The organism is Dechloromonas sp. ARDL1 (assembly GCF_051122455.1).
In the GTDB taxonomy this organism is placed as follows: Bacteria; Pseudomonadota; Gammaproteobacteria; order Burkholderiales; family Rhodocyclaceae; genus Azonexus.
This window is the reverse complement of record NZ_CP168939.1, coordinates 1,864,470-1,922,140: the sequence shown is the minus strand read 5'-3', so window position 1 is coordinate 1,922,140 and position 57,671 is coordinate 1,864,470. Positions and strand designations below refer to the sequence as shown.

The 57,671-nt window shown below is 62.5% G+C and carries 48 protein-coding genes (2 of these 48 cut by a window edge); 22 read left to right on the top strand and 26 right to left on the bottom strand.

The genetic code is table 11. The annotated features are described in order from the left end of the window. Window positions 1-309 carry the 5' end (the start) of a DMT family transporter gene (locus AB6Q56_RS09500; RefSeq protein ID WP_434517149.1) on the bottom strand. It extends 576 nt beyond the left edge of the window, so the window shows 309 of its 885 coding nt (coding positions 1-309); it begins with the start codon at window positions 307-309; its stop codon lies off the left edge, out of view. A 112-nt stretch (window positions 310-421) separates the two neighbouring features. Here AB6Q56_RS09500 and AB6Q56_RS09495 point away from each other — a divergent pair, with 112 nt between their 5' ends. Further along, a complete protein-coding gene (locus AB6Q56_RS09495) occupies window positions 422-2,644 on the top strand; it encodes a RelA/SpoT family protein (protein ID WP_434516804.1) in 2,223 nt (740 codons plus the stop codon). 16 nt (window positions 2,645-2,660) lie between these two features. Next, window positions 2,661-2,837 (top strand): LiaI-LiaF-like domain-containing protein, encoded by a 177-nt coding sequence (locus AB6Q56_RS09490; protein WP_434516803.1) that lies wholly within the window; start codon window positions 2,661-2,663, stop codon window positions 2,835-2,837. Here AB6Q56_RS09490 and AB6Q56_RS09485 read toward each other — a convergent pair. The 3 genes from AB6Q56_RS09485 to ppk1 all read right to left on the bottom strand — a co-directional run bounded on the left by AB6Q56_RS09485 (window position 2,809) and on the right by ppk1 (window position 7,213). Continuing rightward, a complete protein-coding gene (locus AB6Q56_RS09485) occupies window positions 2,809-4,455 on the bottom strand; it encodes a diguanylate cyclase (RefSeq protein WP_434516802.1) in 1,647 nt (548 codons plus the stop codon). The two genes, AB6Q56_RS09490 and AB6Q56_RS09485, sit on opposite strands and share 29 nt — an antisense overlap. 79 nt (window positions 4,456-4,534) lie before the next feature. Continuing rightward, a complete protein-coding gene (locus AB6Q56_RS09480) occupies window positions 4,535-5,062 on the bottom strand; it encodes a DUF2242 domain-containing protein (protein WP_434516801.1) in 528 nt (175 codons plus the stop codon). Between the two features lie 69 nt (window positions 5,063-5,131). After that, on the bottom strand, window positions 5,132-7,213 hold the full coding sequence (gene ppk1, locus AB6Q56_RS09475; RefSeq protein ID WP_434516800.1) for a polyphosphate kinase 1: 2,082 nt from the start codon (window positions 7,211-7,213) through the stop codon (window positions 5,132-5,134). Window positions 7,214-7,414: 201 nt separating this feature from the next. Between ppk1 and AB6Q56_RS09470 the strand changes: the two genes are divergently transcribed. Continuing rightward, window positions 7,415-9,079 (top strand): methyl-accepting chemotaxis protein, encoded by a 1,665-nt coding sequence (locus AB6Q56_RS09470; protein ID WP_434516799.1) that lies wholly within the window; start codon window positions 7,415-7,417, stop codon window positions 9,077-9,079. A 152-nt stretch (window positions 9,080-9,231) separates the two neighbouring features. Here the strand turns inward: AB6Q56_RS09470 and AB6Q56_RS09465 are convergent, their stop codons facing one another. Then, the gene (locus tag AB6Q56_RS09465) at window positions 9,232-9,663 is read right to left on the bottom strand and encodes a PACE efflux transporter (protein ID WP_434516798.1); all 432 of its coding nucleotides are present in this window, start codon (window positions 9,661-9,663) and stop codon (window positions 9,232-9,234) included. An 84-nt stretch (window positions 9,664-9,747) separates the two neighbouring features. On the opposite strand from AB6Q56_RS09465, the gene AB6Q56_RS09460 reads away from it, so the two are divergent. Together AB6Q56_RS09460 and AB6Q56_RS09455 are read left to right on the top strand one after the other, a co-directional pair. Continuing rightward, a complete protein-coding gene (locus AB6Q56_RS09460) occupies window positions 9,748-10,638 on the top strand; it encodes a LysR family transcriptional regulator (RefSeq protein ID WP_434516797.1) in 891 nt (296 codons plus the stop codon). A gap of 284 nt (window positions 10,639-10,922) precedes the next feature. Beyond that, on the top strand, window positions 10,923-11,129 hold the full coding sequence (locus AB6Q56_RS09455; RefSeq protein WP_434516796.1) for a hypothetical protein: 207 nt from the start codon (window positions 10,923-10,925) through the stop codon (window positions 11,127-11,129). A 588-nt stretch (window positions 11,130-11,717) separates the two neighbouring features. Here the strand turns inward: AB6Q56_RS09455 and AB6Q56_RS09450 are convergent. From AB6Q56_RS09450 to AB6Q56_RS09435, 4 genes are all read right to left on the bottom strand, one after another. Then, entirely contained in the window at window positions 11,718-13,058 is a 1,341-nt protein-coding gene (locus tag AB6Q56_RS09450) for an isochorismate synthase (RefSeq protein WP_434516795.1), read from the bottom strand. Beyond that, a complete protein-coding gene (locus tag AB6Q56_RS09445; RefSeq protein WP_434516794.1) occupies window positions 13,055-14,308 on the bottom strand; it encodes a class I adenylate-forming enzyme family protein in 1,254 nt (417 codons plus the stop codon). The genes AB6Q56_RS09450 and AB6Q56_RS09445 overlap by 4 nt, the downstream gene beginning before the upstream one ends. A 96-nt stretch (window positions 14,309-14,404) precedes the next feature. Next, entirely contained in the window at window positions 14,405-15,181 is a 777-nt protein-coding gene (locus AB6Q56_RS09440; protein ID WP_434516793.1) for a ferredoxin--NADP reductase, read from the bottom strand. A gap of 147 nt (window positions 15,182-15,328) precedes the next feature. Then, window positions 15,329-16,306, bottom strand: coding sequence for an IS5 family transposase (locus tag AB6Q56_RS09435; protein ID WP_205231579.1), 978 nt, complete (start codon window positions 16,304-16,306; stop codon window positions 15,329-15,331). A 156-nt stretch (window positions 16,307-16,462) separates the two neighbouring features. Here AB6Q56_RS09435 and AB6Q56_RS09430 point away from each other — a divergent pair, with 156 nt between their 5' ends. Then, window positions 16,463-17,386, top strand: a complete 924-nt coding sequence (locus tag AB6Q56_RS09430; protein WP_434516792.1) for a LysR family transcriptional regulator — start codon at window positions 16,463-16,465, stop codon at window positions 17,384-17,386. Between the two features lie 80 nt (window positions 17,387-17,466). On the opposite strand, the gene AB6Q56_RS09425 is transcribed toward AB6Q56_RS09430, so the two are convergent. From AB6Q56_RS09425 to AB6Q56_RS09370, 12 genes are all read right to left on the bottom strand, one after another. Next, window positions 17,467-19,080 carry a methyl-accepting chemotaxis protein gene (locus AB6Q56_RS09425; RefSeq protein ID WP_434516791.1) on the bottom strand — a complete coding sequence of 538 codons (1,614 nt, stop codon included), beginning with the start codon at window positions 19,078-19,080 and terminating at the stop codon, window positions 17,467-17,469. A gap of 281 nt (window positions 19,081-19,361) precedes the next feature. Further along, complete coding sequence (locus AB6Q56_RS09420) at window positions 19,362-20,330, bottom strand: hypothetical protein (RefSeq protein ID WP_434516790.1); 969 nt, start codon at window positions 20,328-20,330, stop codon at window positions 19,362-19,364. A gap of 66 nt (window positions 20,331-20,396) precedes the next feature. Further along, window positions 20,397-21,746, bottom strand: coding sequence for an ATP-binding protein (locus AB6Q56_RS09415; protein ID WP_434516789.1), 1,350 nt, complete (start codon window positions 21,744-21,746; stop codon window positions 20,397-20,399). Then, window positions 21,743-22,399, bottom strand: a complete 657-nt coding sequence (locus tag AB6Q56_RS09410; RefSeq protein ID WP_434516788.1) for a response regulator — start codon at window positions 22,397-22,399, stop codon at window positions 21,743-21,745. Before AB6Q56_RS09410 ends, AB6Q56_RS09415 begins: the two co-directional genes overlap by 4 nt. A gap of 12 nt (window positions 22,400-22,411) precedes the next feature. Beyond that, window positions 22,412-23,017, bottom strand: coding sequence for a cytochrome b/b6 domain-containing protein (locus AB6Q56_RS09405; protein WP_434516787.1), 606 nt, complete (start codon window positions 23,015-23,017; stop codon window positions 22,412-22,414). Window positions 23,018-23,020: 3 nt separating this feature from the next. Beyond that, window positions 23,021-23,482: a diheme cytochrome c gene (locus tag AB6Q56_RS09400; protein WP_434516786.1), complete on the bottom strand. Its 462-nt coding sequence runs from the start codon at window positions 23,480-23,482 to the stop codon at window positions 23,021-23,023. A gap of 1 nt (window position 23,483) precedes the next feature. After that, window positions 23,484-23,888: a DUF1924 domain-containing protein gene (locus tag AB6Q56_RS09395; protein ID WP_434516785.1), complete on the bottom strand. Its 405-nt coding sequence runs from the start codon at window positions 23,886-23,888 to the stop codon at window positions 23,484-23,486. Window positions 23,889-24,043: 155 nt separating this feature from the next. Continuing rightward, a complete protein-coding gene (locus tag AB6Q56_RS09390; protein ID WP_434516784.1) occupies window positions 24,044-25,282 on the bottom strand; it encodes a TolC family protein in 1,239 nt (412 codons plus the stop codon). Beyond that, window positions 25,279-25,581 carry a DUF3240 family protein gene (locus AB6Q56_RS09385; RefSeq protein WP_434516783.1) on the bottom strand — a complete coding sequence of 101 codons (303 nt, stop codon included), beginning with the start codon at window positions 25,579-25,581 and terminating at the stop codon, window positions 25,279-25,281. The genes AB6Q56_RS09390 and AB6Q56_RS09385 overlap by 4 nt, the downstream gene beginning before the upstream one ends. Then, the gene (locus AB6Q56_RS09380; protein ID WP_434516782.1) at window positions 25,574-28,660 is read right to left on the bottom strand and encodes an efflux RND transporter permease subunit; all 3,087 of its coding nucleotides are present in this window, start codon (window positions 28,658-28,660) and stop codon (window positions 25,574-25,576) included. The genes AB6Q56_RS09385 and AB6Q56_RS09380 overlap by 8 nt, the downstream gene beginning before the upstream one ends. After that, window positions 28,660-29,736: an efflux RND transporter periplasmic adaptor subunit gene (locus AB6Q56_RS09375; protein WP_434516781.1), complete on the bottom strand. Its 1,077-nt coding sequence runs from the start codon at window positions 29,734-29,736 to the stop codon at window positions 28,660-28,662. The genes AB6Q56_RS09380 and AB6Q56_RS09375 overlap by 1 nt, the downstream gene beginning before the upstream one ends. A gap of 74 nt (window positions 29,737-29,810) precedes the next feature. After that, a complete protein-coding gene (locus AB6Q56_RS09370; protein WP_434516780.1) occupies window positions 29,811-31,013 on the bottom strand; it encodes an MFS transporter in 1,203 nt (400 codons plus the stop codon). A 142-nt stretch (window positions 31,014-31,155) separates the two neighbouring features. Between AB6Q56_RS09370 and AB6Q56_RS09365 the strand changes: the two genes are divergently transcribed. Together AB6Q56_RS09365 and AB6Q56_RS09360 are read left to right on the top strand one after the other, a co-directional pair. Beyond that, window positions 31,156-31,917: a hypothetical protein gene (locus AB6Q56_RS09365; protein ID WP_434516779.1), complete on the top strand. Its 762-nt coding sequence runs from the start codon at window positions 31,156-31,158 to the stop codon at window positions 31,915-31,917. A gap of 68 nt (window positions 31,918-31,985) precedes the next feature. Then, the gene (locus AB6Q56_RS09360; protein ID WP_434516778.1) at window positions 31,986-32,795 is read left to right on the top strand and encodes a ferredoxin--NADP reductase; all 810 of its coding nucleotides are present in this window, start codon (window positions 31,986-31,988) and stop codon (window positions 32,793-32,795) included. A gap of 333 nt (window positions 32,796-33,128) precedes the next feature. Here AB6Q56_RS09360 and dinB read toward each other — a convergent pair whose 3' ends face one another. The 3 genes from dinB to AB6Q56_RS09345 form a co-directional block, all read right to left on the bottom strand. Then, window positions 33,129-34,295 carry a DNA polymerase IV gene (dinB, locus tag AB6Q56_RS09355; protein WP_434516777.1) on the bottom strand — a complete coding sequence of 389 codons (1,167 nt, stop codon included), beginning with the start codon at window positions 34,293-34,295 and terminating at the stop codon, window positions 33,129-33,131. Between the two features lie 97 nt (window positions 34,296-34,392). Further along, window positions 34,393-35,313 carry a ParB/RepB/Spo0J family partition protein gene (locus AB6Q56_RS09350; protein WP_434516776.1) on the bottom strand — a complete coding sequence of 307 codons (921 nt, stop codon included), beginning with the start codon at window positions 35,311-35,313 and terminating at the stop codon, window positions 34,393-34,395. An 85-nt stretch (window positions 35,314-35,398) separates the two neighbouring features. Next, entirely contained in the window at window positions 35,399-36,226 is an 828-nt protein-coding gene (locus tag AB6Q56_RS09345; RefSeq protein WP_434516775.1) for a class I SAM-dependent methyltransferase, read from the bottom strand. A 110-nt stretch (window positions 36,227-36,336) separates the two neighbouring features. Here AB6Q56_RS09345 and AB6Q56_RS09340 point away from each other — a divergent pair, with 110 nt between their 5' ends. Beyond that, window positions 36,337-37,236, top strand: coding sequence for an alpha/beta fold hydrolase (locus AB6Q56_RS09340; protein WP_434516774.1), 900 nt, complete (start codon window positions 36,337-36,339; stop codon window positions 37,234-37,236). 7 nt (window positions 37,237-37,243) lie between these two features. Here the strand turns inward: AB6Q56_RS09340 and AB6Q56_RS09335 are convergent, their stop codons facing one another. Together AB6Q56_RS09335 and AB6Q56_RS09330 are read right to left on the bottom strand one after the other, a co-directional pair. Then, window positions 37,244-38,578: a nucleoside recognition domain-containing protein gene (locus tag AB6Q56_RS09335; protein ID WP_434516773.1), complete on the bottom strand. Its 1,335-nt coding sequence runs from the start codon at window positions 38,576-38,578 to the stop codon at window positions 37,244-37,246. A gap of 21 nt (window positions 38,579-38,599) precedes the next feature. Beyond that, window positions 38,600-39,295: a L,D-transpeptidase family protein gene (locus AB6Q56_RS09330; protein WP_434516772.1), complete on the bottom strand. Its 696-nt coding sequence runs from the start codon at window positions 39,293-39,295 to the stop codon at window positions 38,600-38,602. Window positions 39,296-39,431: 136 nt separating this feature from the next. On the opposite strand from AB6Q56_RS09330, the gene AB6Q56_RS09325 reads away from it, so the two are divergent. The 13 genes from AB6Q56_RS09325 to AB6Q56_RS09265 all read left to right on the top strand — a co-directional run. Then, entirely contained in the window at window positions 39,432-42,491 is a 3,060-nt protein-coding gene (locus AB6Q56_RS09325; protein WP_434516771.1) for an MHYT domain-containing protein, read from the top strand. 127 nt (window positions 42,492-42,618) lie between these two features. Next, window positions 42,619-42,846: a hypothetical protein gene (locus AB6Q56_RS09320; RefSeq protein WP_434516770.1), complete on the top strand. Its 228-nt coding sequence runs from the start codon at window positions 42,619-42,621 to the stop codon at window positions 42,844-42,846. Window positions 42,847-42,875: 29 nt separating this feature from the next. Beyond that, complete coding sequence (locus AB6Q56_RS09315) at window positions 42,876-43,274, top strand: hypothetical protein (protein WP_434516769.1); 399 nt, start codon at window positions 42,876-42,878, stop codon at window positions 43,272-43,274. A 100-nt stretch (window positions 43,275-43,374) separates the two neighbouring features. Next, window positions 43,375-43,758, top strand: coding sequence for a dihydroneopterin aldolase (locus tag AB6Q56_RS09310; RefSeq protein ID WP_434516768.1), 384 nt, complete (start codon window positions 43,375-43,377; stop codon window positions 43,756-43,758). After that, the gene (locus tag AB6Q56_RS09305) at window positions 43,755-44,294 is read left to right on the top strand and encodes a dihydrofolate reductase (RefSeq protein ID WP_434516767.1); all 540 of its coding nucleotides are present in this window, start codon (window positions 43,755-43,757) and stop codon (window positions 44,292-44,294) included. The genes AB6Q56_RS09310 and AB6Q56_RS09305 overlap by 4 nt, the downstream gene beginning before the upstream one ends. Before the next feature lie 45 nt (window positions 44,295-44,339). Beyond that, entirely contained in the window at window positions 44,340-47,363 is a 3,024-nt protein-coding gene (locus tag AB6Q56_RS09300; protein WP_434517148.1) for a bifunctional diguanylate cyclase/phosphodiesterase, read from the top strand. A gap of 77 nt (window positions 47,364-47,440) precedes the next feature. Continuing rightward, window positions 47,441-48,127 carry a TetR/AcrR family transcriptional regulator gene (locus AB6Q56_RS09295; protein ID WP_434516766.1) on the top strand — a complete coding sequence of 229 codons (687 nt, stop codon included), beginning with the start codon at window positions 47,441-47,443 and terminating at the stop codon, window positions 48,125-48,127. 54 nt (window positions 48,128-48,181) lie between these two features. Further along, entirely contained in the window at window positions 48,182-50,515 is a 2,334-nt protein-coding gene (locus AB6Q56_RS09290) for an acyl-CoA dehydrogenase (RefSeq protein WP_434517147.1), read from the top strand. A gap of 1 nt (window position 50,516) precedes the next feature. Continuing rightward, window positions 50,517-51,803 carry an acetyl-CoA C-acetyltransferase gene (locus AB6Q56_RS09285; RefSeq protein WP_434516765.1) on the top strand — a complete coding sequence of 429 codons (1,287 nt, stop codon included), beginning with the start codon at window positions 50,517-50,519 and terminating at the stop codon, window positions 51,801-51,803. Window position 51,804: 1 nt separating this feature from the next. Continuing rightward, the gene (locus tag AB6Q56_RS09280) at window positions 51,805-52,749 is read left to right on the top strand and encodes a DegV family protein (protein WP_434516764.1); all 945 of its coding nucleotides are present in this window, start codon (window positions 51,805-51,807) and stop codon (window positions 52,747-52,749) included. Between the two features lie 11 nt (window positions 52,750-52,760). After that, window positions 52,761-54,677: a 3-hydroxyacyl-CoA dehydrogenase NAD-binding domain-containing protein gene (locus AB6Q56_RS09275; protein WP_434516763.1), complete on the top strand. Its 1,917-nt coding sequence runs from the start codon at window positions 52,761-52,763 to the stop codon at window positions 54,675-54,677. 128 nt (window positions 54,678-54,805) lie between these two features. Further along, window positions 54,806-56,107 carry an OmpP1/FadL family transporter gene (locus tag AB6Q56_RS09270; protein ID WP_434516762.1) on the top strand — a complete coding sequence of 434 codons (1,302 nt, stop codon included), beginning with the start codon at window positions 54,806-54,808 and terminating at the stop codon, window positions 56,105-56,107. Between the two features lie 154 nt (window positions 56,108-56,261). Continuing rightward, window positions 56,262-57,671: the 5' portion of a 3-hydroxyacyl-CoA dehydrogenase/enoyl-CoA hydratase family protein gene (locus AB6Q56_RS09265; protein ID WP_434516761.1), read on the top strand. Its footprint extends 990 nt past the window's final position; 1,410 of the gene's 2,400 nt are visible here — the first part of the coding sequence; its start codon is at window positions 56,262-56,264; its stop codon lies off the right edge, out of view.

Sequence of the window (57,671 nt, the reverse complement as noted above, 5' to 3'; positions counted from 1 at the left end):
GTTGAGCAGCGCAGCGTTGGTGGCCGTGGTGTTCTGCAGGGCCAGATAGGCGAAGGTGTTGTAGCCGCCGACGCCGAGGATGCCCAGCACGAGCAGGGTTTTCCAGCCGCGCTTGAGCAGCGGCCACTGCGTCTTGAGGTGGGGGTAGGCCAGGGGGGCGATCAGCACGAAGGCGATCATCCAGCGCCAGAAGGCGAAGGCCAGCGGCGGGATGTCGGCACGTGCGCCACGGCCGACCACCATGTTGCCCGACCAGAAGAGGACAGTGAGGGTGAGCAGCAGGTAAGGGTTGGCGAACAGTTTTTGCATGGTCGGCGGATTATGCCTGAAGGCGGCGCAGCCGTTTCGCGCGGTCGGCGGCGGGGGCAATTTGCGTTTGCCGGCATGGCCGGCCCGAGGATCGGTCTTATAATGTCGAACCATGGTTTCCGTCGTCCATTCCGTCGCCGCGCTGAGCGATTTCGAACAGTTCCTCGCCACCTTGTCCGAGGGGCTTCCCGCGGTTGATGCCGAGCGCCTCAAACAGGCTGTCGAGTATGCCTGGGAGACCTATGGCGACCGCACGCTGGGCAGCGGCGAACGTATCTGGTCGCACGCCCTGGGCATGGCGGTCATCATCGCCGGCCTCAAACTTGACGCCGAGTCGCGCATCGCCGCCGTCCTCTTCGCCATCCCGTCGCATGACGAGCATGGCATCGCGCGGATCGAGGAGCGCTTCGGCAAGCCGGCCGCGCATCTGGTACAGGGCATCTCGCGCCTGAACAAGCTGCGTCCGATCACCAAGGGGTTCGTGGCGACCAACATCGAGGCCGGCGAGGTCAATCCGGTCGAGATGAAGGCGCAGGTCGAAGTGCTGCGCAAGATGCTGCTCGCCATGGTCGAGGATATCCGCGTCGTACTGCTGCGCCTGGCCAGCCGGACGCAGACCCTGCGCTTCTACGCGGCGAATCCCGACGACCTGCGCGTGCAGGTGGCGCGCGAGACGCTGGAGTTGTATTCGCCACTGGCCAATCGCCTGGGTGTCTGGGAGTTGAAGTGGGAGCTGGAGGACTTGTCCTTCCGCTTCATCCACCCGGAGACCTACAAGAAAATCGCCAAGATGCTCGACGAGAAGCGCAGCGAGCGCGAGCAGTTCATCGTCGATGCCGTGGCGCGGGTGCGTTCAGAACTGGAAGCTGCCGGGGTCAAGGATGCCGAGATCTATGGCCGCCCGAAGCACATCTACAGCATCTGGAACAAGATGCGCAAAAAGGGCGTCGAGTTTTCCGAGGTCTACGACGTGCGCGCCCTGCGCATCATCGTCGAGGACCTCAAGGACTGCTACACGGCGCTGGGTATCGTGCATAACCTGTGGCTGCCGATTCCCAAGGAATTCGACGACTACATCTCGAACCCCAAGGGCAACTACTACCGCTCGCTGCATACGGCCGTGCGCTGCCCGGACGGGCGCAGCCTGGAAATCCAGATTCGCACCTGGGACATGCACAAGCACGCCGAACTCGGCGTCGCCGCGCACTGGCGTTACAAGGAAGGCAGCAAGCGCACGCACGAGGACGACTACGACGAGAAGATCGCCTGGTTGCGCCAGCTGCTGACCTGGAAGGACGAAGTCGCCGACAGCTCGGACTGGGTCAAGCATTACAAGCAGGCGGCGCTCGACGAGACAATCTACGTCATCACGCCGCAGGGTAAGGTGGTCGACCTGCCGGCCGGCTCGACGCCGGTCGATTTCGCCTACCGCGTGCATACCGATCTCGGCCACCGCTGTCGGGGCGCGAAGGTCGGCGGCCAGCTCGTGCCGCTCAACACCGCGCTGGAGACCGGCCAGGAGGTCGAGATTCTCACCGCCAAGGTCGGCGGTCCATCGCGCGACTGGTTGAACCCGACCCTGGGCTACATCCATACCAAGAGCGCCCGGGTCAAGGTGCGCTCGTGGTTCTCCAACCTGGCACTGGAAGAAACGCTTACCGAAGGGCGCGGCATCATCGCCAAGGAATTGCAGCGTGCCGGGCAAACCGGCGCCAACATCGAGGAACTGGCGCACAAGCTGGGTTTCGCCAAGTCCGACGACCTGTATATCGCGGCGGCGCGCGGCGATCTCAATCAGCGCCAGTTCCAGTCGGTGGCCAAGGGCGGCGATCTGCTGGCCGAGACCCAACTACCCGACGAGGTGGTGGCCAAGCCCGCCAAGCCGGTGGAGGGCAACCAGGGCATCCTGATCGTCGGCGTCGACAAGCTGCTGACGCAACTCGCGCGCTGCTGCAAGCCGGCACCGCCCGACGAAATCCAGGGTTTCATCACGCGCGGCAAGGGGATTTCGATCCACCGCATGGATTGCCCCAATTTCGCCAATCTGGCGGCCTTGCACCCGGAACGGGTGATCGAGACCGACTGGGGCGTGCAGACGACGGGGGTCTTCGCCTGCGACATCATCGTCGATGCGCATGACCGCCAGGGCTTGTTGCGCGATATATCGGAAATCTTCACGCGCGAGAGGCTCAATGTGGTCGGTGTCAACACCCAGTCGAAGCAGGGCAAGGCGCACATGAGCTTTACCGTCGAGATCACCAACCTGCAGCAGCTGCAGCGCACGCTGACGCTGATCCATGAAGTCGAAGGCGTCGTCGGCGTTCGCCGCGCGTGATCAACGGAGAGCCCGCATGAAAGGCCATTTCGCCGCCATCGCCCTGATCGTCATCGGTGTCATTGCGCTCGGCGTCAATCTCGACCTGTTCGAGCTCGATCTGGTCGCGCTGATCAGGAAGTGGTGGCCGCTGGCGTTGATCGCCCTGGGCGTCGGCCTCTTTCTTACGCCGGACGATCGGGGCCGGCGCTGACCACCCTGTTGCGGCCGTTGTTCTTGGCCTCGTAAAGCGCCAGGTCGGCGCGGTGCAGCAACTTTTCGACATCCTCGGCCTCGTCGCCCAAGTCGGCAACTCCGATTGACAGGGTGCAGTTCAGCGTATTGCCGTTGCCGATTTCGATGGCGCTGGCGGCAACTTGCTGGCGCAGTCGTTCGGCAACCAGAATGGCGTTGCCGAGTTCGGTTTCCGGCAAGATGATGGAAAATTCCTCGCCACCCAGGCGCCCGGCGATATCGGTATCGCGCAGGGCCTGGCGTATCTGGCCGGCGATGGTGGCAAGAACGATATCGCCGGTCTTATGCCCATGGTTGTCGTTTACCCGCTTGAAATGATCGATGTCGACCATCATGACCGATAACTTGCCACCGTAACGCTTGCTGCGGCTCAATTCGTGCCGGGCCAGCGTAACGAAATGCCGGCGGTTGTACAGATTGGTCAAGTCGTCGAAGCGGGACAGGCGTTCGAGTTCCCTCTGGTAGTGCTTGATTTGCGTGATGTCGGTCGATATTCCGCAGATGCCGGTAATCTCGCCGGCCGTGTTGCGGGTTGGAAATTTGATCGACAGGAAGCAGGCTTCGCCACGCTTGTCGACCAGAGTTTCCTCGGCTTCGACGGTGCGCCCGGTAGTCATGACTTCCTGGTCGACGCGGCGGTAAGCGTCGGCTGCGCTGGTCGGGAAGATTTCGGCATCGGTCTTGCCGAGCGTTTGGGCGCGCGACATGCCAGTGACCTCTTCGTGCATGCGATTGACCAGCAGGTAGCGGCCTTCCCGATTCTTGACATAGGTGGCGGCCGGGCTATTTTCGATCACGTCGGCCAGAAAGTTGCGGCTTTCGGCCAACTTGGAGCGCAGTGCTTTTTCGACGGTGAGATCGCGAACTACACCGATAAAAAAGCGGTCGTCGGGGGTTTCGGCTTCGTTGACACCCAAATGCATGGGGAAGGTTTCGCCATTTTTGCGAAGGCCGATCACCTCGCGTCCCTTGCCGATGATCCTCCCTTTACCCGCGGCGACATAGTTGCCGATGTATTCGTCGTGTCTGTCACGGTCGGGATTAGGCATCAGCATCTTGACGTTCTGGCCTAGGACTTCACTCGGGACGTAGCCGAAGATGTTCTCGGCGGCCTTGTTGAAGGCCGTGATCCGACCGACGCGATCGATACGGATGATGCCTTCCATGACATTGTCGACCATCGCTGCGGTTGAGCGCTGGGCCGAGACGATCCGCATCATGGCCTGAATGCGGATATCGAGTTGCAGGGGCTCGACCGGCTTGGTCAGATAGTCGTCGGCGCCGGCCATGAAACTATCAAGCAGTGTGGCTTCGCCGCCATGGCTGGTGATGACGATGATCGGAACGCGGACCGGAAGGAAAATCTTTCGTATTTTTTTGATGGCTTCGAGGCCACCCATGCCGGGCATCTCGATATCCATCAGGACGAGTTCCGGGGGCGATTCCTGAAAGGCTGCGATGGCCGCTTCACCGCTCTGGACAAGGGTTACCTGGTGTCCGTTGCTGCGCAGCAGCTCACCGATATATTCGCCGACCGATACGCTGTCGTCGGCCAACAAGATGCGCAATGGGTTCATATGTGCGGGATGCCGATCCTGCGGGATATAGGTATTCTTGTCCGGTCACTATAACCGGAAGCACCCGTCGCTGACGAGCTTATTCAGCCAGGTTTTCGATGAGAACGAAGAGGCGACGATAGAAGTCGGCGTCGGCGACGGTTTCCTCGCCGACCTTGATCAGTGCGTTCTTGTCGGTGGGCCAGGGAACAGATATCGAGCCGAGTCCGCTGACCGACAGGCCTGTGCTGCTGCCGCCCGCCTTCAACTCGTAGCGGGTCTGCAGTGCGTTGGCGTAGATCGTCGTGTCGCGCCCGCTACCCATGCAGGTGAGCGTGATGCGCAGCTGGACCTGGTGGTCGGTTTGCGGTTGGAAGGACTTGGAGCCCCGGATGCTGTTGGGGACCGATGAATCGACTTCGTAGGCCTGGCTGAGCAAGGCGCGCTTGCCATACTCGCAGAGTACGAGTGGCGGCAGGTCGCTGTGAAACTGGTAGGGCGTCTCCGCGTCGAAGGTTTCGCTACGGTAGACAGGCGCCGGCGTGCTGGAGCAGGCCGCCAGCAAAAGCAGCGCGGCAATGAGCGGAAAACGGGAAAGGATGGCGCGGAACGGTATAGGGCGAGACATCGGGTGGCGAAACTGACGATCGGGCAGGTGGCTATCTTAACGCGCCGCCCGCCGCTTGGCTGACCGAAGTCAGGTATTTCCCAGATTGACCATCAGTTCACCCTGGGCATTGTGTGGTTTGCTGCGGCTCGAACGGCGCCGCTGGTAGACACCCTGGCTGTTCATTTCCCAACCTTGCTGGTTGTCGGCCAGGTAGAACTTCAGCCCCTCGGTAATCACCCGGCGTTTCAGCTTGGCATCCAGGATGGGGAAGGCCAGTTCGATGCGCTTGAAGAAATTGCGTTCCATCCAGTCGGCACTGGACAGGTAGACCGTGTCCTTGCCGCCGGCCAGGAAGTAGAAGATGCGATGGTGTTCGAGGAAGCGACCGATGATGGAGCGGACGCGAATGTTGTCGGAGAGACCCTTGACGCCGGGGCGCAGCATGCACACGCCACGGACGATGAGATCGATCTCGACGCCGGCTTGCGAGGCTTCGTACATCGCGTTGATGACTTCCGGCTCGACCAGCGAATTCATCTTGGCGACGATGCGCGCCTTGCCGCCGGCTCGGGCGATTTCGGCTTCGGCCTGGATGCCGGCCACGACATTCTGCTGCAGCGTGAACGGCGCCTGCCACAGGTGTTTCAGCGTACGCGCCTGCCCGAGGCCGGTGAGCTGCTTGAATACCTCGCTGACGTCGCGGGTGACCTCGTCGTTGGCCGTCATCAGGCCGAAATCGGTGTACAGGCGGGCGGTGCGCGGGTGGTAGTTGCCGGTGCCGAGGTGGGCGTAGCGCTTGAGGCCGCCTTCCTCGCGACGGACGATGAGCAGCGCCTTGGCGTGCGTCTTGTAGCCGACGACGCCATAGACGACATGGGCGCCGACCTGTTCCAGCTTGGTCGCCCAGCCGATGTTGGCTTCCTCGTCGAAACGGGCCATCAGTTCGACGACGACGGTGACCTCCTTGCCGTTCTGCGCAGCGCGGATCAGCGATTCCATCAATACCGAGTCGGTGCCGGTGCGATAGACGGTCATCTTGATGGCCACCACCGCCGGGTCGGTCGCCGCCTGGCTCAACAGTTCGATGACCGGCGCGAAAGACTGGTACGGGTGGTGCAGCAGGATGTCGTTCTTGCGGATGCTTTCGAAGATGTTGGCACCCTTGCTCAGCCCCTTGGGCGTTCCGGGGACGAAGGGACGGAACTTCATGTCGGGGCGGTCCACCCAGTCCGGCACCTGCATCAGGCGGACCAGATTGACCGGGCCATTGACGCGATAAAGGTCGACCGGTTTGAGCTCGAACTGGGCGAGCAGGAACTCGGTCATGGCCTCCGAACAGTTGTTGGCGACCTCCAGGCGCACGGCATTGCCGAAATGACGTTGCGGCAGCTCGCCCTGCAGCTTGGTGCGCAGGTTGGTGACTTCTTCCTCGTCGACGAACAGGTCGGAGTTGCGGGTGGCGCGGAACTGGTAGCAACCGAGCACGGTCATGCCGGTGAACAGCTCGCCGACGAATTCATGCAGGATCGACGACAGGAAGACAAAGCCGTATTCGCAGCCGGCCAATTCCTCCGGTAGCCGGATGACGCGTGGCAGGACGCGTGGCGCCTGGACGATGGCGGCGTTGGAGCTGCGCCCGAAGGCATCCTTGCCCTCGAGTTCCACGGCGAAGTTGAGGCTCTTGTTGAGCACGCGCGGGAAGGGGTGCGAGGGGTCGAGCCCGATCGGGGTCAACACCGGGACCATTTCCCGATGAAAGTAGTCGCGTATCCACTCGCGTTGCGCCTCGTTCCAGCCCGAGCGGCGCAGGAAGCGGATTCCTTCTTCGGCCAAAGCAGGCAGGATCACTTCGTTCAGTTGCTGGTATTGCTCGTTGACCATGGCATGGGCTTCGGCCGACACCAGGCGGAAGGCTTCCTGGGCCGTCTTGCCGTCAGTCGTGACGACCGGCGTGTTGGCGCGTATCTGCTCCTTGAGGCCGGATACGCGAATCTCGAAGAATTCGTCGAGGTTGCTGGAGACGATGCACAGGAAGCGCAGGCGTTCGAGCAGCGGCGTACGTTCATCCTGAGCCTGCGCAAGAACGCGGCGATTGAATGCCAGGAGTCCAAGTTCCCGGTTCAAATAGTTTTCGGCCGGAAAACGGGGTTTCAGGTGGGGGTGATTCATCGCGCAAGCTCCATGTGACTCTTGAAGTATAGGCCTTAAGTCCATCATTTTGTTGCATTAATGTTGCAAACACATGACAACATCCCTGCGTTTGCCAACCTCTCCGTCGGGAATGAGCGGCAGATTGCTCTCCTCCGGTCATTCGCATGAAACATTCGCTGCGTACCGTGTTGTCGTTTTTGGTGTTTTGCGAGGGGTTTCATGCTGCACAAGGGTGTTTTGTCGATTCGTACGCGCATGCTGTTGATGGTGATCATCGGCAGTGCTTTTGGTCTGTTGCTGATGGCGGCGGCGCTGGCTTCCCTGTCGGCCTTTCGGGGCGATGTCCGCCAGGTATCGAGTGAGGTGGCCGCGACCACGCGTGCCTTGGCTCTGCTCAGCGAAGTCCGGAGTGCGCTGCAGGTGCAGCAGCACGGCCTGAGCAGCATGGTGCTGCGAAATTTCATGGCGGCCGAGTTCGAGAAAGGGCTGGCCGAATACCAGGCGGGGCGGCAGCGTTTCTGGCAGCAGCTCGAGGCGCTGGAGGCGCAGAACCGGCAGTCCGCGCTGCCGGAAAGTGGGCGGATTGCCGAGATTCGCCGGCTGGGCAGCGAACTCAACCAGCTTTACGATCAAGTCCTTGCCGAGAATGAACCGGGAATGCCCAAGTATGCGCTGATGGTCGATGCCGCCATTCGCGATGCGGATGCGCCGCTGATGGCGGCGCTGAGCGCGTGTTATGCGGCCATCAGCGGACAGGTGTCGTCGAGCGCCGGGCGCGCCAGCGAGGTGGCCGACGCGCGCTATCGTGAAAACCTTGCTTTCATCCTGTTCGTCGGCGTGCTGGGCGCTCTGATCTCGCTGGGTTTTGCCGTCTGGTCGTCACGCCATATCCTGCGTCGCCTGGGCGGCGAACTGGAACCGGTCGTGCGGGCGACGACGCGCGTGGCGGCCGGCGACCTGACGCAAAGCATTCTCTCCGGAAAAGCCGCCGCCGACTCGCTGGTCGCCTCGGTGGAGCGGATGCAGGACAAGCTCCGCGGCCTGATCGCCGAGGTGAAGTCCGGTGCCGAGGTGACCTCGGACAATGCGCTCGCCCTGCAACGTTCGGCGCGTGAGGTGGCGAGCACAACGAGCCTGCAGAGCGATGCGGCGGCAACCATCGCGGCGGCGATACAGGAACTGACGACGGCGATTGCGGCAATGGCCGGAAGTGCCGGGAATGCTGCCGATGCAGCCAAACAGACGCGCCAGACGGCGGTCGAGAGCAGTCAGGTGATTCATCAGGCGATCAACGAAATCGGCTGCATTTTCGAGCAAGCCACGGCATCGACCATGGCCATGGGCGAATTGCAGGAACATACGCGGGATATCTCGCGTTTTGCCCAGGAGATCAAGGATATATCCGAACAGACCAACCTCCTGTCGCTCAACGCCGCCATCGAGGCGGCGCGGGCAGGGGAGGCGGGCCGGGGCTTCGCCGTGGTCGCCGACGAGGTGCGCAAGTTGGCCAACCGCACCTCGGATACGACGTTCAAGATCGAGGAACTGGTGGGCCGCCTGGCCGATGCCGCGGGACAGACCAACGAAGCCGTCGTGGCGACCGCGGCCCGCGCGCAACGGGGGGCCGAGTTGGCTTCGGCGACCGAGGCGGCGATCCGTAAAATCGAAGCGATTTGCGAGCAGTCGGCGCGGGCAGCCAACGAGATTGTCGATGTCCTTGACGAACAGCGTCAGGCGGCCGAACAGATTGCCCAGAACACCGAACGCATGGCGCAAATGATCGAACGCGGTGCCCGGGCGGCCGGGGAGTCGTCGGCGTCGGCCGAAGAGGTGGCGTCGCTGGCCGCAAGGTTGCGCGACAGCACCCTGCAGTTCAGTGTCTGATAGCGCGCTTCAGGCCGCTGTAAGGTCGGACCGCTCGTGGGCCGGCTCGTCGAACGCTTGCTGCCGGGCGAGCGTTCGACGAGAAACTGCGTGTGTCCGCTTCATAATCTTCCGCAATCGGCAACCAGTCGCGTTCAGGCTTCCCGTGGGTGTCATTTCGTGCGCGCACAGTAGCTCGGCACAGGAAAAACCTTGTCGTACGCCAGGTTGTAGAAGAAGGCATACACGACATAGAGCACGATGAATCCAATGTCGATAAGCAATGCCTGCCATAGGCTGATGGATAACCACCAGGCGGCCAGCGGCAGGACGAGAAGCATCAAGCCGCCCTCAAACCCCAGCGCGTGAAAGACGCGTTCGCCCCAGGTTTTTTCCAGACGCCCAAGGCGACTCGACATGATCTTGTCGAACGCCAGGTTGTAGACATAGTTCCAGCCTGCGGCTATCAGTGATGCAGCCGCGGCCAGCACACCCGCCTGGTGGGCTCGTATGTCGAAAAGCAGCACTGCCAATGGGATACAGATGGCCAGGCCAATTAGCTCGAATCCCAGAGTGTGCCGAATCCGGTCATAAGTCGTTCTCATGTCTTCCTCCATTGATTGCTCGGAGGCGACTTTAATTGGTGTGGTAGATATACTGAAGTTATATACCATCCAAAAAACAGATAGATGAACTTCTCCATTGAACAGCTGCAAGCATTCGATGCGGCGGCACATACAGGGTCATTTTCCGCAGCCGCCCGGCGCCTCGGCAAGGCCCAATCCGTCATCAGCACGGCGGTCGCCAATCTGGAGGCTGACTTGGGGGTTTCGTTGTTTGACCGAAGCGGACGATATCCCGCGCTGACGGCAGAAGGGAAACGCCTCCTGCTGGATGCAAGGCACATCATCGAAGCGTGTGCGAACTTGCAGGCACTCTCGGGAGAAATTGCGGCAGGGGTCGAGCATCGATTGACGCTGGCGGTGGACGACACCTCGCATCTTCCCTGGCTGGAACCGATACTGGGTGTGTTTGCGGAGCGTTTCCCGAATGTAGAGCTTGAACTCTTGTTCCCGTTGCTTGACGACCAGATTGCCATGCTGCTGAGTGGTCGTGCCCAAATCGGAATCGGATACGAACAGACGAATGCGCACAAGGACATAGAAACGCGTTCCATCGGCATGGTCAGAGCGCCACTCTTCGTCGCAGCCGATCATCCGCTCGCCGCAAAGAAGAGGGTGGGGCGTGCGGACTTGATAAAGCATCGACAAATAGTGATTACCTCGCGGGGTGGCGCACCTCATCACTTCGACGTATTGATTGCTTCCAAAGTGTGGCGGGTTGAGGGCGACTTGGCAATCCTTGAATTGGTTAAGCGCGGACACGGCTGGGCGATGCTGCCGGAGTTTCTTGCGGAGGGGCCTCTCGGTGCAGGGGAGATTTTCCGGTTGCAGCCAGACTTTATCCCGGAGCTTCCCGTGATGCGCATGGAGGTTCTTTGGCATCGTCCTCACGCGCAAGGTAAAGCCGGTATCTGGTTGAGAGACGCACTGATAAGACGTGCAGCCGAAAGAAATTGAATAGATCGCTCTGAGCGGGCCTGTTGCTAACGCCTGATGGCTTGATTACCGGACCGCTTTTTCTTGACGCCACGCGCGACGCGCCCGATCCGTTCGACAGTGAAGTGCTTGTAGACCGCTCTTGGGCAGATGAACAGCCGAGGGAGGTTCCCACGTGGCTTGGAAGCGCTGGCAGGTGAAGTGGACGGCGTGGAAAACGAGCAGCGCCTGCTGAAGCGATTCACGGCACTGTAACATCGGCCGGCTAGTGTGCCGGCTCATTGAACGCATGCCGCGGAACGAAATTGTCCTTATACCTACCCAAAGCCAGCCTGGTGCCATTGGCGCTCGTCGCCGTGTTGCAACTGGCGGCCTGTACGCCGCGTCAGCTGATTGTCGATAGCCTGGCCGACGAGTTGTCCGTGGCAGGGCAAGGCAATGAAAACGATCTGGATTTGCTGCGCGATGCGGTGCCGTTTCACCTGAAATTGTCCGAGTCGGTGCTGCGCTAGAATCCTGGGTATCGTGCACGGGCCGAGTCGGTAGCCGCAGGTTTTGCAGCCGCGCGCAATCCGGCGGTGCGAACGGCAGCACGCTACGTCGCCAGCGCTATTGCTGATGGAGTTGCAAATTGAAATGGAGCAATGGAAGACGCACTGTTGCTTCGTTTTGCAAACCGCTTCAGCAGGCCTGACGGAGGGCGAGTTATACACAGTAAGTGTGGATAAGCCTGTGGGTTTGCTGTGGGTAAGTGCCACACGCTGGCGCATGGCAAAGACCTGCCCTGGACTGCCTGCACAATAGGCAAAAGCCGCTGCACGAGGGCGGGCGAAGCAGCGGGCAATGTGCCTGTCATGCTAGTGGCCAGTCACGCAGGTTCTGCTATGTTCGGCACGCGCCGCATCCCCGCTCTCTTTGTCGTTCATCCTCGCCATGGCTGCTGCCATGACTGCGGTTCGCTTCGCGCGACCGGGGCGCGGATGTGTGCCTCGGCATCCACGCAAACCTGCGTGACTGACTACTAGGGCCGACATCTTTCCGCAATGTGACAGCAGGACGATGGGGTTGTCCGGAAAGGCTGGCAGCGAACAACCCGATATTCAGGCGCTGCGGCTGTCTTGTGTGCATCCGGCCGATACGCCGTCGAGGGCGGCCATCAGGGTGCCAAGTTTGGCTTCGGTTTCGGCCAGTTCCTGCTCGGGGTTCGAGCCGGCGACGATCCCTGCGCCGGCCTGGAGAGTGGCTTGTTTGCCCTTGATCAGTGCAGAACGCAAGGCAACCGAGAATTCGCCGTCGCCTTCGGGCGTCAGTAGGCCGATACCGCCGCTGTACCAGCCATGGCGCCGTTCGTCGTGGGCGGCGAGCCAGTGGCGGGCGGCCTCGCCGGGAAAGCCGCCGACGGCGGGTGTCGGGTGGAGGGCGCGAACGAGATCGAACAGGGTGCTGCCGACACGGGCTTTGGCCGAAATGCGGCTGCGCCAGTGACGCAGATGTCCTGCCGCGTGTTCATCGGGCAGCCCGATCAGTGGTGGCGCGTCACACCAGTGGGCGAGCGCATCGACTACGGCGCTGACGACCAGCGACTGCTCATGGCGGTTCTTGTCGTCGGCGAGCGCCGGCGATCCCGGCCATGCGGTGCCGGCCAGGGCATCGACGTGGATCTGCCGGCCGCGCTTGCGGACCAGGCGCTCCGGCGTAGCGCCGAGAAAGGTCTGCTTGCCGTTGCTGTAGGCGTAAACGGTGCTCCCCGGTTGTTGGCTGTTGAGTGCTGCCAGGATGTCGGAAGGCGAAAAGGGGACGTTGCCTTCGATCTGTCGGCAGCGGGTTAGCACGACCTTGTCGATCCGGCCGTTGGCAATGTCGCGCAGGGCGGCTACCACGCGTGCCATCCAGGCTTGCTCGGCTAGCGGTTCCGGGCGCGGGGGGCGCGGGGCCGTGGCCTGCGTGGCGGGCGTAGCGGCCAGCCACGTAGGCCACGCCGCGAGCGCTTGGGTATGGCTTCCGACCGGTGAACTGAGGGTGAGCGAACAGCGCCCGTCGACACATTCGAGCAGCAGTGCCGGAATCGCTATCAGGGCGTTGGGGAGTGGCGCGGCGTTGTCTTCGGCAAAGGCGAAGCCGGCAAAGGCGAGGGCAGGGCCATTACGTCGCCAGTCGCTGCAGAATCCGGCAAAGGCGTTGTCGAGCGCGGAAAAGCGATTGTTTCCGGCGCTGGCGACTTGCAGTGCGTGGCCGATGCCGAGGCGGAATTCGCCTTGCGCCGGGCGGGCGCGATACCACCAGGGCTGGCCGGCCGGCAGCAGGTGCAGCCAGTCGGTGGTCATGGAAGGGAGTTCGAGGCGCAGGCTGAGCGGCGCCGAAGCTGGCGCGCCAGCCGCCAGTTCGCCCATCCGGCGGGCTGTTTCGGGTGCTGAGAGGAGGCGGAGCAGGGTGTGGATCACGCCGCCGCCCCGCTCGCTAACTGGCGCAGCGCGGCCCGCTCCAGCTTGCCGGCGGCGTTGCGCGGCAGGCGGTCGAGGCGGCGTACCCGGCGGGGAATGGCAGCGGACGGGAGATGCCGCCGAGCGTGGGCGATCAAGGTCGCGTCGTCAATGCTGCCGACGAACAATGCGACAACGAGGTCGCCCCAGACCGGGTCCGGCAGGCCGGTGACGGCGATATCGTCGACACCCGGGCAAGCGGCGAGACAGGATTCGATTTCCTGCGGATGAACGTTGCGGCCGGCACTGATCAGCATGTCGTCGGCGCGTCCGATGACCGTCAAACGCCCTTCGCCATCGAGCCGGCCGAGATCGCTCGTGATCAGCCAGCCATCGGGGTCGGTGCCGCCGCCGTCGAGATAGCCGCTCATGACTTGCGGCCCGCGAATGCGGATGCGGCCGTCGTCGCCGATGCGGATCTCGTGGCCGGGCATGGCGCGGCCGACCAGTCCTTCGTGCCAGTCGCCGTCGGTGGGGCGGAAAGTGGCGATCTGCGCCGCCGTCTCGCTCATGCCGTAGCTTACGTAAAGCGGCCAGCCGGCGGCCGATGCGCGTGCATGGAGCGGGCCGGAGAGTGCCGCGCCGCCGATCATTACGGCCTGCAGTGAGGGGGGGGGGGCTGCGCCGAGATCGAGCAGGCCGGCGAGCATGGCCGGGACCAGGGAGAGGTGCGTGACCAGCCGGTTGTGCAGGTCGCGTGCGACGGCCTTGGCAACGAAGCCCTCGTGCAGCAGGACGCTGGCTCCGGCGCGTGCGCAACGCCACAGGATGCTCTGGCCGCCGATGTGATAGAGCGGCAGGCAGTTCAGCCAAAGGTCACCGGCCTGAAGGCCCAGGCAGGCGTTGGCGGCGGCAGCGGCGGCATCGAGCTGGGCGTCGCCGAGCAGCACGGCGCGGGGCGTGCCTTCGCTGCCGCTGGTCGAGATGATCAGCGCCGTGTCGCTTGGGCAGGCAGCCAGCGAAGGCGCCGGGCGCTCCGGCGGTAGCGGGAAGAAGGTGCGTCTGGCGGCACTGCAGCGGTAGGCGTCGAGCGCCAGTTCCAGGCTGCCGCCGCTGCGGGCGAGGGGAGTGCAATCTGCCGGTGCGCGGTCGACGGTGGGGGCGGCCAGGTCGGCGAACGACCATTGCCGGTCGCCCGCGATCAGCGCGGGGCGATCCGGCGATTCCGCGGCGGTGCGGACGATGTGGTCGCAGAGCGAAGCTGGCTTCATAAGCCGGCGATTATACGCAGCCGCCAAGCGGCGGCCGGTGAGCCAGATCAAAATTCCGCCTTGCCGCGCCGGGCGGCATGAAGCGGAAGGTGTCGCCTACTGTTCGACGAAGGCGCGTTCGATCACATAGTCGCCAGCCTCGCCGATATGGCCGGAAATCTTGAAGCCGTAGCCGTCGAGCATGGCCGAGATTTCCTTGAGCATGGCCGGGCTGCCGCAGATCATGGCGCGGTCGGTGGCCGGGTCGAGCGGTGGTTGATTGATGTCGGCGAACAGTTTGCCTGAGTTGATCAGGTCGGTCTGGCGGCCTTCGTTGCGGAAGGCTTCGCGCGTCACCGTCGGGTAGTAGATCAGCTTGTCGCGGATGTCGTCGCCGAGGTATTCGTGGTCCTTGAGGTCTTCCTCGATATAGTCGTGGTAGGCCAGTTCATTGGTCCAGCGCACGCCGTGGATGAGGATGACTTTTTCGAAGCGCTCGTAAGTCTCCGGGTCGTGGATCAGGCTCATGAAGGGGGCGAGGCCGGTGCCGGTGGCGAACAGGAACAAGCGCTTGCCCGGCTTGAGGTCGCGCAGGACCAGCGTGCCGGTCGGCTTGCGACTGACCAGCAGCGAGTCGCCCGGCTTCAGGTGTTGCAGGCGCGAGGTCAGCGGGCCGTCCTGGACCTTGATGCTGAAGAATTCGAGATGTTCCTCGTAGTTGGCGCTGGCCACACTGTAGGCGCGCATCAGCGGCCGGCCCTCGACCTCCAGGCCGATCATCACGAATTGTCCGTTGGTGAAGCGCAGGGCCTGGTCGCGCGTGGTGCGGAAGCTGAACAGGTTGTCGTTCCAGTGATGGACAGAGAGGACGGTTTCGGTATTGAAGGCGCTCATGGTTCGGCAATCGCTGCGGAGTGGATAACCTATGGACTCTCTGAACAACCGGCCATTTACTGGTAGGTCGTCATAAAAGCGATGAGAAATAGGCGATTTTCGACCGTTGACCGGGAAATCCAGGGAGTTTTCCCTGTATTTCACGTTTCACGGGCGCACCTCGCCCAGCAAGGGCAACAATCGCTTGCGCGCCATCCACAAATTGGCCAGCGCAAACAACGTCACGATTTGCCCGGTATTCTTCGCCAGACCACGGTAGCGAACTTTCACAAAGCCAAACTGGCGCTTCACTACTCGGAACGGATGTTCGACAATTGCCCGCACCGAGGACAGCATCCGATTGAACGCTTTCTGCTCCACAGTCAGCGTGCCGCCAGCCGGCTTCTTGGTCGGTGTCAGAACAGACAGATTGCCTTCCTTCTGGAACGCGTCAATCGTCCGGTTCTTCTTGTGATAGCCGCGATCACCGAGCGCAATGGCTTCTTCCCCGTGCAGGCACTTCTCCATCATCGCAATGTCGGCGACCTTGGCCGTCGTGCATTCAACGGTATGTATCAAGCCGCTGTCGGCATCGACGCCAATGTGCGCCTTCATGCCGAAGTGCCACTGATTGCCCTTCTTGGTCTGCGTCATTTCCGGATCGCGCTTCTTGTCTTCGTTCTTCGTCGAACTCGGTGCTGCAATCAGCGTGGCATCGACCACCGTACCGCGCTTCATCGACAGGCCTTTCTCCGACAGCACGGCATTGACCTCGGCAAAGATCGCCACCGCCAGGTCATGCTTCTCCAGCAGATGACGGAAGCGAAGAATCGTACTTTCGTCCGGCATCACGTCTTCGAAGGCATCCAGTCCGGCAAAGCGACGCAACAACGGAACATCGTGCAGTGCTTCTTCCATTGCTGGGTCGGAGTAACCAAACCATTGCTGCAAGAAGTGAATCCGCAACATCGTGCCCAACGGCATCGGCGGACGACCGTTTCCCTTCTTCGGATAGAACGGCTCGATCAGCGCCTCAAGACGCGACCACGGCACCACTGTTTCCATCTCCGCCAGGAACACTGCCTTGCGGGTTTGCTTGCCGGCTTTCGGCAAAAATCCCGTCTCAGCCAAGCTCAGTTGCTTCATCAGATTCATCTGCCTCACCAACTCAATGACAATGCCGTCATTTTCTCAAATTGCGCTGCATGATGGGCGCTTATGCAGAGTTTCCCTATTCAGTGTAGTCTTGTTATTGATTCATATAAGTGGATAATTTTTATATTGGATATTTAAAAAATCGATATGAAATTCAGCCTGCGCCAGATTGAAATCTTCGCCGCCATCGCCCGAGAACAAAATGTGTCGCGCGCTGCCGAGCAGCTTTGCCTGTCACAGTCGGCGGCCAGCAATGCGCTGGTCGAGTTGGAGCGACAATTCGACTGTCCGTTGTTCGACCGCATCGGCAAGTCACTACATCTCAATGCCTCGGGGCGCGCCTTGCTGCCGATGGCCGAGCAATTGCTCGATCAGGCCCGGGAAATCGAATCCTGCCTGGGGGGCGGGATTCTGGTACCGCTGACAGTAGGGGCGACGCTGACCATCGGCAACTACCTCGGTACGCTGGTTATTGCCGAATACATGCAGCAGCACCCCGAGGCGCCGGTCAGTCTGCAGGTAGCGAATACCCAAACCATCGTCGAGCGGCTGTTACGCTTCGATTGCGACATCGGCTTGATTGAAGGCGAAGTCAGCCATCCCGATCTGCTGGTCGAGCCCTGGCTCGAAGACGAGCTGGTTGTCTTCTGCGGACCGGCGCATCCGCTGGCGGCTGCCGGCACGGCCGATGTCGCCACCCTGGCCGGGCAATCCTGGATTCTGCGCGAACAAGGGTCGGGCACACGTCGTCAGTTCGATCGTGGGGTGGCGCCCATGCTGGGGCGATACACGCTGCGGCTGGAACTGGAGCACACCGAGGCGATCAAGCGCGCCGTCGAGTCCAACCTTGGTATCGGTTGCCTGTCGCGGCTGGCGTTGCGCGAAGCCTTTCGCCGCGGCAGCCTGGTCGAGATCCGCACCCCCGAACTGGACCTCAGTCGTTATTTTTACCGGGTTCGCCATGCCCGGCGCCACGAGAGTCGGGCCGTGCAGACATTTTGCGCGGTGTGCGACAGGATTTGCGGCGAGGCACGGCGTACCGCCGATCTGGTCTTGCCCTTCATACCGTAATGGTGTCCGGGGCACGGCGAGGCCCATGAAAAAGGCCGGAGATCGCTCTCCGGCCTCTCTGCCGTGCGTGGTGCGCGGGGTTACAGCCTGAACCGGGCGACAGCCGATTTCAGTTCGCCGGAGACGCCGACCAGTGCATTCGCGGTGCTGGCGACCGACGCGACTGCCACCGTGTTTTCCTCGGACATCTGGGCGATGCCTTCGACGTTGCGCGACAGTTCGGTCGATGCACTGCGCTGCTCGCGCATGGCTTCGGAAATACCGGCAATCGCGTCGCGTACCGTTTCCGTCGCCTCGCGGATGCCGTGCATGGAGCCGCTGGCCTGCTGCGCCGAGGTGACTACGCCGGCTACCAGCTGGCAATTGGATTGCATGCTGTCGACCGTGGTCGCCACGCTGCTCTGGATGGTGCTGATGACGCTGCTGATCTCTTGCACCGACAGCGTCGTCCGTTCGGCCAGCTTGCGCACCTCGTCGGCGACGACGGCGAAGCCGCGTCCCTGTTCGCCGGCGCGAGCGGCTTCGATGGCGGCATTGAGCGCCAGCAGATTGGTCTGATCGGCAACGTCGCGGATGACGGTGGTGATATTGCCGATCTGATGCACGTGTTCGGAGAGCAGCTGGATTTGCTGGGCAGTCTGGTCGATGCTCTCGGCCACCTGGTGAATCTGCGCGGCGGCGGTGTCGACGCCCTTGCCGCTCTCGATGGCCAGGCTGCCAGCCTCGTTGGCACGCTGGCTGGCATCGACGGCGCTGTCGCCAACATGGTCGATGCTGACCGTCAGTTGTTCGAGCGCGGCGGCGGAGGCAGCCGTCGAACCGGACTGGTTCTGCGTGCTGTTCGATACCTGTTGCGCAGTGGTCGACAACTCTCCGGCCGAGTGGGCCAGGCGGTCGCTGCAGCTGGAAATCTGTCCGACCACGCCAGCCAGGTCCTGGCGCATTTTTTCCATGGCCTGGATCAGTTGCCCGGCTTCGTCACCGCCGATCTGGCTGGGCGTGTTGCGGGCCGAGAGATCGCCGGAGGCGATGCCGGCCGCCATGCGGTTGGCTTCGTTCAGGCGGGCCATCAAGGTGGCGCGAATCTGCAGGCCGAGAATGCCCACGGCGACGATGGCGACGAGCGAGGCGATGGCGGCTGTCCAGGTTGCCGAGGCCATCTTGGCCGCCGCGTCGGTGGTCGCTTTATCGCTGAGTTTCTTGTTGTACTGCATGTGGTCCGTGAACGATTTCTGCACGGCCATACCCTGATGGGTTAATCCTTCAAAATGCTTCAGCGCTTCGTCGTTCCGCCCTTGCTTGGCAAATTCAAGGATTGGAGCGAGGGTCTGAGCATAGTCACCCAGTCCCTTCTTGACTTCGTCATACAGGCGCTGGTCTTCGGCATCCGAAATCAAGGGTTCATAGGCTTTCAAGTCCTTGACAACATTGGTGCGAGCGTCATCTATCGATTTCATCACGTCGTCGCGTTTTTGAGGGTCGCTGGTATTGACCAGGCGATAGACGCGGACACGCATCAGCATGAAGTCCTGGCGCGCATCGCCGAGGATAAGCATGCTGGGAACGACGTTGACGTTCCCCTCGTTGGCTGCGTCGTAGACCTTCTTCATTTGCAGGTAGCCGAATCCGGCAACCAGAACCAATGCGATGACGGCCGTCGCCATCATCAGAAACAGGCGCTTGGAGATACTCATGATGAACCCCTCGGACTTATGGGGGTGCGCATAACGCAATGCTACCCCCGGTTTATTATTGAGCGCTTATTATAGGACTGCACAAACCCTAAATGTGCAAAAAACGTTTGTGTTTCCAGGGGGGGAGAGGGTTTGGGAAAGGGAGGAAAAACTTTAGGCGCGAGCAAGGTCGCGCTTAGCGAGACAAAGCATCTTGCGTTTGTCCGGCTATCGCAAGCGAGGGAGAAATGCGCGAAATTTGATATGGTTGATTTGATGAATTTGTTAATTGATCTCCGTCTTCAGACTGGAAGCGGGCAGTTGGCGATCGGCGCGCGGCCGGTTGCCAAGTAGTCACGGCAGCGCTCGATGTATTCGCGCGTGCTTTTCGGCATCGCCGTGCGGGCGCGGGAGATGTAGAAAACCAGGTCGCGGCCCTGGCGGATCAGTTGCAGGCCGTCGGAAAGATTGTAGGTCTGCGGTGAGGTGTCGCAGGCCGACTGGTTGTGCCAGTCGATGTCGGACAGGCGCTCGCCGGCGGTGACCATGCGTGCCCAGACGTCGAAGATTTCGCTGTCGGTGCGCAGGGTTTCGGTCTTGATCTTGGCTGCCGTCGCCAGGTCGAGCACCGGGGCCTCGATATCGGCAAAGGCCGGAATGCCGCTGAAAGTCTCGATCATCACCCGGGAAATCTTGTCGATGTCGCGCAACACCTGGCCGATCTTGATGTAGCGGCTTTCGTAAAAATCTTCGAGCGGGATGGAGAAGGCGCGGAAGGGTTCCCCCCACAGTTCGTCGATGCCTTCCTCGCCGCTGCGGTGCAGCACGCAGCGCCCCAGTTCCATGGCGTCGAGCAGGCATTTGCCGCATTCGCGCATCAGCGGGTTGTCGCTGAGGATTTCGATACCGCAGGTTTGCAATTCGACCAGCTTACGAAAAATATCGGCCGCCCGATTGAACAGCGCGCCGGCCAGCATGGCTCCCTTGACACGCTTGCGGGCCGCGTCGGCTTCGGTCTCGTAGCTTTCGCGCGCTTCGTTGAGACGGGTGCCGGGAATGTTCAGGCCGTGTTCGGTATGGTTGAACAGGCGCCGGGTCAGCGCATCGATCAGTTTTTTCTTGGCTTCCAGCGTATCGGCGGGAACGGGGTAGGTCTTGATCCAGTAGCCGTCGTACATCACGCGTTCGCGGCCGTCGATGATCCGTCGCGTACCCTCAGGGCAATCATTCGAAGTGGTCGGGGGAGGGGCCAGCGATTGTGCAGTATTCATGGGGTGAGTGCCTGTGCATTTTTGCGGGCCGCCTTTTTTTATCGGCCTCTATTTTCCATGCTGTCGTCATGGTTCGGCGCAGCGTGTGGCAAATTGTACTCCGATATTTAGGCCTTTGGTCATAGGGGCGCTGTCGAGATACAACTGCGCCCCATGCAACTCGGCGATGCGTGCCACAATGGCCAGCCCCAGGCCACTTCCGGGTTGCCCTGTCTGGTGCAGGCGATGGAAGCGCTGGAGAACGGTGTTGCGTTCCTCGGGCGGAATGCCGGGGCCGCTGTCGCTGACCGAGAGCGTCAGCTTGTCGCCATCGCGGGTGATGCGGACCGAGACCTGGCCGCCTTCGGGCGTATAGCGCACGGCGTTATCCACCAGGTTGCGGATCAGTACCCGCAGCCATTCGCCTTGACCGGTCAGCGTTGCCGGGCTGACCGAGTCGAAATCGAAATCGATGTTGCGGGCCAGTATCTGCGGTCCGAGGTCGGCGCAGACCGATTCGGTGAGAGCGGCCAGATCCACCGGTTGCGGGTCGGGCAGGCCGGACTCGGGGTCGAGGCGGGCGAGCAACAGCATCTGGTCCACGAGATGGGCGGCGCGGGTCAGGCCGTTTTGCAGCTGCTGCAGCGAGCGGTCGTGCTCTTCTCTGTCGCGAGCCCGCTGGGCAACCTGGAGTTGGGCCTGGAGGGCTGCCAGTGGCGTTCGCAGTTCGTGCGCAGCGTCGGCTGTAAAGCGGCGTTCAGCCTCGATCGTTTTTTCAACGCGCTGAAAGAGGCCGTTCAGCGCATCGATCAGCGGGCGGATTTCCTCTGGAGCGGCAACCGGATGGATGGCCTGGAGTTGTTGCGGGTCGCGGCTGGCGATCTGACGGGCCACGCCGTTCAGCGAGGAGAGGCCCTTACGGGTGGCCAGCCAGACCCAGAAACCGATCAGCGGCAGGCCGAAGAGGGCGGGGAGCAGCAGCCGCCAGGCGATATGGCCGATCAGTTCGTCGCGGATGTGGTGGTTTTCGCTGACCTGAACTTGCAGACTATGGCTATCGTTCCATTGGCTGAAGTGGCGCCAGTGACCATCTTCTCCGCGGGTTTCCGAAAAGCCGCGGGCCGTTGTCAGCGGCGTTTCGGGCGCATTGTTCGAGCGGATCAGCAAGTTGCCGTCGGCGCGCCAGATCTGGAAGCGTAACTGGCGCTGGTATTTGTGGGCGGCGGCGCCGAGGTCTTCGACATCGTCACCCTGATCGTGGCCGGTCAGGGCAAGCAGCGTTTGGGCGGCTTGCGAGAGCTGGGCATCGAACAGTTCGTCGACCTCATGATGGGCGTCGATATAGCTGAATACCATGGTTGCCAGCCAGGCTGCCGAGACGCCGCCAAGCAGCAGTCCGAGCAGGCGTCGACGCAGCGAGAACCAGGTGGTGGTCATTTCGGGATGGTGTAGCCGACGCCGCGCAGCGTCCGGATCAAGTCGCTGCCGAGCTTCTTGCGCAAATGGTGAATGTGTACCTCCAGCGCATTGCTGTCGGGCTCGTCGCGCCAGCCGTAGAGCGATTGCTCGAGCTGCGTGCGGGTCAGCACCCGGCCGGCGTTTTCAAGCAGCAGCTGGAGTAGCGAGAACTCGCGGCTGGACAGCTCGACGGCCTGGCCGCTCAGGGTGACGACATGCGCCGCCGGGTCGATGGCCAGGTCGCCATGGAGCAGCAAGGGCGCCGCCCGGCCGGCCGAGCGACGGGTTAGCGCCCTGATGCGGGCGGTCAGTTCGTCGAGGTCGATCGGCTTGACCAGATAGTCGTCGGCGCCGGCATCCAGCCCGGACACCTTGTCGCCGGTGGCATCGCGCGCCGTCAGGATGAGGATGGGCATGGTCTGCCCCCGACTGCGGGCGCGATTCAGGACCTCCATGCCGGACAGGCGGGGCAGGCCGAGATCGAGCACGACGAAATCGAAAATTTCGCTGTGCAGCGCCTGGTCGGCGGCCTGGCCATCACGCAGCCAATCGACGGCGAAGCCGGCTTGGCGCAGGCCAACCGTCAGGCCGTCGCCCAGTTCGGGATCGTCTTCGACAAGCAGGATACGCATGGTCGGATTCTATCAGCGAGTCAGCCACCAGCCGGCGGCGACTAGCCAGACGAGCAGGACAACGGCGGCCAGCGGTCGGGGCGAGGCAATCGCCTCGTCGGTTTCCCCTGTCTTGCGACCGGTGAACATGGCGCGAACGAGATTTTCGCCATGCAGCACACTGCCCGAGAATACGCCGGCCAGATGCACCAGCACCACGGCCAGCATGGTGGCGGCCAGGCCCTCGTGCAGTTCTTCCAGCCAATGACCCCCCAATTCATTGTAGATCGCCCAGCCGCTGGCGCCGGTCAGCACGCCCAGAATGAGCAGGGCTAGGATTGCCCAGCCGCCGGCCGGATTGTGGCCGGTGTGGTGCCGGGGTTGCAGGCTGAGCAGGCTGCCGAGGTAGGCGAGTACGGCACCTGGGCCGCGCACGAAGCTGGAAAAACGGGCGTGACGGGTTCCGAAAAGCCCCCATATCAGGCGAAAGGCGGCAACCGAGATGACGGCGCTGCCTGCCCAGACATGAAGCAGGCGAAAGCTTTCGCTTTCCGAAGTCAGCCAGGCGATGACGAAACCGCCGACCATGAGCCAGTGGCCGATGCGCACCGGCCAGTCCCAGACCAGGATTTTTTGCATGATTTACTTCCTCAATTCCCGAAAGGCGATGTCGTGCTCGCTGTAATTCCCCGTTGCCGCGCCTGGATGGCAGGCCTCGCAGTTGGCGGCCGATTTGACGCGCGGGTCGCTCCAGAAACGGGCCGGAACTTCGCGATGCTTGCGGATGAAGCGCTGGGTTTGCGAGATGCGCGGCGGTTCGCCAGCGCTGCCAAGGCGCTCCGGCCGGCCGGCGGCGTTCTCGAGGAATGCCCGGATTTCCTGCTGTTGTCGGGAATCCAGCGTCGCATCGCTGCCGAAGTGATCGCCCAGTTTGCCCATGATGCGCCGCCAGTCGTCGGCGGCCAGCAAGGCCGGCGGATAGGGAAGGTGGCAGCTGCCGCATTCGCTCTTGTAGCTGGCCGGCGTTCCGCTCGGTAACGGAAGGCGGTCGGCCAGTGTGGGAAGGGACCAGCCAAGCAGAAGGATCGTCAGTAGGTTTTTCATGTCAGCGTGCCTCGCTCATATAGGCAACGAAATCGGCTTTTTCGGCGGCACTGCAGGCCCGGCCGAGGACTTCCTTGCAGTTTCGGCCAAACCATTTCTCGACCTTGGCCGGGTCGCTCAGGCGCTCGCCGTTGGCCGAAACTGCGAGCGGGCGTATGGCTTTGCCGGTCACCGCATGTTGGCCGGCGGTGGCCGGATTGTCGGTGTGGCAGCTGGTACAGGCCGGCATCTTGGCGTTGATGTCAAAACGCTGGCGGAAGAAATTTTTTCCCCGATCAGCACTGGCGGTGAATCCGGGCGTCTGTCTACTGGCCTCCTGAGCATAGGCCTGGCCGATCTGTTGTGGGGTCTCGGCGTGGCAGAGCAGGCTGGTGCCCAGAAGCAGCAGGGGGGCGATGGTTTTCATGCGTGTTCTCCTTGATGGTACGGAAAACAGTCTAGGCGCCTCGCCTTAAGCACCACTTAGCCCAGACTTAAGGGAGGCTTAACGGCCTTGGATGCGCTGCCTGAGTCGGGAGGCAGGCCCTATTTTCGAAGGGCGCTGCCGTTATGCGCCGGTGCTCAGTCGAGATCCCATAGCCGATGCGCGTCGAGCATCAGGCGGTAGCGCAGTTCGAGGGCATCGAGCTGGAGCAGGCGGGCCGAGAGCTGGGCTTCATTGGCCAGTCGCCGGGCGGTCAGCAAGTCGCTCAGGCTGCCTTCGCCCAACTGGTAGGCCCGTGCCGTCATGTCGGCGGCCCGAGTCAGCCGTTCGGCGGCCTGGCGCCCGGCTTGCCAGCCGGGTACGGCGGCTTGTGCCGCCTGGACCAGGGCGACCGCTTCGGCCACGATCTTCTGGCTGCTGGCGGCCTCCCGGCGTCCGGCCACCTCGGCCTGGGCCAGCGCCGCATCGCTGCTGGCCCGGCGGGCGGCGCCGGAGAGGGGGATGCTGACATAGGCGCCGACCACGCGCTCCTCGCCGGCGCGTTCCCGCGAAACATGCAGGCCGACGGTCGGGTCCGGCAGCCGCTCCCGGCTGCTGCGCCCGGCCATGATCTGGGCGCGCTGCGCCTCCTGGCGGGCCAGCCGGTATTCGTGGCTTTGCTCAAGGAGCGCGTTGATCCATTCCTCGTCGCTGCCGGGAATCGCCGTCGGCTCGCTCAGGCCGGCCGGGGCAACGACCGGCAGGCCGGGAAAGCGGCGCCGCAGGTCTTCGGCGGCGGTCTGCTGGCGAATGCGGGCCTGGACGCGCTGCGCCTCGGCCTGCGCCAGGGCGGCCTCGCTCAGGATGGCTTCGATGCGGGCGGCATCGCCGAGTTGCTGGCGGCGGCTGACCGATTTACCCTGCTTTTCGAGCAAGGCCACCTGTTCATCCCATTGCGCGGCGGCAGCGCTTTCCTTCAGCCAGCTGAACCAGGCTTTGAGCAGCATCCGGCTGGATTCGTGCAAGGCATCACCGTAAGCGGTTTCGGCCAACGACACGCCGGCGGCACCGAGTTCGGCGTCGATGCCTGCCTTGCCGGGCAGCCGGAAGGGGCGTTCGAGCGCCGCATTCCATTCATTGAAGCGTTCATTGCCGGCGGCTGCCGGATTGACGCGGCGCTGCTGGGTACCCAGGCGGACCGACCATTCGTAGGCGCCGGCTTCGAGCCGCGTACGATTGGCTTCCTCGACGCGAATCTGGCTGGCTGCGGCTTGGACGCCCGGATTGCCGCGCAGGACGCGGGCGACGATCTCGGTGGGCGGCAGGTCGGGCGGCGGCTCGGCACACAGGGCGGTGCCACCGATGCCCGCCAAGAGGAGCAGGGTGAAGGGTTTCACAGTCGCCCCGCCTCGATGACCGGTGTTATCCAGAAAAAAACGTTGGCTTGCGGCAGTTCGCGTTTGATCAAGGCCAGCACATCGCGCTTGGTGGCCTCGGGGCCGACGGTGCGGATGATGGTGCGCGGTGCGTGGCCGGCGACCAGTTCGGCGTCCTCGACCAGGGGAACGGCAGTGCCGTGGCCGTTGGCGACATGCGTGGTGAAGCCGGGGACGAGGTCGGGGCGGGAGAGGAGCAGGTCTTCGACATGCCGGGCCACATCGTTGGGCATGATCAGGGTGAGCAGGACATCAGCCATGGGATTTCTCGTTCAGGGCTGCCCCCCGTTCGATGCCGAAGCGGCGGAACAGGATGGGCAGCAGAATCAGGGTGAGGGCGGTCGAGGTGACCAGGCCGCCGATGACGACGATGGCCAGCGGGCGCTGGACTTCTGACCCCGGGCCGCTGGCGAAGAGCATGGGGACCAGGCCGAAGGCGGCGATGCTGGCCGTCATCATCACCGGGCGCAGACGGCGTTTGGCCCCTTCGGCAACGACCTCGGCGACACTCATGCCACGGGCCAGCAACTGGTTGAAGTAGGTCACCATCACCACGCCGTTGAGCACCGCGATGCCGAGCAGGGCGATGAAGCCGACGGAGGCCGGAACCGACAGGTATTCACCGGCGATGAGCAGCCCGAAAATTCCGCCGATCATGGCGAACGGAATGTTGGAAAGAACCAGCAGCGCCTGGCGCACCGAACGGAAGGTCGAAAAGAGCAGGAAGAAAATCAGCAGCAGGGCGATGGGTACCACGATCATCAGGCGGGCGGCCGCCCGTTGCTGGTTCTCGAACTGGCCGCCCCAGGCCAGGCGGTAGCCCTTGGGCAGGTCGACCTCGCGCGCGACGGCGGCCCGCGCATCGTCGACAAAGCCGACCAGGTCGCGGTCGCGGACGTTGGATTGGACGACGACATAGCGTTGGGCATTCTCGCGGTCCACCTTGACCGGGCCGTCGACGCGCTGGATGCGTGCCACGTCGGTCAGCGGCACGCTGCCGCCTGCGGGCAGCGACAGGCGCAGGGCCTCGAAGTCGGCTGGCGAGCCGCGCAGGCTGGCCGGGCCGCGCAGGACGACCGGCGTGCGCCGTCCCTGCTCGATCACGGTGCCGACCCTTCGGCCTTCGAGCAGGGACTTCAGGTCGTTCTGGACATCGTCGACATTGAGCCCGAGACGGCCGGCGGCCAGGCGGTCGACGGCGATCTTCAGGTATTGCACGCCGTCGTTCTTCAGCGTGAACGTATCTTCGGCGCCGCGCACCTTTTTTAGCGTCGTTTCGACCTCGTGGGCCAGGCGGTTCAGGGTCGCCAGGTCGGGGCCGAATATCTTGACCGCCAGGTCGCCGCGCACGCCGGTCAGCATTTCGGAAACCCGCATGTCGATGGGCTGGGTGAAGGCATAGCCGATTCCCGGGAAATCGGCCATCACCGCGCGCAGTTGATCGGCCAGCCAGGCCGGATCGGATTGGCGCCAGGTGTCGCGCGGTTGCAGCACCATGAAGGTGTCGGTCTGGTTGAGGCCCATCGGGTCAAGCCCCAGCTCGTCCGAACCGGCCCGGGCGACAATGGCCTTCACTTCCGGCACCTGCTTCAGGATGGCCTGTTGAACGGCGGTATCGATGGCGACGGTCTGCTCGAGGCCGATCGACGGCAGCTTTTCCAGCTGCATGATCAGGTCGCCCTCGTCCATGGTCGGCATGAAGCTCTTGCCCAGCCAGCCGAAGGCGCCGGCCGCCGCCGCCAGGGCGAGCAAGGCGGCGACGATGTAGGGGCGGCTGTGGGAGAGCGCCGAGGTCAGAATGCGATCGTAGGCCGCCGACATCCGGCGCACCAGCCAGGGCTCGTGATGCACGCCGCGCCGGATCAACGCCGCGGCCAGCACCGGGACGACCGTCAGCGACAGCAGCAGCGACGAGGCAAGGGCAAAGACGATGGTCAGCGCGACCGGCCCGAACATCTTGCCTTCCAGCCCTTGCAGCGTGAGCAGCGGCAGGAAGACGAGGATGATGATGACGATGCCCGAGGCCACCGGCGTGGCGACCTCGCGGGCGGCGCGGAAGATCAGGTGCAGCGTCGGAAGGTTGTCCTGGCCTTCGGCAAGCTGGTTCTCGACGTTCTCGACGACGACCACGGCGGCATCGACCAGCATGCCGATGGCGATGGCCAGGCCGCCCAGGCTCATCAGGTTGGCCGACAGCCCGAACAGGCGCATCAGGATGAAAGTGGCCAGCGCCGACAAGGGCAGCATCAGGGCGACGACCAGGGCGGCGCGCAGGTTGCCGAGGAAGGCGAGCAGCAGCAGCACGACAAGGACGATGGCTTCAAGCAGGGCCTTGGAGACGGTACCGACGGCCCGGTCGACCAGGTTGCTGCGGTCGTAGAATGGCACGACGGTGACGCCGGTCGGCAGGCTGGGGGCGATCTCGGCCAGCCGGGCCTTGACGCCTTCGACGACCGATTGGGCGTTGGCGCCGCGCAAGCCGAGAACCAGACCCTGCACCGCTTCCCCGCGTCCGCTCTGGGAAACCGCGCCGTAGCGGGTGAGGGCGCCGAAGCGTACCTCGGCGACGTCGCCGATGCGGACGACGAGACCATTGCGTACCTGCAGCACGATGGCGCGCACATCGTCGAGGTTGCGGATGGCCCCTTCGGCGCGGACGAGCAGCGATTCCTCGCCGTCGTTCAGGCGCCCGGCCCCGTCGTTGCGGTTGTTGGTCTCGAGGACGCTCTGCAAATCCTTCAGCGACAGGCCGCGCGCGGCGAGCAGCCGGGGATTGGGCACCACCTCGAAGGTCCGCACCTCGCCGCCCAGGCTGTTGACGTCCGCCACGCCGGGAATGGTGCGCAACTGCGGGCGAATCACCCAGTCGAGCAAGACGCGCTTGTCGGCCAGCGGCAAGTCGCCCTCGATGGTGAACATGAACATCTCGCCGAGCGGCGTGGTGATCGGCGCCATGCCGCCGCTAACGCCCGGCGGCAGGTTGTCCATGGCCGCCGCCAGGCGCTCGCCGACCTGCTGGCGCGCCCAGTAGATGTCGGTGCCATCGGCGAAGTCGATGGTGATGTCCGTCAGCGCGTACTTGGAAACGGAGCGCAGCAGGCGTTGGCGCGGGATGCCCAGCATTTCCTGCTCGACCGGCACGGCAATGCGCGTCTCGACCTCTTCGGGCGTCATGCCGGGGGCCTTGAGGATGATCTTGACCTGGGTGGTCGATACGTCGGGAAAGGCGTCGATGGGCAGCCCGAGAAAGGCCTCGATCCCGGCGCCGATGAGCAGCCCGGTGAGGACCAGAACGAGCAGGCGCTGGGTCAGCGAAAAGCGGATCAGGGCAGCCAGCATTATTCTTTCCCGACGCCGGTCAGCATGGCTTTGAGCGCGGAAACGCCTTTGACGGCCACCCGTTCGTCGGCCTTGACGCCCTCGACGGCGGCTGTCTCGCCACCCTGGCTGATGACGCGCAAGGCACGCGCTTCGAAACGGGCGCCCTTGTCGTCGCTGGCGACTTGCACGAAGGCGAAGGTCTTGCCGTCGTGGCGGAAGAGGGCGGCGGCGGGCAGGCGCTCGCCAGCGCTGCCGGCGGCGGTCAATTCCACCTCGATGACCTGCCCCGGGGTCAGCGTTTCCGCTCCCTTGCCGACGCTGGCCCGCAGCAACACGGTTTGGCTTGCGCTGTCGACCGCGCGGCCGATTGCGATCAGCTTGCCGCTGACCCCCGAGTTGCTCAGCTTGACCGGCATCCCTTCGCGCAAACCTGCTGCCAGGCCGAGCGGTGCCTGGATTTCGAGCCACAGCGGCGACAGCCGGGCGATACGGTAGATCGGGGCGGACGCTTCGACGCGCTGCCCCAGTTGCGCGCTCTGTTCGAGCACGAAGCCGTCGATCGGCGCGACCAGCGACAAAGGCCCGCCCAGCTTGCCCGGTGCGATGCCGGCCAGGGCCAGGCCCTGCTTGCGTTCGCTGGCTTGCGCCCCGGCCTGGGCGGCGGCGGCACGGGTAGCCTGGAGCCGCGATTCGGCGATCAGCCCCTCGGCAAACAGTTGTTCATCGCGTTTCAGGCTCTGCTGCAGCAAGGCCGACTGACTGCCGGCCTGCAAGGCATCGCGCTGCAATTCCAGCGCCTGCGGGCTGGCCAGGCGGGCCACCACCTGGCCGCGTTTGACGCTGCTGCCCGGGGCGACGGCGAGCCATTCGATCATGCCGCCAACCGGTGCGGCGACGACACGCATCTGCTCGTTGGGGACGACGACGCGGGCCGGCAAGCCGCCCGGTCGGCCGTCGTCGGCATGGCCGACCGCTTGCGTGGCGATGCCGAGCGCCTTCAATTGGGCGGTCTGCAGGGTCAGCGTTTCGGCGAGGGTGACGGCCGGGCAGGAGAGAGCCAGGATCAGGCAATATGGGGTAAGTCGGGCGCGCATGACAGGTTCCGGAGTGAGTCGGAAGCGAGTCTAACGGTGCTGGATTAAGGCTCCCTTAAGGCGCCGAGCGGTCGTCAGTCGGCGTCTGGAATCCCGGACCGCCGAGGGAGCACCCAGCGGGCCATCAGCAGCGCGGCGAGCAGGGCGCAAGCGCCGGAAAAGGCGAACGCCAGCCAACTGGCCACGCCCTGCCACAGCCAGCCGAAGACCAGCGAGGCCGGCAGCAGCATGATGCCGGCGGTCAGGTTGAACCAGCCGAAGGCCGTTCCCCGCTGCTCGCTCGGTGCCAGGTCGGCGACCAGGGCTTTTTCGACGCCCTCGGTGGCGGCCATGAACAGGCCGTAGAAACCGAACAGCGCGAATAGCCAGAGGCCATCCGTCGCCATGCTGCCGAGTGCGATATAGAAAATGCCGTAGGCCAGATAGCCGCCGACCAGCAGGCGGCGGCGTCCGAAGCGGTCGGAAAGCGCCGACAGCGGCGTGGAAAAAATGGTGGCGACAGCCGAAATGGCAGCCCACAGCAAGGGAATCTGGGCTTCGCCGACACCCAGTTCGCGGGCGCGCAGGAGCAGGAACATGTTCGACGAATTGCCCAGCGTGAACAACGCAACGACGACGAGATAGCGTCGAAAAACGGGCGGCATGTCGTTCAGGCGCCAGTCGAATGGCTTGTAGGCCGCGGCTTCGTGGGCTGGTTCGCGTATTGCCGTCGCCAGCAGCAGGCAGAGGATGGCCGGTGCCAGCGACCACAGGAAGACATCGCGCAGCGCCATGCCGGTTGCCAGCAGTGCCGCCGCGACGAGCGGGCCGACGATGGCGCCGGCGTTGTCCATGGCGCGGTGCAGGCCGAAGGCGAGGCCGCGCTGCGCGGCGGGAACGCTGGCGGCGAGCAGCGCGTCGCGCGGCGACGAACGCAAGCCCTTGCCGATGCGGTCGGCAAAACGGATGCAGAGCAGGGCCGGCCAGGCGGTGACGAAGGCGATCAGCGGCCGGGCAAATCCGGCCAGGGCGTAGCCGAACACGATCCACGGCTTGGCGCGCCGCGTGCGGTCGACCACCACTCCGGAAAACAGCTTGAGCAGGCTGGCCGTCGCCTCGGCGATGCCTTCGATCAGGCCCAGCACCCGAGGCCCGGCCATCAGCACGGAAGCCAGGTAGATCGGGATGAGCGGATAGAGCATGTCGCTGGCCGCATCGTTGATCAGGCTGATCAGGCCGATGAACCAGACGGTACGGGGCAATGAGCGGAGGGTGGCGAGCATGGCGGCAGACAGCATGCCAGAAGGCGGTTGCCCTGTGTGCGGAGAAACGTTTGCCGATTGCCGTCGCGCTGTCGGGCCGGCAACGCCTTCGCGCGACTTTCATGCGATTGGCCCGGGCCAGATGATGGTTGGCAAGGCGAGCGGGTATGATGCCTCCATGATCTCCGCAAAACACCTGTCGCTGTTGTTAGCCCCGTTGTTGGCGATGCCGGCGGCGGCCTTGGCCGATGCGTCGCGGCCAGGCGCGGCGGAAGGCGTCGGCGAGGCCGGGGAGGCGTGGGCATTCAAGCTGACGCCGTCCTACTACGCCACGACCAACCAGCATTCTGCAAGCGATCTCAACCTGCGTGCCAACAGTGGGATGCATGCCCTCTGGTTGGGCCATTACCGGCGTGGCACCGAATTCGAGCAGACGCGAGCCGGCTACGAACTCACCCTCGAAACCGAATACGCCAGGCTCATTCCGTCCCTGCAACTGGCTACCCATGGCTTTGCCGGGACGGCGGTCAACCTGGAAATCGGCACGACGATCCATGCCTTGCTGGGCTATGGCCGGACCAACGCGAGGGATTACTACAACCTGAACTTCGATCCCAACGATTCGGTCGTTTACGGCGTCGGCGCGCGACCGACCGCCGGCACCAGCTTGTCGCTCTATACAGTCAAGGATAATCGTCTGCACACCGAGCAGGCGATCACGCATCTCGTCGCGCGGGCGCAGTGGGCCGACCGGCAGCGCCTGACGGTCGATCTCTTCGAAAAAAGCGGCCGTGAATCCGAAGAAGCGCCCAAGTTTTCGGGGCGTGGCATATCGATAACCTACGACCATCGCGACCTGTTCGTGCGCTTGGCCAGGGATCACAAGGTCAATTTCTCGGCGGAGAACCAGTCGCGTATCTCGGTCGGTCTGCGTTTCTGACATCGGGCAGGGCAACTCCCCGTGGTTGGCACGGTCGAATGCGCTGGAGCCATTCCGAGGGTTTGACCATGAGGTTTGAAACGAATTTTCGTCCCGGCGCGGCGCCGCCGCCGACCGACAAGGCCACGCAGGAGCAAGTGCTGTCGATTCGCCCGTGGTGCGACAAACTGTTGTCGTTCCGGACCACGCGCAGCCGGAGTTTTCGTTTCCAGCCGGGGCAATTCGTCCGGCTCGGGCTGGGGAGCGCGGCCGGGGACGTTGTCTGGCGACCTTACTCGATGGTTTCGGCCAATTACGACGAGTACCTGGAATTTTTCTCCATCCTGGTTCCCGACGGCGCATTTTCGAAGCGCTTGGCCCGGCTTGACGTAAACGACCCGATTTACGTCGAGAAAGCCACCTACGGTTATCTGACCACCAGCCGATTCGTCGGGGGGCGGGATTTGTGGCTGCTGGCCAGCGGCACCGGCCTGGCGCCATTCCTGTCCATCCTGCGCGATCCGGAGGTTTGGGCGCAATACGAAAACCTCATCCTGGCCTACAGCGTCCGCCAGGCGCGGGAGCTGGCCTATCAGGGGGAAATCGCGGCGCTGGTGAGCGACGCGCTGTTCGCCGATGAAAAGGCCTGGCTGCACTATGTTCCCATCGTGACCCGCGAGGCGGTTCCCGGTTGTCTCGGGCAGCGGCTGACCACGCTGCTGGGCGACGGATCGCTGGAAGGGCGGGTCGGTTTGTCCCTCGACCGGGAGCGCTCGCGGCTGCTTGTTTGCGGCAATCCGCAGATGCTCGACGACGTGCGCGGCATCCTGCAAACACGTGGCCTGCGCCCCGACCGCAGCCGCGAGCCGGGCAACTTCGCCAGCGAGAACTACTGGTGAATCTGTTCGATGCCTTCGAATATCCTTGCAGGCGTCAATCAGCGCATCAAGGTCGCCAAGCGTTTGCTCTACCTCGGGTTTCAGCCTGTTGCCGTTGGAAAATCAAGGGTGCCTGCACCGGTAAGGTGCGATGAGCGAAAAAAATGCCCGCACGAGGCGGGCATTAAATCCAATCCATGGAGGAGGGTTGGAGGAGACAAGTACGCATTATCCCGAAGTTTGTTGTGCGTTGCAGCAAATTATTTGTAGCAATTTGTAACGATGTGTTACCTGGCGGTCCATTTGGCAGTTTGCGTATGCAGCAACTTTGGAGAAGGGACCACCGCCAGAGGTTTAGAGCGGCAGTTCGGTCTGGATGGCCGGCAGCCGGGGGAACGCCTCGCTCAAGGGCCGCAGCGCGCTGGCCCTGACCCCCAGCAGGCGTATGCGCTGGGTCAGCGGGACGCGCTTCAGACATTCTCCCGCTGCCTTACGGATGAGTTGGCCGTCTGCCGTTGGTGTGCTGAGCGTGATGTCGCGGGTGACGGCGGCGAAATCGGCGTAGCGGAGCTTGATGCCGATGGTCCGGGCAACGTAGCCTTGGCGGGTGAGGTCGTCGGCGACGCGCAGGCAGATGCCGGTAAATATCTCGGAGAGTTCGGCGCGATCGGCCTTGGCGTGCAGGTCGCGCTGGAAGGTGCTTTCACGGCTGATCGACTTGGGCTCGCGGCTGGTTTTGATCGGGCGCTCGTCGATGCCGTGCGCGACCCGGTGCAGCCAGTTGCCCATGCTCTGGCCGAAGTGTCGAATCAGGCGTTCCGGGGGTGTCGCCGCCAGCTCGCCGATCGTTTCGATACCCATCTGCTTGAGGCGTTCATTGGCCTTGGGGCCGATACCGTTGATCTTCCGGGCGGGCAGCGGCCAGATACGACTCGGCAGGTCGGCCATGTCGAGCAAGGTGATGCCGTTGGGTTTGTCGAGATCGGAACAGATCTTGGAGAGCAGCTTGTTCGGGGTGATGCCGATCGAACAACTCAGGCCGGTAGCTTCCAGCACGGCCTGCTTGATGCGGTGCGCCAAAGGGAGGCTTGCCTCTTCGAAGTCGGTCAGATCGATATATATCTCGTCGATCCCACGGTCTTCAATGATCGGTGCAATGCTGGCCACAGCCGCCTTGAAGCGTCGGGAGTAGTCGCGGTAGGCATCGAAATTGGCCGGCAGCAGGATCGCGTCGGGGGCCAATTGGGCTGATTTCATCAAACCCATCGCGGAAAACACGCCCAAGGCCCTGGCTTCGTAGGTCGAGGTGGTGACGACGCCACGCCCGACATAGTCGCGCAAACGGGCGAAACGCCGGCTGCCGTCGGCCTGGAGGCTGGGTTGGTGAACGCTGCGGCCACCGACGATGACAGGCTGACCGCGCAATTCGGGGTAATGCAGCAGTTCGACGGAGGCGAAAAAGGCATCCATGTCGAGGTGGGCAATGCGCCGCTGCCGGGCGGGGGCCGTGTCGTTCGTCACTGAGCGCTTTCCGCAGCGGTTACGGGCGCGGGATAAGGTTCGCAAGCCATGGCTGTATTTTTATACAGTCATGGCGGGAATGCAATGGCGAGGCCGCTCAGGCGTTGCGCAAGGCCAGGTATTCGTCGATCAGGCGGGCGAGGAGGGATTCTTCGTCTTCTTCGCTCAGCCCGAGCAGTTCGGCGACCAGCTTGACCTTGCCGGGATTGACCTTGGCGCGAACTGCACCAGGCGCCGCAACCGGTGGTGCTTCATCGGGCTGCACGCTTTCGGCCCAGGGCGGGCTCGTTTCGGCCGGGGCTTGTGCTTCGGCTGTCCGGGGGGCGGCTGCTTGGGGTGCTGCAGGCGGCGCGGCCGGCTCTTCGTTCTTGCGCGGGCGGCCGGTTTCTTCGGCGAGCACGTCGGCGACGATTTTTCGGGAGACCTTTTCGCCCTCGGGCAGTTGTTCGATCTGTTCGATCAGCGACTCGGCCTTGGCTTCGTTTTTGCGGGCCAGTTTTTCAAGCTGAACGGCCGTGCTGGTGCTCGAGATCTTGCCGGAATCGAGCAAGGCGGTGACTTTTTCCGACAGGTTGGCGGCGGCCGTTGCCTGGGCCAGCCAGGTCGGTGCGCGGCCGAAATACTGGGCGGCCTCTTCCGGGCTGGCGAAGCGCTCGGCAATGCGCTGGACGGCATTGGACATTTCGCGTGGTTCGAGCGCGGAGCGGACGCCCAGGCCGATGTTCTCGAAAACGCGGACTTCCAGCGCCTCGTCGTCCGAGCAGTCGCGGACGATCACCGGCACACGGCTTTCGCCTGCCTGCAACGCCGCACGGCGCCGCCGTTCGCCGGCGATGACGACGTAGCGGTCGCCGGCCGGCCGGACGACGAGGGGGTGGATCAGGCCCAGCTTGGCCACGGCATTGGTCAGCCCCTTGAGCGTTTCTTCGTTGATGTTCTGGCGAATGTGCGTCGGATCGGCGTCGATTCGGTCGATATCGACGATCTCGAAACGGGGGGTACTGTCTTTGAAGGCCATGGTGCTTTGGGTGGTGTCGGTCGAAAGGGGGGCGCGATGTTCGTCGCTTTCGTGATTTTTATCAACCGGGAACAATCGCCGAGGGCTATTCGGGCTTTGCTTTCAGCGATTTCCTGGCGTAGATGTCGAAACGGCTGGATTTTCCCTCCAGCACATAGCTCGGCGTCGCGCCGGCGATGCAGGGCGCCTTGCGCGGCCGCTTGACGACAACGCGGTGGCTGGCCAGGGCGAGCGCGGCCTGCAGCAATTGCGGCGCATCGTCGTCGTCGCCTACCAGCGGCCGGAAGACGCGCATTTCCTTCTTGACCAGCGAGCTCTTGTCGCGATGGGGAAACATCGGGTCCAGATAGATGACTTGCGGTGCATCCTGAGGCCAGGCTTGCATCAGGGTGATGGCATTGCCGCAGAGCAGGCGCATGCGTTCGATGATCGTCGCCACCTCGGCGTCGCCCAGGGCGCGTCGCATGCCGTCGTCGAGCAGGGCAGCGATCACCGGCTGGCGTTCGATCATCGTCACGCTGCAGCCCAGTTGGGCGAGGACGAAGGCATCGCGCCCCAGCCCGGCCGTGGCGTCGAGGACGAGCGGACGGATACCGGGCTGGATGCCGACGGCCTTGGCGATCATTTGCCCGCTTCCACCGCCCTGCAGGCGTCGGTGGGCCAGCGCGCCTTCGACGAAATCGACGCGCACGGCGCCGGCCGCCCCGGGGCCGAGTTCCTGGAGCTGCAGGCCGCGCTCGCCGACCTGCAGGCTGAAAGCGGCGACGCCCTCCAGCGGCAGGCCCAATTGCGCCGCCAGGGCCTGTGCCGCCTCGGCGTGGGTGCTGTCCAGGGCCTCGACCCGAATGTCGTTCGGGATGTTTGGCGGCAAGTTGTCTGGCGGAGGCATCGGCAGTTGAGTACGGGGGAGCATGGCGGTGGACGGCGCGCATTGTAGCAGGCGCTATTTGACAGTTCCGGTCAGCAGGGCATTTCGTGCTTGCCGGCTCGCTGTCACGACAGGCGAGGGGCAAACGGGTTAAATTGGCGCTTGCCCACCATCGTGAGGAAGCCGATTTGCTGCCCAGTACCACCGAAACCATTGCCATCCGCGGCCTGCGCTATCACGTCCGGCATTGGGGGCCGGCGGATGCACCGCCGGTATTCCTGCTGCACGGTTGGATGGATTCGTCGGCGACTTTCCAATTCGTCGTCGATGCCCTGCGCCGGGAATGGCATTTGATCGCCCCAGACTGGCGTGGCTATGGGGCCAGTCAGTGGTTGGGCCGCCCCTACTGGTTTCCTGATTACTACGCTGACCTCGAGGCCTTGCTGCTGCACTATTCGCCAGACGGGCCGGCGCAGATCGTCGGCCACAGCATGGGCGCCAATATCGCGGCGACCTTTGCGGCCTTGCGCCCACAGCGGGTGGCGCGGCTGGCAATGCTCGATTTCCTGGGCCTGAAGCCCGATCCGGCCATCGATGCGCCGACCCAGCTCGGCAAATGGCTGGACGAAATCGGCCACGAGCCCCGCCTGCGGGCTTACCCAGACCATGCCGCACTGGCCCGTCGCCTGCGGTTTGCCAATCCCCGCCTGTCAGGCGAGTGGGCGGATTTCCTGGCGCAGGCGGTCAGTCGCGTCAACGCCGACGGTGCGGTCGAAATGGCCTGCGACCCCTGGCACAAGGTGGCTTCACCGACGCTCTACCGGATCGAGGACGCTATGGCCGCCTGGCGCCGGATCACGGCACCGGTGCTGATGCTGATCGCCGAGAAGGGCTTCGTGAACATGCGCTTCGGCAAGGAACCCGAGGTCTTGCAGCAACGCCTGGCGTGTTTTGCCGATTTGCGCGTGGAGACGGTTCTCGACGCCGGGCACAACCTGCAACACGACCAGCCGGAGGCGGTGGCCGGCTTGCTGGAGTCCTTCCTGCAGCGCTGAGCCGGGGTCAGTGGTAGAAGGCGTAGCCGATCAGGATGGCGCCGACCAGCCCGACCGCATCGGCAATCAGCCCGCAGGCGACGGCGTAGCGGGTGCGGGTGATGTTCACGCTGCCGAAATAGACGGCCAGCACATAGAAGGTCGTTTCCGTCGAACCCTGGATGATGGCGGCCAGCTTGCCCTGGAAGGAATCGACGCCGTAGGTCGTCATCACATCGACCATCAGGCCGCGGGCGCCGCTCCCGCTCAGGGTTTTCATCAGGCCGACCGGCAGCGCGGGGACGAAGTCGGCATTCATGCCGAGCGCGACTACCAGCGTGCGGATGCTATCGATCAGGTAATCCATGCAGCCAGTGCTGCGGAAGACCGAAATCGCCACCAGCATGGCGATCAGATAGGGAATGATCTGCACAGCGACGCCGAATCCTTCCTTGGCACCGTCAACGAAGGATTCGTAAACATCGACGCGCCGCCAGGCGGCCACCGCCACGAAGAGGACGATCAGGGAAACGATCAGGCCGCTGCCGAGCAGGCCGATCATCTGCGCCATGCGTTCCGGCGGCATGCCGTTGAGCCAGGCGTACAAGCCGCCCATCAGCGCCGCGAAGCCGGCGAAGAAGCCGAGCACCGGACGGCAGAACAGGTTGATGCGCTGCCAGACGGCAACGGCGATCAACCCGGCGCAAAACGAGACGAAGGTACCGAGCAGGGTGGGCAGGAAGATGTCGGCGGCGTTGAAGCCGACCAAGCCCTGCTTGAGCGCGATGCTCTGGCGGATGGCGATGACCGAGGTGGGAATCAGCGTGATGCCCGCCGTGTTGAGCACCAGGAACATGATCATCGGGTTGCTGGCGGTATCTTTCTGAGGATTGATTTCCTGCAGTTCGCGCATCGCCTTCAGGCCGAGCGGCGTCGCCGCGTTGTCGAGGCCGAGCATGTTGGCGCTGGCGTTCATTACGATGCTGCCGCCGGCCGGGTGTCCGGGTGGGATGTCGGGAAAGATGCGCCGGAAGAAGGGGGCCATGGCACGCCCGAAAAGCTGAATCAGGCCGCCCCGTTCGCCGATTTTCATGATCCCCAGCCACAAGCTCATCACGCCGACCAGGCCGAGGGAAATCTCGAAACCGGTGCGGGCGGTATCGAACAGGCCGGTCAGCACGCGCGTGAACACGTCGAGATCGCCCTGCAGCGTCTGCGCGACGGCTGCGGTAAAACCCAGCAGGATGAAGGCGATCCAGATTCGATTGAGCACGGTCGGCAGGGCGGCTCGGGGCGGTGGCGCGGCGAGCCGTTTCTTGAGCTGAAAGCCGGACAGTCTAGCGATGTCGCTCGCCGCTGTCATTCAGCCGGTGCGGTGGAGCGGCTAGGGCAAATTCCAGGCCTTCCGGCGGCGGCGGTATTCCGCCTCGGGGAGCTGAACGATCAGGGGATTGCAGGCCGCGTCGAGCCAGTTACAAATCTCCGTCATGTCGGCAAGCGAAGCGGCGGTACAGCCCGCCGTCGGAACCCCGGCCGCCTGCCAGACGTGCAGGAAGATGCAGGAGCCTTGTCCGGGCAGGCAGGCGGCGTTGTGGGCAATGACCGCGCCGATGACGTAGCGCTCGTCGGCGCGCAGCATCTCTTCGTGGGAGCGCCAGTCGACCGCATCGACCGTTTCCTGGTCGATCACCCGGTTGTAGTAGCGGGAGGCCGTGTCGTCGATGCACTTGAGCTGCGGGCCGGTGCAGCGATAGGGCAGCCGGGCGGACTGCGCAATGGCGCTTTCCGGTCCCGCCTCGCCGAATAGCGCGGTAATCGCGAATATCCCGGCTGGCGCGCAGCCATCACCTTCTCGTTTGCGGCTTTCCGAGGCATTGGCGGCGGGGTGCAGGCCAATACCCCAAGCCAGGCCGGAGCGCCCGAGGCTGACCGGTATCTCGTCACCGAAGGCCTGCCAGTCCTGTGCGCGATGCGGGCGGGTGAAGCGCTGCAAGGTGGCGGTGTCGCTGCACCAGTCGGCGGCGAGGACACGCAGGATCTGGCAGGAACTCGCAGGAGCTGGCGCGTCGGTATCAGGCATCGGATTGGCTGCAGACAGGCAAATATGACGAATTCTGCCCGAATACGGTATGCTTTGAAAAAATAACAATATCGACCACAGGGTTATTCGTGTTTTTACACTGACCCCGGTGGCGTCAAGGGAGTTTATTTCGCCCATGCCGACCGGTTTTTTGTCGCTGGTTCTGAATGCGCCCGAGAGCAGCTTGCTCTACGTCGGGAACTACGATCGCCTGCTGGTCGGATTTTCCATCGCTATCGCCGTCCTGTCTTCATATGCCGCCTTGCTGATTGCCCAGATGGTCAATCGGGACGGTCAGATCGAACGCCGACGTGCCTGGATTGCGTTGGGTGGCCTGTGCATGGGTTCGGGTGTATGGGCCATGCATTTTACTGGCATGCTGGCTTTCAGCCTGCCTTGTTCCACTACCTATGATCCCTTGGTAACCGGGCTTTCCATGTTGCCGGGTGTGTTGGCCAGCGCGCTTGCCGTGGATGCGTTCAGCCGCCCGCATCCTGCCGGAAGGCGATTGTGGTTGGGCGGGTTGCTGTTCGGTGGGGGCATTGGTGCAATGCATTATGTCGGCATGTCGGCCTATCGCATGAACGGCCTGATTGTTTACGACGCACGGCTATTTGTGCTTTCCATTGTTGTTGCCGTCCTGTTCTCGGTGCTGGCGCTGTGGATTACGCATTTCCTTGCTGCATGGCGAGGAAAATGGCGGATGCTGTCTCCCATGGTGGGCGCCGTGGTCATGGGGGGCGCGGTCTCAGGCATGCATTACACGGCGATGGCTGCGGCCTACTTTGTCAGGGGGGGCGAGGTCGTCACGGCATCGACCTTGACGCCGACCTTCCTGGCATATGTCGTCCTGATGATCGGTATGTTGCTGACGCTGGTCACCCTGCTTGCACCGTTTGTTGCCCGTCTGTCCTTCCAGTTCAGCAAGCGACAACTGAGGGTTGTTACCCTCCTGCTGGGCGGCTGGACGCTGGCCTGCTGGTTGGCGACGGGTGTCTACACCGAAATGCAGATGCAGGAAGAGTACGCCCAGGAGGCGGCATTCTCGGAGCACCAGGCCATGTTGGTCGCCGCGCATATCGACGAGATGCTCGGCATGATGCGGGGGGTTCCGGCCACGCTGGTCAAGAGCGACATGGTTCGGCGCGCGCTCCTGCGAATGAAAGACAGTACCGATGGTGCAAGCGATGAGGCTGAGCGCCGGAAGACCTGGAGTGAAGACCCGGAGTTGTCCGGCTTGAATCGTTATCTGTCCTTACTGACCGGAAATATGAGTGCCGATGCCGTATGGCTGTTGCGGGCGAACGGGGATTGCATCGCCGCCAGCAATGGCGAAACCGACGGGAGCTTCGTGGGAGCCAACTTCGCCGATCGTCTGTATTTTCAGGAAGCGGCAGCCGGCAAGCAGGGACATCAATATGCCGTCGGGCGGGTCAGTCATGTTCCCGGGCTATATTTTTCCAATCCTGTTTTCGATGCTGGCGGGTTTTTGGGCGTCGTGGTCATCAAGCGGGACATCACCAGTTTTGCCAAATGGATTGCCGATGTGAATGGATTCCTGGCCGATAACAACCGGATTGTCGTGCTGGCCAGCCGGCCGGATTATCTCTATCGAAGTCTTCCCGACAGTACGATCAACCAGTTGCCGCCTGTCGAGCGGGAGCGGCAGTATCGGCGAAGCAGCTTCCAGCCCTTGAGTTTCAACCGATGGAAAGGCGACGAGCTACCGAATGTGCTGCGTCTCGGTGCTGAACCCGAGCCGGTCGTCATCGCCTATCAGGCACTCTCGGGGCATGGCTTGAGCGTCTACGTTCCGCGTCAAGTAAGCAATCTGCCGTCTATCGAGTCAAAGCGGTTCTGGCTTTTTCTGCTCGCTACCATTGCCGGCAACATGTTGATTCTGGCCTTGGTTGCCATGATGCTCTATCTGCGGGCCGTGCGCCGTGCCGAATCGACCGCTCAGGTGACGGCTGCTCTGCTCGAGGAGCAGGTTGGCGAGCGGACTGCGGCACTTCAGAAGGCCAACCTGAGCCTGCAGGAGGCGAGAAATGCCGCCGAACAGGCCATGAATGCCAAGGGCGCATTCCTCGCCAATATGAGCCATGAGATTCGTACGCCGTTGAATGCCATCGTCGGCATGACCCATCTGATGCGTCGCGATGGCGTCGAGCAGCGACAGGCGGGGCGATTGGAGAAAATTGATCTGGCCGGCCGTCATCTCTTGGGCGTGATCAACCAGATTCTTGATCTGTCGAAGATAGAGGCCGGAAAATTCGAGTTGGATGAAGCGCCTGTTTCTGTAAACAGCATCATGACGGGGGTGGTATCCATGCTGCAAGAGCGCGCCCACTCGAAGCGCATCGAGTTGCGGATGCAGACCTTGGAGTGTGCCGCCCCCTTGATTGGCGATCCGGCGCGACTGAGCCAGGCACTATTGAATTTGGCTGCCAATGCCGTGAAGTTCACCGATATCGGCGCAGTGACCGTGAAGGCGAGGCTTGCTGAAGAACGTGACGACGATGTGACGATACGGTTCGAGGTTGAAGATACCGGAATCGGCATCGCGCCGGAGGCCATCGAACGCCTGTTCGATGCCTTCGAGCAGGCCGACAATTCGACTAGCCGGCGCTTTGGCGGTACAGGCCTCGGCTTGGCGATTGCCAAGAAAATTGCACTCCTGATGGGCGGCGAGGTCGGTGCCAGCAGCATTCCGGGGCAGGGGAGCTGCTTCTGGTTTACTGCACGGTTAAGAAAAGGTGGAGCTTTGACATCGCCGAGCAATGCGCATGCGAGCAATTCGGACCTTGGCAAGGCGTATGCGGGGAGCAGGGTGTTGCTGGTCGAGGATGAGCCGATCAATCGCGAGATTGCACTCGAGCTGCTTGCCGATTCGGGTCTGGAAATCGATGTTGCCGAAGACGGGTTGCAGGCTGTTGAACTGGCCAGCATCAATCACTATTCGCTGATCCTGATGGATATGCAGATGCCGAAGCTGGATGGCATTGAGGCAACCCGGCGTATCCGTGCGCTGCCGGGCTGGGGAGATGTACCTATTCTGGCCATGACGGCAAATGCCTTCATCGAGGACCGACGGCGCTGTGAGGAGGCCGGGATGAACGATTTTGTCGCCAAACCAGTCGATCCCGAGCATTTGTTCGCCACGATCCGCAAGTGGTTGCAGCCTGGAAATGCTTGAGTCTATCGGTGATTGGTGTTGATGATTTTGTCGATATTGAAAATTGATTAAATGGTGGATATTTATGGCATTTTTGCTGGAATGGTATAGAGTTAACAGCGTAGCAGTGTCTTATTGAGGTGAATCCATGGCCATTGATTCCGTGACTTCGACAATCAGCGCCTACGTTAGCGGCGGGGCGCAAGCCGGCAAAGCGCAGCAGGCGCAACAAGCGCAACAAGCCCAGCAGGCACAACAGCCCGAAACACGTGAGCCGCGCCCGGAAGAGCGCGTGGAGCGGAAGGAAGAGCCGCCGCGCCCTGTCGTCAATGCCCAAGGGCAGCAGACGGGTACGCTGATCAACGTGATTGCTTGATTGCAGCCAACTTGAGTTGATATAGCGAGATGCCGGTAGCTTCTTCGTCCGGCACGCAGGCAGCGGGCGGCGCGCTATGGGCGCAGATTCAGCAGCAGCAGGCCCAGCGTAACGCAGATCAGGCCGAACAGCGTGCCAGAGCTTTGCAGAGCCAGGCCCGGGCGGCACAGAGCGAGGCGGGGCGTGCCCAGGAAACTGCGCGCAGCTTGCAGGCGGAGTCCAAGGCCGCTCAGAGCGATGCGGGCGAGGCGAGGCGGAGTGCACTTGCCTTGCGCTCGCAGAACGCCTTGCAGGCCCAGTTCAGCGACTTGCAGGGACAGATCGCCCGGGTGCTCGACAATACCTTGTCGGCAACGCCGAGTGTTTCGGCTGGTGTCGTCAATACATCGGGACAGCAGACGGGAACCTTGATCGACGTGACCGCCTGAGGCTTATTTTTTTGTCATTTCCGGGCGCGCCAAGCGCCCTTTTTTTCGGGCTTTGGTATTGTCTCGGCTTCGTTGAACTGGCTGTGAAAGGAATCGGATCTTGCTAGCGAATCATTGGTGTGCGTCGGTCGACGCCACTATTCAATTGCGCACCGGCTGCAACCCGCTGGAAAAGCACGGGCCGCAGGCCGTCCTGGTGCATGCCGATGCCTGGGCACCCGTGGATGCGGTTGCCGACCCGCACGATATACGGCAGGTTGTCGATTACGAGGTGATCTTCCTTGCCATCCGCAAACTGGAAGAAAATGCGCATTGCGAGTGCCTGGAATCCAGCATTCTGGAGGTGATGGCGGCTATTTTCGGGATGCGCATCGTGTCCTCTGCATTCGTCTCCATGCACAAGCCGCATGTCTATAACGGGCAGGGTACGCCGGCTATTTCTCTGTCGATGACCCGTGAGCAATGGGAAAGGATCCGGCGTTGATTTCAGCCATCGGCGCCGTTTCGGCCAATGGCATGATTGGCCTTGATGGCTGGTTGCCTTGGGATATTCCGGATGAACTGGCGTATTTTGAGAAAACGGTGGCTGGCGCCGCGCTGGTCATCGGGCGCCTGACCTACGACTCAATGGATGTTGTCCCGGCGGATTCATTCATCGTTTCCCGTCGGGCTGACTTGGTTGTACGCGACGGATGCACACGGGTCGCCACGGTTGAGGATGGTTTGCATCGGGCGCTGGCGATGGGAAAGCCGGTATTTGTCATTGGCGGGGCCTCGATTTATGCAGCCGCCTGGCGATACTGCCATCGCTTCTGGCTGACTCGGATCGAGCAGTCGTTCTACGGCGACTCGTCTTTTCCGGACACGGTGGATTTGAGCGGGTGGACCATCGAAAGCGAAAGTGCTCGATACCTGCGTGAGCACAGAAGCGGAGTCGACGTGATGTGTCGTTTTTTCGTCTATCGACAAAATAACCCGCTTCCGCTTCCTGTTGTGGATTGCAATTCGTTCGGGGCCTGATCAGAATGGGTTTTACCGATTCTGCAGTTTTGATAAGTGAAAACAATGCCTGAGCAGAATGCCCGTTCCGGGTACCATCTGTGGTTCGCCCTGATTTCTCTGGTGGGCGGTGGCTTCGTTCTATTGGCGTTTGTGCTGTGGTCGGCTTATCAAAGTGTTTGGTCCGAGGCCAGGGATGTGGCGATCAGCCAGTCCGAACTGGTTGAGGCGCGTCTCGATTCGACCTTGCGCCGCGTCGAGGCAACGCTGGACGACTTGGCTGCGAGAATATCGAGTGAGGCCTACGATGCAGCCGGCAGGGAGCGCTTCCGCCGGAGAATCGAGACCGATTTGGAACGCGCTCGCCATGTATTTCCCGAGGTGGCAGGCTTCCGTGTAATCGATGCTCGCGGCGACGTGCTGTACCGTTCCGGTGGTGGTGAATACGTCAATCTGGCGGATCGCTCCTATTTCACCGAGCCGAAGATCAATCCGGATGTCGGCATGGTTTTTTCCGAAGTCATTACTTCGCGAATCACGGGGCGTCCGACCATTGTCGCGGCTCGCGCAGTACGCGGGCCTGGTGGCGGTTTTCTCGGTGTCATCAGTGCGGCAATTGAATTGGAATATTTTGAATCGCTATTCCGTTCGGTGCGTCTCGGTGAGAATGGGGCTATTGCGGTTCGCCGCAGCGACCTGCATACCTTGGTTGTCAGATATCCGCCTTGGACACAGGAGATAAATCGTCCGCTCGATGCCGAGCATACGGTAGTCAAGCATTTGCAGCGCGGTGAGCGGCATGGGGTGCTCGATTTTGTTGCCCAGGCGGATGGGGTTCGGCGAATCTATGGCCTCCGCGTACTGGAACGCTACCCGTTCTACGTCTTGATCGGTTTGGCAGAAAAGGACGTGATGGCTGGCTGGCGGGCACGGTCGCTCCTCGTCTTGTTGCTGGGCAGTGCTTTGTTCGGGGGCATGATTGTCGTGGTTGTCGCGCTCTACCGGTCTCAGCAGCGTGAGCATTCGGTGGCTCAAGCCCTGCGCTTGAAGGATGAGCGGCTGACTTCGGCACAGCGTATTGCCCAAATGGGAAGTTGGGAGGTTGAACTGCCGGGGATGAGGGTTCGCTGTTCAGAAGAGTTATTCCGTATCTTCGAACTGCCACAGGCAGCGGAATGGTCAAAGTATCAGGATTTTCTGGCGCAGGTGCATCCGGACGACAGGGAGACGGTCGACAGGGTTCTGCATGATTCGATAGCATCACGCCAGCCGGCAACCTTGAAGCATCGCCTGGTCATGCCGGATGGTCGGATCAAGTTCGTTCTCGAATTCTGCGAGGCTGAGTATGGCGAGGACGGTACGCCGCTGAGGGTCATCGGTACGTCGCAGGATGTCACCGGACAGCATGAAATGACGTCGAGGATGCTGCTGTTGGCGAGTGCCGTTCAATACAGCGGTGAGGCGATCCTGATGACCGACGCCGAAAACAGGATCGTTGAAGTCAATCAGGCTTTTACCCGGCTGACAGGATATGAGGCATCGGAAGCCATCGGGAGGAATCCCAGCTTCCTGTCGGCAGGGCGAACGACACGCCAAGAGTACGCCCAGCTTTGGTCCAGCTTGGCGGAGCATGATTTCTGGCAGGGGGAAATTTGGGATCGGCGCAAGGACGGTGCGGTTTATCCGAAATGGATGTCGATCTCGGTAATCCGTGACGACGACGGTGGGGTTCGCTACTACGTGGCGCATTTCACGGATATCAGTTCGGAGCGCGCCGCCGAGGAGCGCCTGCACCACATTGCCCATCACGACGTGCTGACCGGCCTGTTTAATCGTTTCAGCCTGAAGGGGCATCTCGATCAGGCGCTTGCCGCAGCACGCCGTGACGCCACCAAGGTAGCGTTGCTGTTCATCGACCTCGACCGCTTCAAGGTCATCAACGATACCCTCGGGCACCATATTGGCGATCTGCTGCTGATCGAGGTTGCCCGTCGCCTGGAGTTGTGCGTACGCGACAGCGACGTGGTGGCCCGCCTGGGGGGCGACGAATTCGTGATCATGTTGACCGGGGTCGCGCAAAGCTCGGCGGTGGCGACGGTGGCGGAGAAGCTGGTATTCAATATCGGCTGCTCCTATCAAATCGAAGGATTCGATCTCTACACCTCGCCGAGTATCGGTATCGCGATCTACCCGACCGATGGACCGGATGGCGAAACACTGATGAAGAACGCCGATGCTGCCATGTACCACGCCAAGATGGCCGGGCGGAACAACTTCCAGTTCTTTGACCAGAAGATGAATGATGCGGCCGTTGATCGACTGAAGATTGAAAACAGCCTGCGCCAGGCCTTGGCCAACCAGGAATTTCGTCTGCATTACCAGCCGGTTATCGACGTGCTTTCGGGCCGGGTACGCGGAGTGGAGGCGCTCGTTCGCTGGCAACACCCGGAGCAAGGACTGCTCTCGCCCATGCGTTTTATTGGTGTGGCTGAGGAAACAGGGCTGATTCAACCATTGGGCGAATGGGTGATCTGGGAGGCCTGCCGGCAGCTTGCCGAATTCAAGGTGGCCGGGGTGACCGATTTCCGCATGGCCATCAATATCTCGGCAGTGCAGATGCGCAATGGCAACCTGCCCCTGCTTGTGCGCGGGGTCATGGAGGCCTATGACCTCAAGCCCGCGGACCTTATGTTCGAGATAACCGAATCGGTAGCCATGGAGCAGCCGACCGAAACGGTGCGTATCCTCGATCTCCTGAATGCCATGGGGGTCTGCATCGCGATCGATGACTTCGGTACCGGTTATTCATCGTTGAGTTATCTGCACATGTTCCCGATCAGTCACCTCAAGCTTGACCGATCTTTCGTCGAGGAAATCGGCAACGGAACCGATGGTTCGGTGATCTGCGATGCCACCATCGGGTTGGCACATAGCCTGGGCCTGAAAGTAGTTGCCGAAGGGGTGGAAACCCAGGCTCAGCTCGATTATCTGCAGCAGTTGCGCTGCGATATGGTGCAGGGCTACCTGTTCAGTCGTCCGCTACCGGCGAACGAGGTACTCGACGTCATTCGTCAGCGGAATACACCTTAAGGGGTGACAAAAAGGCTTGCCAAGCCTTTTTGTTTTCCCTATGATTCAAACGAACGTATGAATCATAGGAGGTTGACATGGCGGAAGTCCGTAATGGCGATACCCGCGAACGCATTCTCGATGCGGGCGAACGGCTGTTCATGGCCCATGGTTACGAAGGCACCTCGATGCGCCAGATTACCGGGGAAGCCGGCGTCAATCTGGCGGCGGTTAACTATCACTTCGGCTCCAAGGAAGCGTTGATGCAGGAAGTCTTCCGGCGCCGCCTCGACTGGCTGAACGACGAGCGCATGCGCGTATTGGACCTGATGGAGGCCGAGGCTGACGGCAAGCCGCTAAAGCCGTCGCAGATTGTCGATGGCTTCTTTGGCACGCTGCTGCGCATGGCGGGCGACGAGAAGCGCGGCGGGGTGACTTTCCTGCGCCTGCTGGGGCGCACGCTGACGGAGCCATCCGAGTTTATCAGGGCGTTTCTCGCCCACGAATACAAGGAAGTGATGGATCGTTACAAGGAGGCGCTGTTCAAGGCCCTGCCGGACGTTCCCAAAGCGGAAATCGTCTGGCGTTTTCACTTCATGCTGGGGGCGACCTCCTATGCCATCGCGGGTACCGATGCCCTGCGCCTGGTCACCGACTGGCAGATCGAGGAAGAGGATTCGACGGATCGCCTCGACCGTCTGGTGCCGCGCCTGATGTCCTTCCTGCTCGGCGGGTTGCGCGCCCCCTTGCCCCAGTTTTCGGAAGAAACGGCCGGCAGCAAATAAGCGGTCGATACCAATAAAAGACGTAAAAGGAGACATGCAATGCAAACTGTTTTCATGATTCTGGCGGGGCTGCTGGGGGCGATCGTATTGATCGTTGCCATCCGCCCGCTTCGCCGGGCGCTCGTTACCAGCCCTATTTTTGCCACCTACCGCAAGGTGCTTCCCCAGATGTCCGACACCGAGCGCGATGCGCTCGAAGCCGGCACCGTCTGGTGGGAAGGCGAACTGTTCCGCGGCAAGCCGGACTGGCAGAAGCTGCACGCCTACCCGGTGCCCAAGCTGACGCCGGCCGAGCAGTCCTTCCTCGACAACGAATGCGAGGAAGCCTGCCGCCTGGTCGACGACTGGAAGGTGACGCACGAACTGTACGACCTGCCCAACGAAGCCTGGCGCTACATCAAGGACAAGGGTTTCCTCGGCATGATCATCCCGAAGAAGTACGGCGGCCTGGAATTCTCGGCTTATGCCCACTCACAGGTCGTGACCAAGCTGTCGACGCGCTCGTCCGCACTGTCGGTATCGGTCATGGTGCCGAACTCGCTCGGCCCGGCCGAGCTGTTGTTGCATTACGGCACCGAGGAACAGAAGAATCACTACCTGCCGCGCCTGGCCAAGGGCATCGAGGTGCCGGCCTTCGCGCTGACCAGTCCGTGGGCCGGTTCCGATGCGGCGTCGATTCCGGATACCGGCGTCGTCTGCAAGGGCATCTACCAGGGCAAGGAAGTGCTCGGCATGCGCGTCAGCTGGGACAAGCGCTACATCACGCTGGCCCCGGTATGCACGGTGTTCGGCCTGGCTTTCCACCTGTTCGACCCGGACGGCCTGCTCGGCGACAAGAAGCACATCGGCATTACCTGCGCGCTGGTTCCCTACGACCATCCGGGCGTCGATACCGGTCGCCGCCACTTCCCGCTCAACGCCATGTTCATGAACGGTCCGACGCGCGGCAAGGAAGTCTTCATGCCGCTCGACTTCATCATCGGCGGTCCGAAGATGGCGGGGCAGGGCTGGCGCATGTTGATGGAGTGTCTGGCCGCCGGTCGTTCCATCTCGCTGCCGTCGTCGAATACCGGCATGGCGCAGATGACGGCGCGCGCGGTCGGCGGCTATTCCCGCGTCCGCAGCCAGTTCAAGATGGCCGTCGGCCGATTCGAGGGCGTCGAGGAGGCGCTGACCCGCATCGGCGCCTACACTTACATGATGGATGCCGTGCGCAAGATGACGGCCGGTGCTGTCGATCTCGGCGAAAAGCCGTCGGTCGTCTCGGCCATCGCCAAGTACCACGTTACCGAGCGTGCCCGCCAAGTGGTCAATGATGGCATGGACGTCATCGGCGGCAAGGGCATCTGCCTCGGTCCGAACAACTTCCTCGGCCGCGCCTACCAGCAGGTGCCGATCGGCATCACCGTCGAGGGCGCCAACATCCTGACCCGCTCGCTGATCATCTTCGGGCAGGGCGCCATCCGCTGCCATCCCTACCTGCTGCCGGAGATGCAGGCGGCGCAGAACCCGGATGCGAAAAAGGGGCTGGTCGATTTCGACAAGGCGCTGTTCGGCCATATCGGCTTCACCATCAAGAACGGTTTCCGGGCGCTGTGGCTGGGCATGACCGGCTCGCACTTCGCCGGCGTCAATACCGACGTGGCACCGGAAATGCGTCGCTACTACCAGCAGCTGACCCGTTTCTCCGCCGCCTTCGCCTTCATGGCTGATATCTCCTTGCTCGTGCTGGGAGGCAGCGTCAAGCGTCGCGAAAAGCTGTCGGCGCGCCTCGGCGACATCCTGGCGCAGATGTACCTGATCTCCTGTACCCTGAAGCGCTACGAAGCCGAAGGTCGCAAGCAGGAAGATGCCGCACTGGCGCATTGGGCGATCTGGGACGCCATGTACAAGGCGCAGCAGGCGTTTGATGGCGTCATCGCCAACTTCCCGGTGCGCTTCATCGCCGCCTTCCTGCATCGCTCGATCTTCCCGTGGGGCCATCCGTACGTCGTGCCGTCCGACGATGTCGGCCATCAGGTGGCCAAGTCGCTGATCGCACCGTCCGCTACCCGCGATCGCCTCACCGCCGAATGCTATCTGCCGCTGGTTGAGAAGGAGCCGGTCGGCGCCATCGAACTGGCCCTCAAGGCGACGCTGGAAGCCGAGCCGATCGAAGCCAAGATCCGCGCTGCCGAGAAGGATGGCCGTTTCGACAACAACCCGCAGGCCAATGTCCGCGACATCGCCATCGTCGCCTTTGAAGCGGGGGTGATCACGGCAGCCGAATACGAGATCATGAAGCGCCGCAATCACCTGCGCGACATCGTCGTCCATGTCGACGACTTCCCGTTCGACTACAACGTCGCCACCGCCAACAAGCCGGTAGATGACCGGATGGCCGCCTGACATGAGCAAGACCATCTACGTGGTGGACGGTGCCCGCACGCCGTTCCTGAAAGCGCAGAAAGGACCGGGGCCGTTCGCGGCTTCCGACCTTGCCACCCAGGCCGGCCGGGCGCTGCTGCTGCGCCAGCCCTTCGCGCCGAGCGACCTGGACGAGGTGATTCTCGGTTGCGCCGCGCCGTCGCCGGACGAGACCAATATCGGCCGCATGGTCGCCCTGCGCCTGGGCTGCGGCAAGAAAGTGCCGGGCTGGACGGTGATGCGCAACTGCGCCTCCGGCATGCAGGCCATTGATTCGGCCATCGCCAACATCCAGTGCGGGCGTTCCGAGCTGGTGCTGGCCGGCGGTGTCGATGCGCTGTCGCGCGCGCCGCTGCTCTATTCGGATGCGATGGTGCGCTGGTTCGCCGGCATGATGTCGCTGCGTACGGCAGGCCAGAAGCTGCAGCATTTCCTGAAGCTGCGCCCGGCAGCCTTGCTGACGCCGGTCATCGGCCTGATGAAGGGCCTGACCGATCCAGTGGTCGGGCTGTTGATGGGCCAGACGGCAGAAAACCTCGCTTGGCGCTTCGGCATCGACCGCCGGCAGATGGATGAATTTGCCGTGCGCAGCCACCAACGCGCGCTAGCCGCTCGCGCGGCGGGCAACTTCGCCGAAATCGTGCCGGTGGTGGATGCGCAGGGCAAGGTCTACGCCGAAGACGATGGCGTGCGCGCCGATGCTAGCATGACCGGCATGGCCAAGCTCAAGCCTTTCTTTGACAAGAAATACGGCAACATCACCGCCGCCAACAGTTCGCAGATCACTGACGGGGCCGCCTGGGTGCTGCTCGCTTCGGAAGAGGCGGTCCAGAAATGGGGCCTCAAGCCGCTTGGCAAGATTGTCGATAGCCAGTGGTCCGGTCTGGAGCCGGAGCAGATGGGCCTCGGCCCGGTGCATGCTTCGACGCCCATCCTGCAGCGCCACGGCTTGACGTTGGCCGATGTGGATTATTGGGAGCTCAACGAGGCCTTCGCGGCACAGGTGCTCGGTTGCCAGGCTGCCTGGAAGGACGAAACCTACTGCCGCGAGCAGTTAGGCCTTGAGGGGGCTTTCGGCGGTATTGCCGACGACCGTCTCAACGTTGATGGTGGTGCGGTTTCGATCGGCCATCCGGTCGGTGCTTCGGGGGCGCGCATCGTCCTCCACCTGCTGCACGTGCTGCACCGGAACAAGGCGAAACGGGGCGTCGCGACGATTTGTATCGGCGGCGGCCTGGGCGGCGCCATGCTGGTCGAAAGCCTGAACTAAGATGCGCATCGGTATCGTGGTGGACTCGGCGTGCGACCTGCCGCGCGAGTTCCTCGACCAGCACGGCATATTGGTCATGCCGATCACCCTGCGCATCGGCGATGCCCTGGTCGAAGATCGCCGCCATCCGGATGAAACGCTGGCTTTTTACGGTCGCCATCTGGATCGGAAAAGCGAGGATTTCGCCGAGTCGATTCCGTATTCGGTATCGCAGATCGAAAGCCTCTTCCTCGAGCGGCTGGTCCTCGATTACGACTACGTGTTTTGCCTGACCATCACCAGCACGCGCAGCCCGATCTTCGACCACGCGATGCAGGCTTCACGCGCCATCCTGAGCAAATACAAGGCCATTCGCCGCGAGGCGGGTATGGAGGAGCGCTTCGGGCTGGCCGTGTTCTCGACGCGCAATCTGTTCACCGGACAGGCCGTGCCGGTCGCGGAGGCCGTACGCCTCATCCGCCAGGGCGGCTTGCCCAGCGAAATCGGTTCCCGCCTGAAATTCCTGATTGATGAAACGCATACCTACCTGGTGCCGGCCGACTTGTTCCATATCTACAAGCGGGCATCCAAGAAGGGCGATACCAGCCTGAGCTGGGGCTCCTACACGCTCGGCTCCTGGCTGGATGTCAAGCCCATCCTGCACTGTCATCGCGACGTGACGACCACGGTCGACAAGGTGCGTGGTTTCGAGGCGGGCGTCGAGCAGTTGTTCGACCGGGCCGTGCAGCGCATCCAGGAGGGGCTGGATGCGCCGAACGTCTGTCTCAGCTACGGCGGTTCGCCGTCGGTCGTCGGGCGTTTTCCCGGTTATGCCCGCTTCGCCAAGGCTGCGGAGGATAACGGGGTGCAAATTCTGGTGTCGCCGATGAGCAAGACGGCGGCCGTCAATGTCGGGCCGGGTGCCCTTTCGCTGGCCTTCGCCGCGAAGGGCCATCGCGCCCACTAAGGACAAATGCAATGAATGTGAATCTTCAACACTGGACGCTGGCGGTCGATGCGCAAGGCATCGCGACGGCAATCCTGGACAAGGCGGGCGAGTCCGCCAATTCGCTGTCGGCCGACGTGCTCAGCGAGTTTTCGTCCATTCTCGATCAGCTGGACGTTTATCCGCCCAAGGGGCTGATCATCCGTTCCGGCAAGGAGGCCGGTTTCATCGCCGGGGCCGATATCAGCGAATTCTCCCAACTCGACACCCCGGAAAAGGGGCGGACGCTGGTCGAGCGCGGCTGGGGGCTGTTCAATCGCCTCGAAGCGGTCAAGTATCCGACCCTGGCGCTGGTGCGCGGTCACTGCCTGGGCGGTGGCCTGGAACTGGCTCTGGCCTGCCGCTACCTGCTGGCGGTTGACGAATCCGGCACCAAGATGGGCCTGCCGGAAGTGATGCTCGGCATCTTCCCCGGCTGGGGCGGCATGCTGCGCCTGCCGCAGCGGGTCGGTCCGGCTGCGGCGCTGGACATGATGCTGACCGGCAAGACCATCGACGCCAAGCGGGCGAAGAAAATGGGGCTGGCCGACGACTGCGTTCCGCCGCGCGTGATGGAGCCGGCGGCGCGCCAGTTGCTGCTTTCCGGACAGCCGCGCCGGCCGCTGCCGCTGATGCAGCGGTTGATGAACGGGCCCTTGAAGGGCGTCGTCGCCAACGGAGCGCGCAAGCAGGTCGCCAAAAAGGCGCGGCCGCAGCACTACCCCGCGCCCTATGCCATCATCGATTTGTGGCAAAAACACAATGGCAATGCGCTGGCTGCTCCAGAGGTCATCGACCGCATCATTTCCTCGCCGACGGCCCGCAACCTTGTTCGCGTTTTCCATTTGCAGGAGCGGATGAAGGGCTTTGGCAAGGATTCGAACTTCAAGGCGAAGCGCGTTCATGTGATCGGCGCCGGCGTCATGGGCGGCGACATCGCTGCCTGGTGCGCCCTGCGCGGCATGACCGTGACGCTGCAGGACCAGACGCTGGAACGCATCTCGCCGGCCTTGAAGCGCGCCCATGCCCTGTTCGCCAAAAAGCTGCGCGAACCGCTGAAGATCCGCGCCGCCTTCGACCGGCTGATCCCCGACCCGCAAGGTGATGGCGTTCCGCATGCCGACGTGATCATCGAGGCCATTTTCGAGAATGTCGAAGCTAAGCATGCCCTGTTCCGCGCCATCGAGCCGCGCATGAAGCCGCAGGCCGTGCTCGCCACCAATACCTCGAGCCTCAAGCTGGAGGATCTGCGTACCGTGCTCGCCAGACCGGAGCGACTGGTCGGCATCCACTTCTTCAACCCGGTATCCATGATGCCGCTGGTTGAAGTCGTCGAAGCCGAGGGGGGCGATCCGGCGGCGCTGCTGGCAGCCTGCGCCTTCGTCAAACAGATCGACAAGCTGCCGCTGCCGGTCAAGAGCGCGCCCGGTTTCCTGGTCAATGCCGTGCTTGCGCCGTACATGCTGGCTGCCATGCGTGCGGTCGACGAGGGCATCTCGCCGGAAACGGTCGACGAAGCCATGCTTGCCTTCGGTATGCCGATGGGGCCGATCGAACTGGTCGATACGGTCGGCCTGGATATTGCCATGGCTGCCGGCAAGCAACTGGCGGGTGGTGCCGAAGCACCGAAATGCCTGCTCAGTCGCGTTGAAAAGAACATGCTCGGCAAGAAATCGGGGCAGGGCTTTTACGACTGGTCATCCGGCAAGGCCGCCAAGGGTAGCGCTGGCGCGGTGCCTGACGGACTGGCGGAAAGACTGGTCAAGCCGCTGGTCGACCGCGTCGAGCAACTGGTTGCCGACGGTGTGGTTGCCGACCGCGACCTGGCCGATGGTGGCGTCATCTTTGGTACCGGGTTTGCTCCCTTCACCGGCGGTCCGCTGAACTATCGCGCGGCATTGCTCGGGTGATGTTGCCAAATCGCAACAAGACGCAAATTTTTGTTTGATCAAACGGAATTTCAAACGTCTGTTTGAGTTTTAATTGATTCACCAAACCGGGGCCAGTTCCCCACACAATCACAACAGGAGACATACTGATGCAAAAAAGAATCACCATGCGCCTGATTCCCGCGCTGCTTGCAGTTTCGTTTTCGGGGGGCGCCTTCGCGGCTGCCTTTCAGCTGACCGGACAGAGTGCCTCCGGGGTCGGTATGGCGAATGCCGGTGCCGCCGCCGCCGCGGAAGATAGCAGCACCCTGTATTACAACCCGGCCGGGATGACCTATCTGTCCCAAGGGCACAACATCAGCTTCGCCACGACGCTGTTGAATCGCAGCACCCGCTTTACCAACGAGGGAACCGGTGGCTATCTCAATAACCCGGGTAACCCGCCGTTCTATGCAACTGGATTGGGGAAGCCAGTTGGTGATGATGGTGGAAATGGCGGTGGGTTGCACGCAGTTCCTGCTTTCTACTATACCTATGCGTTGGCACCGCAGTGGCGTCTCGGTCTTGCTGTCAATCCGACTTTTGCGGATGAGACCGAGTACGACAAGGATTTTGTCGGCCGTTATTCCGGTTTGAGAACCAAAATCCGGATCGTCAACGTCAACCCTTCGGTTGCCTACAAGGTGAACGATGCACTGTCGGTAGCGTTCGGTATCAATTACGCCAAGGCCGACGTTGAATTCAATCAGGCGGTGCCGAGAGCCGGTCTGGCAGATGGTTCCGGCACCCTGAAGGGCGATGCGACCGGCTGGGGATACAACCTTGGGGCGATGTACCAGATCACGAAAGATACGCGCGTGGGCCTGAGCTATCGTTCCAAGATCAAGTTCGATCTCGAAGGCGATAAAACTCAGACGGGACAAGCGACCCGCAGCATATTTGCCGACTTGACGACACCGGATACAGCCTCCCTGGCGCTCCGCCATCAGGTTAACGACAAGTGGGCTGTCCTTGCCGACTATACCTGGACGGGCTGGAGTAAGCTTCAGAAGCTCGAACCGGTCTACTCGGATGGCACCCGCGCCGTAGCGCCGCTTCGCTACAACTTCAGGGACACTTATCGGGTCGGTCTGGGTAGCACTTACCAATTGAACGAACAGTGGATGCTGCGAATGGGCGTTGCCTTCGACAAGGGCGCCGTTCCTGACGATGCATCCCGCACGATGACCGTGCCTGACCAGGATCGTACTTGGCTGTCGCTGGGTGCGAAGTGGAAGATTTCGCCGCAGGCATCGCTCGATATCGGCTATGCCCATATTTTCGTGAAGGAAGCCCGCACGGCCCGCCAGGTTTACGGCACTACGGCTGAAACGCCGGTTGTGCAAACCGTCCGGGGCAAGTTCGACACCTCGGTCGATTACCTGTCGCTCCAGTTGAATTATTCCTTCTGATTCGAAAAGAACCTTGCGTGAATTTAGTCCCCGGCTGGTCCGGGGATTTTTTTGTCTTTTTTCGGCAAAGCAGTTGACCACTGGGTCGGCTTGTCTATAATTCAAACGTTCGTTTTATTTACGAAGCCTTAGAACGAGACCAAAGGAGAAACGCTTGAACAAGCTGATCGTGAAGAAAGCCGCCGTGCTTGGCGCCGGCGTGATGGGTGCCCAAATCGCGGCCCATCTGGCGAATGCCGATGTGCCGGTCGTGCTGTTTGACCTGCCGGCGAAGGATGGAGACAAAAACGGGATCGTCAAGAAAGCGCTGGACGGCCTGAAGAAGCTGGACCCGGCGCCGTTGTCCAGCAAGGGCAAGCTCAAGTTCATTGACGCCGCCAACTACGATGAACACCTGGCGCAACTGGCTGGTTGCGATCTGATCATCGAAGCCATTGCCGAGCGCATGGACTGGAAAAACGACCTCTATGCGAAGATCGCGCCGCATATCGCGCCGAACGCTATCGTCGCCTCCAATACCTCCGGCCTGTCGATGAATGCGCTGGCCCAAGGGCTGCCGGAGAGCGTTCGCCCGCGCTTCTGCGGCATTCACTTCTTCAATCCGCCGCGCTACATGCACCTGGTCGAAATCATCGGTACGCAGAGCACCGATGCTGGCACCCTGGATGCGCTGGAAACCTGGCTGACCTCGCGCCTGGGCAAGGGCGTCATCCGCGCCCTCGATACCCCGAACTTCGTCGCCAACCGCATCGGCGTCTTCTCGATCCTCGCCGTCATGCATCACACCCAGGCCTTTGGCCTCGGTTTCGACGAAGTCGATGCGCTGACCGGCCCGAAGATCGGCCGCCCGAAGAGCGCAACCTACCGCACGGCGGATGTCGTCGGCCTCGATACACTGGCTCACGTTGTCAAGACGATGCAGGACACGCTGCCCAACGACCCGTGGCATGCCTATTTCACCAATCCGGCCTGGTTGCAGGCCTTGATCGCCCAGGGGGCGCTCGGCCAGAAGACGCGTTGCGGCATCTTCCGCAAGCAGGGCAAGGAAATCCAGGTGCTCGATCTGGCTGCCCAGGATTACCGCAAGTCGGCGGGTGAGATCGCCGAGGAAGTCGGTGCCATCCTGAAAATGCGCAACCCGGCCGAGAAATTCGCCGCGCTGCGGGCGTCTTCCCATCCGCAGGCGCAGTTCCTGTGGGCCATCTTCCGCGACATCTTCCACTATGCCGCCGTGCAGCTGGAAAGCGTTGCCGATAACGCCCGCGACCTCGATCTGGCCATGCGCTGGGGTTTCGGCTGGGCGCAGGGGCCGTTCGAAACCTGGCAAGCTGCCGGCTGGGCTGATACCGCCCAGGCCATCGCCGCAGACATCGCCGCCGGCAAGGCCATGAGTGCCGTTGCGCTGCCGACCTGGGTGCTGGAGGCGGGGCGCACGGGTGTGCATGCTGCCGAAGGTTCCTACTCGGCGAGCAAGAAGGCCTATGTGCCGCGCTCCACGCTGCCTGTCTACCAGCGCCAGTTGTTCCCCGAGCACGTGCTCGGCGAAACAGCAGCCACCCCGGAA

Bases quoted from the DNA above. Each gene is read 5' to 3' on its own strand.
- AB6Q56_RS09495 (WP_434516804.1), top strand. From the start codon at position 422: ATGGTTTCCGTCGTCCATTCCGTCGCCGCGCTGAGCGATTTCGAACAG.
- AB6Q56_RS09490 (WP_434516803.1), top strand. From the start codon at position 2,661: ATGAAAGGCCATTTCGCCGCCATCGCCCTGATCGTCATCGGTGTCATT.
- AB6Q56_RS09485 (WP_434516802.1), bottom strand. From the start codon at position 4,455: ATGAACCCATTGCGCATCTTGTTGGCCGACGACAGCGTATCGGTCGGC.
- AB6Q56_RS09480 (WP_434516801.1), bottom strand. From the start codon at position 5,062: ATGTCTCGCCCTATACCGTTCCGCGCCATCCTTTCCCGTTTTCCGCTC.
- ppk1 (WP_434516800.1), bottom strand. From the start codon at position 7,213: ATGAATCACCCCCACCTGAAACCCCGTTTTCCGGCCGAAAACTATTTG.
- AB6Q56_RS09470 (WP_434516799.1), top strand. From the start codon at position 7,415: ATGCTGCACAAGGGTGTTTTGTCGATTCGTACGCGCATGCTGTTGATG.
- AB6Q56_RS09465 (WP_434516798.1), bottom strand. From the start codon at position 9,663: ATGAGAACGACTTATGACCGGATTCGGCACACTCTGGGATTCGAGCTA.
- AB6Q56_RS09460 (WP_434516797.1), top strand. From the start codon at position 9,748: ATGAACTTCTCCATTGAACAGCTGCAAGCATTCGATGCGGCGGCACAT.
- AB6Q56_RS09445 (WP_434516794.1), bottom strand. From the start codon at position 14,308: ATGAAGCCAGCTTCGCTCTGCGACCACATCGTCCGCACCGCCGCGGAA.
- AB6Q56_RS09440 (WP_434516793.1), bottom strand. From the start codon at position 15,181: ATGAGCGCCTTCAATACCGAAACCGTCCTCTCTGTCCATCACTGGAAC.
- AB6Q56_RS09435 (WP_205231579.1), bottom strand. From the start codon at position 16,306: ATGAAGCAACTGAGCTTGGCTGAGACGGGATTTTTGCCGAAAGCCGGC.
- AB6Q56_RS09430 (WP_434516792.1), top strand. From the start codon at position 16,463: ATGAAATTCAGCCTGCGCCAGATTGAAATCTTCGCCGCCATCGCCCGA.
- AB6Q56_RS09425 (WP_434516791.1), bottom strand. From the start codon at position 19,080: ATGAGTATCTCCAAGCGCCTGTTTCTGATGATGGCGACGGCCGTCATC.
- AB6Q56_RS09420 (WP_434516790.1), bottom strand. From the start codon at position 20,330: ATGAATACTGCACAATCGCTGGCCCCTCCCCCGACCACTTCGAATGAT.
- AB6Q56_RS09415 (WP_434516789.1), bottom strand. From the start codon at position 21,746: ATGACCACCACCTGGTTCTCGCTGCGTCGACGCCTGCTCGGACTGCTG.
- AB6Q56_RS09410 (WP_434516788.1), bottom strand. From the start codon at position 22,399: ATGCGTATCCTGCTTGTCGAAGACGATCCCGAACTGGGCGACGGCCTG.
- AB6Q56_RS09405 (WP_434516787.1), bottom strand. From the start codon at position 23,017: ATGCAAAAAATCCTGGTCTGGGACTGGCCGGTGCGCATCGGCCACTGG.
- AB6Q56_RS09400 (WP_434516786.1), bottom strand. From the start codon at position 23,482: ATGAAAAACCTACTGACGATCCTTCTGCTTGGCTGGTCCCTTCCCACA.
- AB6Q56_RS09395 (WP_434516785.1), bottom strand. From the start codon at position 23,888: ATGAAAACCATCGCCCCCCTGCTGCTTCTGGGCACCAGCCTGCTCTGC.
- AB6Q56_RS09385 (WP_434516783.1), bottom strand. From the start codon at position 25,581: ATGGCTGATGTCCTGCTCACCCTGATCATGCCCAACGATGTGGCCCGG.
- AB6Q56_RS09380 (WP_434516782.1), bottom strand. From the start codon at position 28,660: ATGCTGGCTGCCCTGATCCGCTTTTCGCTGACCCAGCGCCTGCTCGTT.
- AB6Q56_RS09375 (WP_434516781.1), bottom strand. From the start codon at position 29,736: ATGCGCGCCCGACTTACCCCATATTGCCTGATCCTGGCTCTCTCCTGC.
- AB6Q56_RS09370 (WP_434516780.1), bottom strand. From the start codon at position 31,013: ATGCTGTCTGCCGCCATGCTCGCCACCCTCCGCTCATTGCCCCGTACC.
- AB6Q56_RS09365 (WP_434516779.1), top strand. From the start codon at position 31,156: ATGATCTCCGCAAAACACCTGTCGCTGTTGTTAGCCCCGTTGTTGGCG.
- AB6Q56_RS09360 (WP_434516778.1), top strand. From the start codon at position 31,986: ATGAGGTTTGAAACGAATTTTCGTCCCGGCGCGGCGCCGCCGCCGACC.
- AB6Q56_RS09350 (WP_434516776.1), bottom strand. From the start codon at position 35,313: ATGGCCTTCAAAGACAGTACCCCCCGTTTCGAGATCGTCGATATCGAC.
- AB6Q56_RS09345 (WP_434516775.1), bottom strand. From the start codon at position 36,226: ATGCTCCCCCGTACTCAACTGCCGATGCCTCCGCCAGACAACTTGCCG.
- AB6Q56_RS09335 (WP_434516773.1), bottom strand. From the start codon at position 38,578: ATGACAGCGGCGAGCGACATCGCTAGACTGTCCGGCTTTCAGCTCAAG.
- AB6Q56_RS09330 (WP_434516772.1), bottom strand. From the start codon at position 39,295: ATGCCTGATACCGACGCGCCAGCTCCTGCGAGTTCCTGCCAGATCCTG.
- AB6Q56_RS09325 (WP_434516771.1), top strand. From the start codon at position 39,432: ATGCCGACCGGTTTTTTGTCGCTGGTTCTGAATGCGCCCGAGAGCAGC.
- AB6Q56_RS09320 (WP_434516770.1), top strand. From the start codon at position 42,619: ATGGCCATTGATTCCGTGACTTCGACAATCAGCGCCTACGTTAGCGGC.
- AB6Q56_RS09315 (WP_434516769.1), top strand. From the start codon at position 42,876: ATGCCGGTAGCTTCTTCGTCCGGCACGCAGGCAGCGGGCGGCGCGCTA.
- AB6Q56_RS09300 (WP_434517148.1), top strand. From the start codon at position 44,340: ATGCCTGAGCAGAATGCCCGTTCCGGGTACCATCTGTGGTTCGCCCTG.
- AB6Q56_RS09295 (WP_434516766.1), top strand. From the start codon at position 47,441: ATGGCGGAAGTCCGTAATGGCGATACCCGCGAACGCATTCTCGATGCG.
- AB6Q56_RS09290 (WP_434517147.1), top strand. From the start codon at position 48,182: ATGATTCTGGCGGGGCTGCTGGGGGCGATCGTATTGATCGTTGCCATC.
- AB6Q56_RS09285 (WP_434516765.1), top strand. From the start codon at position 50,517: ATGAGCAAGACCATCTACGTGGTGGACGGTGCCCGCACGCCGTTCCTG.
- AB6Q56_RS09280 (WP_434516764.1), top strand. From the start codon at position 51,805: ATGCGCATCGGTATCGTGGTGGACTCGGCGTGCGACCTGCCGCGCGAG.
- AB6Q56_RS09275 (WP_434516763.1), top strand. From the start codon at position 52,761: ATGAATGTGAATCTTCAACACTGGACGCTGGCGGTCGATGCGCAAGGC.
- AB6Q56_RS09270 (WP_434516762.1), top strand. From the start codon at position 54,806: ATGCAAAAAAGAATCACCATGCGCCTGATTCCCGCGCTGCTTGCAGTT.